This window comes from Lysinibacillus sp. FSL R7-0073 (assembly GCF_038009065.1).
In the GTDB taxonomy this organism is placed as follows: domain Bacteria; phylum Bacillota; class Bacilli; order Bacillales_A; family Planococcaceae; genus Lysinibacillus; species Lysinibacillus fusiformis.
The window spans coordinates 1,792,475-1,850,145 of sequence record NZ_JBBPAS010000001.1; the positions used below are offsets into that span (position 1 = coordinate 1,792,475).

Annotated in this window: 60 protein-coding genes (2 of these 60 running past the window's edge); 43 read left to right on the forward strand and 17 right to left on the reverse strand. The window is 38.5% G+C overall.

All coding sequences use genetic code 11. From position 1 onward, the window contains the following. The 3 genes from MKY88_RS08500 to MKY88_RS08510 all read right to left on the reverse strand — a co-directional run. Nucleotides 1-440, reverse strand: partial view of a glutamate-5-semialdehyde dehydrogenase gene (locus MKY88_RS08500; protein WP_340813409.1) — the beginning only. It extends 811 nt beyond the left edge of the window; only the first 440 of its 1,251 coding nucleotides appear in the window; the start codon lies at nucleotides 438-440; its stop codon lies off the left edge, out of view. Nucleotides 441-452: 12 nt separating this feature from the next. After that, nucleotides 453-1,547: a glutamate 5-kinase gene (gene proB, locus MKY88_RS08505; protein ID WP_193831554.1), complete on the reverse strand. Its 1,095-nt coding sequence runs from the start codon at nucleotides 1,545-1,547 to the stop codon at nucleotides 453-455. Between the two features lie 384 nt (nucleotides 1,548-1,931). Beyond that, nucleotides 1,932-2,315, reverse strand: coding sequence for a sodium:proton antiporter (locus MKY88_RS08510; RefSeq protein ID WP_193831555.1), 384 nt, complete (start codon nucleotides 2,313-2,315; stop codon nucleotides 1,932-1,934). Between the two features lie 589 nt (nucleotides 2,316-2,904). On the opposite strand from MKY88_RS08510, the gene MKY88_RS08515 reads away from it, so the two are divergent. After that, the gene (locus MKY88_RS08515; RefSeq protein ID WP_340813410.1) at nucleotides 2,905-3,702 is read left to right on the forward strand and encodes a DUF1835 domain-containing protein; all 798 of its coding nucleotides are present in this window, start codon (nucleotides 2,905-2,907) and stop codon (nucleotides 3,700-3,702) included. 36 nt (nucleotides 3,703-3,738) lie between these two features. Here the strand turns inward: MKY88_RS08515 and MKY88_RS08520 are convergent, their stop codons facing one another. Next, entirely contained in the window at nucleotides 3,739-4,644 is a 906-nt protein-coding gene (locus MKY88_RS08520; RefSeq protein WP_340813411.1) for a LysR family transcriptional regulator, read from the reverse strand. A gap of 284 nt (nucleotides 4,645-4,928) precedes the next feature. On the opposite strand from MKY88_RS08520, the gene MKY88_RS08525 reads away from it, so the two are divergent. Both MKY88_RS08525 and brnQ read left to right on the forward strand, forming a co-directional pair. After that, nucleotides 4,929-5,681 carry an alpha/beta hydrolase gene (locus MKY88_RS08525; RefSeq protein WP_031419567.1) on the forward strand — a complete coding sequence of 251 codons (753 nt, stop codon included), beginning with the start codon at nucleotides 4,929-4,931 and terminating at the stop codon, nucleotides 5,679-5,681. Between the two features lie 178 nt (nucleotides 5,682-5,859). Then, the gene (gene brnQ, locus MKY88_RS08530; RefSeq protein WP_340813412.1) at nucleotides 5,860-7,200 is read left to right on the forward strand and encodes a branched-chain amino acid transport system II carrier protein; all 1,341 of its coding nucleotides are present in this window, start codon (nucleotides 5,860-5,862) and stop codon (nucleotides 7,198-7,200) included. 55 nt (nucleotides 7,201-7,255) lie between these two features. Here brnQ and MKY88_RS08535 read toward each other — a convergent pair whose 3' ends face one another. Next, nucleotides 7,256-8,014: an SDR family oxidoreductase gene (locus MKY88_RS08535; protein WP_340813413.1), complete on the reverse strand. Its 759-nt coding sequence runs from the start codon at nucleotides 8,012-8,014 to the stop codon at nucleotides 7,256-7,258. 155 nt (nucleotides 8,015-8,169) lie between these two features. Between MKY88_RS08535 and MKY88_RS08540 the strand changes: the two genes are divergently transcribed. Beyond that, on the forward strand, nucleotides 8,170-8,751 hold the full coding sequence (locus tag MKY88_RS08540; protein ID WP_328202085.1) for a TetR/AcrR family transcriptional regulator: 582 nt from the start codon (nucleotides 8,170-8,172) through the stop codon (nucleotides 8,749-8,751). Nucleotides 8,752-8,966: 215 nt separating this feature from the next. Here MKY88_RS08540 and MKY88_RS08545 read toward each other — a convergent pair whose 3' ends face one another. Both MKY88_RS08545 and MKY88_RS08550 read right to left on the reverse strand, forming a co-directional pair. Then, a complete protein-coding gene (locus MKY88_RS08545) occupies nucleotides 8,967-10,148 on the reverse strand; it encodes a YhgE/Pip domain-containing protein (protein WP_340813414.1) in 1,182 nt (393 codons plus the stop codon). A gap of 58 nt (nucleotides 10,149-10,206) precedes the next feature. After that, a complete protein-coding gene (locus tag MKY88_RS08550; RefSeq protein ID WP_069480884.1) occupies nucleotides 10,207-10,788 on the reverse strand; it encodes a TetR/AcrR family transcriptional regulator in 582 nt (193 codons plus the stop codon). A 184-nt stretch (nucleotides 10,789-10,972) separates the two neighbouring features. Here MKY88_RS08550 and MKY88_RS08555 point away from each other — a divergent pair, with 184 nt between their 5' ends. From MKY88_RS08555 to MKY88_RS08595, 9 genes are all read left to right on the forward strand, one after another. Then, entirely contained in the window at nucleotides 10,973-11,287 is a 315-nt protein-coding gene (locus tag MKY88_RS08555) for a PadR family transcriptional regulator (RefSeq protein WP_069480885.1), read from the forward strand. A 1-nt stretch (nucleotide 11,288) separates the two neighbouring features. Then, nucleotides 11,289-11,825, forward strand: a complete 537-nt coding sequence (locus MKY88_RS08560; RefSeq protein WP_291758404.1) for a DUF2812 domain-containing protein — start codon at nucleotides 11,289-11,291, stop codon at nucleotides 11,823-11,825. Nucleotides 11,826-11,888: 63 nt separating this feature from the next. After that, nucleotides 11,889-12,419 (forward strand): DUF2812 domain-containing protein, encoded by a 531-nt coding sequence (locus MKY88_RS08565; RefSeq protein ID WP_328202079.1) that lies wholly within the window; start codon nucleotides 11,889-11,891, stop codon nucleotides 12,417-12,419. 13 nt (nucleotides 12,420-12,432) lie between these two features. Next, on the forward strand, nucleotides 12,433-13,338 hold the full coding sequence (locus MKY88_RS08570) for an ABC transporter ATP-binding protein (RefSeq protein WP_340813416.1): 906 nt from the start codon (nucleotides 12,433-12,435) through the stop codon (nucleotides 13,336-13,338). Next, a complete protein-coding gene (locus MKY88_RS08575) occupies nucleotides 13,322-14,566 on the forward strand; it encodes an ABC transporter permease (protein WP_193831564.1) in 1,245 nt (414 codons plus the stop codon). Before MKY88_RS08570 ends, MKY88_RS08575 begins: the two co-directional genes overlap by 17 nt. 222 nt (nucleotides 14,567-14,788) lie before the next feature. Next, nucleotides 14,789-15,958, forward strand: a complete 1,170-nt coding sequence (locus tag MKY88_RS08580; protein WP_193831565.1) for a toxic anion resistance protein — start codon at nucleotides 14,789-14,791, stop codon at nucleotides 15,956-15,958. Nucleotides 15,959-16,147: 189 nt separating this feature from the next. Next, nucleotides 16,148-16,693 carry a hypothetical protein gene (locus tag MKY88_RS08585; RefSeq protein WP_193831566.1) on the forward strand — a complete coding sequence of 182 codons (546 nt, stop codon included), beginning with the start codon at nucleotides 16,148-16,150 and terminating at the stop codon, nucleotides 16,691-16,693. 129 nt (nucleotides 16,694-16,822) lie between these two features. Next, the gene (gene rarD / locus MKY88_RS08590; protein WP_069480892.1) at nucleotides 16,823-17,734 is read left to right on the forward strand and encodes an EamA family transporter RarD; all 912 of its coding nucleotides are present in this window, start codon (nucleotides 16,823-16,825) and stop codon (nucleotides 17,732-17,734) included. A 457-nt stretch (nucleotides 17,735-18,191) separates the two neighbouring features. Further along, the gene (locus MKY88_RS08595; RefSeq protein WP_340813420.1) at nucleotides 18,192-20,096 is read left to right on the forward strand and encodes an endonuclease MutS2; all 1,905 of its coding nucleotides are present in this window, start codon (nucleotides 18,192-18,194) and stop codon (nucleotides 20,094-20,096) included. 39 nt (nucleotides 20,097-20,135) lie between these two features. On the opposite strand, the gene MKY88_RS08600 is transcribed toward MKY88_RS08595, so the two are convergent. After that, the gene (locus MKY88_RS08600; RefSeq protein WP_328202075.1) at nucleotides 20,136-21,386 is read right to left on the reverse strand and encodes a helix-turn-helix domain-containing protein; all 1,251 of its coding nucleotides are present in this window, start codon (nucleotides 21,384-21,386) and stop codon (nucleotides 20,136-20,138) included. A gap of 123 nt (nucleotides 21,387-21,509) precedes the next feature. On the opposite strand from MKY88_RS08600, the gene MKY88_RS08605 reads away from it, so the two are divergent. Next, the gene (locus MKY88_RS08605) at nucleotides 21,510-22,805 is read left to right on the forward strand and encodes an MFS transporter (protein ID WP_340813421.1); all 1,296 of its coding nucleotides are present in this window, start codon (nucleotides 21,510-21,512) and stop codon (nucleotides 22,803-22,805) included. A 116-nt stretch (nucleotides 22,806-22,921) separates the two neighbouring features. On the opposite strand, the gene MKY88_RS08610 is transcribed toward MKY88_RS08605, so the two are convergent. From MKY88_RS08610 to MKY88_RS08625, 4 genes are all read right to left on the reverse strand, one after another. Then, on the reverse strand, nucleotides 22,922-23,638 hold the full coding sequence (locus tag MKY88_RS08610) for a LutC/YkgG family protein (protein WP_340813422.1): 717 nt from the start codon (nucleotides 23,636-23,638) through the stop codon (nucleotides 22,922-22,924). After that, a complete protein-coding gene (locus tag MKY88_RS08615) occupies nucleotides 23,635-25,065 on the reverse strand; it encodes a LutB/LldF family L-lactate oxidation iron-sulfur protein (protein ID WP_340813423.1) in 1,431 nt (476 codons plus the stop codon). Before MKY88_RS08615 ends, MKY88_RS08610 begins: the two co-directional genes overlap by 4 nt. A 15-nt stretch (nucleotides 25,066-25,080) precedes the next feature. Then, nucleotides 25,081-25,797 carry a (Fe-S)-binding protein gene (locus MKY88_RS08620; RefSeq protein WP_340813424.1) on the reverse strand — a complete coding sequence of 239 codons (717 nt, stop codon included), beginning with the start codon at nucleotides 25,795-25,797 and terminating at the stop codon, nucleotides 25,081-25,083. A gap of 142 nt (nucleotides 25,798-25,939) precedes the next feature. Continuing rightward, complete coding sequence (locus MKY88_RS08625) at nucleotides 25,940-26,671, reverse strand: FadR/GntR family transcriptional regulator (protein ID WP_309138009.1); 732 nt, start codon at nucleotides 26,669-26,671, stop codon at nucleotides 25,940-25,942. Between the two features lie 352 nt (nucleotides 26,672-27,023). Here MKY88_RS08625 and MKY88_RS08630 point away from each other — a divergent pair, with 352 nt between their 5' ends. The 4 genes from MKY88_RS08630 (at nucleotide 27,024) to MKY88_RS08645 (ending at nucleotide 28,994) form a co-directional block, all read left to right on the forward strand. Next, entirely contained in the window at nucleotides 27,024-27,734 is a 711-nt protein-coding gene (locus MKY88_RS08630; protein WP_008175625.1) for a cytochrome c biogenesis CcdA family protein, read from the forward strand. Between the two features lie 34 nt (nucleotides 27,735-27,768). Then, nucleotides 27,769-28,155, forward strand: a complete 387-nt coding sequence (locus tag MKY88_RS08635; protein ID WP_008175626.1) for a response regulator — start codon at nucleotides 27,769-27,771, stop codon at nucleotides 28,153-28,155. A 24-nt stretch (nucleotides 28,156-28,179) separates the two neighbouring features. After that, nucleotides 28,180-28,674, forward strand: a complete 495-nt coding sequence (locus tag MKY88_RS08640) for a CcdC family protein (protein ID WP_291758425.1) — start codon at nucleotides 28,180-28,182, stop codon at nucleotides 28,672-28,674. Nucleotides 28,675-28,820: 146 nt separating this feature from the next. Further along, nucleotides 28,821-28,994 (forward strand): hypothetical protein, encoded by a 174-nt coding sequence (locus MKY88_RS08645; protein ID WP_340813426.1) that lies wholly within the window; start codon nucleotides 28,821-28,823, stop codon nucleotides 28,992-28,994. A gap of 97 nt (nucleotides 28,995-29,091) precedes the next feature. Here the strand turns inward: MKY88_RS08645 and MKY88_RS08650 are convergent, their stop codons facing one another. Beyond that, the gene (locus tag MKY88_RS08650) at nucleotides 29,092-29,520 is read right to left on the reverse strand and encodes a DUF2621 domain-containing protein (protein WP_193833627.1); all 429 of its coding nucleotides are present in this window, start codon (nucleotides 29,518-29,520) and stop codon (nucleotides 29,092-29,094) included. A gap of 120 nt (nucleotides 29,521-29,640) precedes the next feature. On the opposite strand from MKY88_RS08650, the gene MKY88_RS08655 reads away from it, so the two are divergent. The 7 genes from MKY88_RS08655 to MKY88_RS08685 all read left to right on the forward strand — a co-directional run bounded on the left by MKY88_RS08655 (nucleotide 29,641) and on the right by MKY88_RS08685 (nucleotide 33,099). Further along, on the forward strand, nucleotides 29,641-29,856 hold the full coding sequence (locus tag MKY88_RS08655; RefSeq protein WP_036125071.1) for a DUF1659 domain-containing protein: 216 nt from the start codon (nucleotides 29,641-29,643) through the stop codon (nucleotides 29,854-29,856). Between the two features lie 13 nt (nucleotides 29,857-29,869). Next, nucleotides 29,870-30,094: a DUF2922 domain-containing protein gene (locus MKY88_RS08660; RefSeq protein WP_069480900.1), complete on the forward strand. Its 225-nt coding sequence runs from the start codon at nucleotides 29,870-29,872 to the stop codon at nucleotides 30,092-30,094. 67 nt (nucleotides 30,095-30,161) lie between these two features. Beyond that, entirely contained in the window at nucleotides 30,162-30,284 is a 123-nt protein-coding gene (locus MKY88_RS08665; protein WP_081791145.1) for a YvrJ family protein, read from the forward strand. Nucleotides 30,285-30,387: 103 nt separating this feature from the next. Next, nucleotides 30,388-30,996: an SCO family protein gene (locus tag MKY88_RS08670; protein ID WP_328202061.1), complete on the forward strand. Its 609-nt coding sequence runs from the start codon at nucleotides 30,388-30,390 to the stop codon at nucleotides 30,994-30,996. A 110-nt stretch (nucleotides 30,997-31,106) separates the two neighbouring features. After that, entirely contained in the window at nucleotides 31,107-31,619 is a 513-nt protein-coding gene (locus MKY88_RS08675; RefSeq protein WP_291758431.1) for a sigma-70 family RNA polymerase sigma factor, read from the forward strand. Beyond that, complete coding sequence (locus MKY88_RS08680; protein ID WP_328202057.1) at nucleotides 31,612-32,499, forward strand: hypothetical protein; 888 nt, start codon at nucleotides 31,612-31,614, stop codon at nucleotides 32,497-32,499. Before MKY88_RS08675 ends, MKY88_RS08680 begins: the two co-directional genes overlap by 8 nt. A gap of 60 nt (nucleotides 32,500-32,559) precedes the next feature. Next, the gene (locus tag MKY88_RS08685) at nucleotides 32,560-33,099 is read left to right on the forward strand and encodes a DUF1572 family protein (protein ID WP_340813433.1); all 540 of its coding nucleotides are present in this window, start codon (nucleotides 32,560-32,562) and stop codon (nucleotides 33,097-33,099) included. 39 nt (nucleotides 33,100-33,138) lie between these two features. Here the strand turns inward: MKY88_RS08685 and MKY88_RS08690 are convergent, their stop codons facing one another. Beyond that, a complete protein-coding gene (locus MKY88_RS08690) occupies nucleotides 33,139-33,693 on the reverse strand; it encodes a delta-aminolevulinic acid dehydratase (protein ID WP_340813434.1) in 555 nt (184 codons plus the stop codon). Nucleotides 33,694-33,797: 104 nt separating this feature from the next. On the opposite strand from MKY88_RS08690, the gene MKY88_RS08695 reads away from it, so the two are divergent. The 3 genes from MKY88_RS08695 (at nucleotide 33,798) to MKY88_RS08705 (ending at nucleotide 38,784) form a co-directional block, all read left to right on the forward strand. Further along, a complete protein-coding gene (locus MKY88_RS08695) occupies nucleotides 33,798-34,622 on the forward strand; it encodes a hypothetical protein (protein WP_291758438.1) in 825 nt (274 codons plus the stop codon). A gap of 156 nt (nucleotides 34,623-34,778) precedes the next feature. Next, a complete protein-coding gene (locus MKY88_RS08700; protein WP_340813436.1) occupies nucleotides 34,779-36,458 on the forward strand; it encodes a methyl-accepting chemotaxis protein in 1,680 nt (559 codons plus the stop codon). 364 nt (nucleotides 36,459-36,822) lie between these two features. Further along, nucleotides 36,823-38,784 (forward strand): methyl-accepting chemotaxis protein, encoded by a 1,962-nt coding sequence (locus MKY88_RS08705; RefSeq protein ID WP_069480908.1) that lies wholly within the window; start codon nucleotides 36,823-36,825, stop codon nucleotides 38,782-38,784. A 46-nt stretch (nucleotides 38,785-38,830) separates the two neighbouring features. Here MKY88_RS08705 and MKY88_RS08710 read toward each other — a convergent pair whose 3' ends face one another. After that, nucleotides 38,831-40,225, reverse strand: a complete 1,395-nt coding sequence (locus tag MKY88_RS08710; protein ID WP_193831578.1) for an alanine/glycine:cation symporter family protein — start codon at nucleotides 40,223-40,225, stop codon at nucleotides 38,831-38,833. 186 nt (nucleotides 40,226-40,411) lie between these two features. On the opposite strand from MKY88_RS08710, the gene MKY88_RS08715 reads away from it, so the two are divergent. The 13 genes from MKY88_RS08715 to MKY88_RS08775 all read left to right on the forward strand — a co-directional run bounded on the left by MKY88_RS08715 (nucleotide 40,412) and on the right by MKY88_RS08775 (nucleotide 52,563). Beyond that, complete coding sequence (locus tag MKY88_RS08715) at nucleotides 40,412-41,110, forward strand: aspartate/glutamate racemase family protein (protein WP_193833628.1); 699 nt, start codon at nucleotides 40,412-40,414, stop codon at nucleotides 41,108-41,110. Between the two features lies 1 nt (nucleotide 41,111). Continuing rightward, complete coding sequence (locus tag MKY88_RS08720; RefSeq protein ID WP_328202045.1) at nucleotides 41,112-42,170, forward strand: DmpA family aminopeptidase; 1,059 nt, start codon at nucleotides 41,112-41,114, stop codon at nucleotides 42,168-42,170. A 481-nt stretch (nucleotides 42,171-42,651) separates the two neighbouring features. After that, nucleotides 42,652-42,882: a hypothetical protein gene (locus MKY88_RS08725; protein WP_328202043.1), complete on the forward strand. Its 231-nt coding sequence runs from the start codon at nucleotides 42,652-42,654 to the stop codon at nucleotides 42,880-42,882. Further along, nucleotides 42,851-43,189, forward strand: coding sequence for a M15 family metallopeptidase (locus tag MKY88_RS08730; protein WP_340813438.1), 339 nt, complete (start codon nucleotides 42,851-42,853; stop codon nucleotides 43,187-43,189). Before MKY88_RS08725 ends, MKY88_RS08730 begins: the two co-directional genes overlap by 32 nt. Beyond that, entirely contained in the window at nucleotides 43,186-43,980 is a 795-nt protein-coding gene (locus tag MKY88_RS08735) for a M55 family metallopeptidase (protein ID WP_193831580.1), read from the forward strand. Before MKY88_RS08730 ends, MKY88_RS08735 begins: the two co-directional genes overlap by 4 nt. 197 nt (nucleotides 43,981-44,177) lie before the next feature. After that, the gene (locus MKY88_RS08740) at nucleotides 44,178-46,007 is read left to right on the forward strand and encodes a peptide ABC transporter substrate-binding protein (RefSeq protein ID WP_340813439.1); all 1,830 of its coding nucleotides are present in this window, start codon (nucleotides 44,178-44,180) and stop codon (nucleotides 46,005-46,007) included. An 83-nt stretch (nucleotides 46,008-46,090) separates the two neighbouring features. Next, on the forward strand, nucleotides 46,091-47,035 hold the full coding sequence (locus tag MKY88_RS08745) for an ABC transporter permease (RefSeq protein ID WP_069480913.1): 945 nt from the start codon (nucleotides 46,091-46,093) through the stop codon (nucleotides 47,033-47,035). Continuing rightward, nucleotides 47,035-48,009 carry an ABC transporter permease gene (locus MKY88_RS08750; protein WP_258268351.1) on the forward strand — a complete coding sequence of 325 codons (975 nt, stop codon included), beginning with the start codon at nucleotides 47,035-47,037 and terminating at the stop codon, nucleotides 48,007-48,009. Before MKY88_RS08745 ends, MKY88_RS08750 begins: the two co-directional genes overlap by 1 nt. Next, a complete protein-coding gene (locus MKY88_RS08755) occupies nucleotides 48,002-49,075 on the forward strand; it encodes an ABC transporter ATP-binding protein (RefSeq protein WP_328202036.1) in 1,074 nt (357 codons plus the stop codon). The genes MKY88_RS08750 and MKY88_RS08755 overlap by 8 nt, the downstream gene beginning before the upstream one ends. Beyond that, nucleotides 49,062-50,015, forward strand: coding sequence for an ATP-binding cassette domain-containing protein (locus tag MKY88_RS08760; RefSeq protein ID WP_328202035.1), 954 nt, complete (start codon nucleotides 49,062-49,064; stop codon nucleotides 50,013-50,015). The genes MKY88_RS08755 and MKY88_RS08760 overlap by 14 nt, the downstream gene beginning before the upstream one ends. Further along, entirely contained in the window at nucleotides 50,012-50,944 is a 933-nt protein-coding gene (locus MKY88_RS08765; RefSeq protein ID WP_328202032.1) for a S66 peptidase family protein, read from the forward strand. The genes MKY88_RS08760 and MKY88_RS08765 overlap by 4 nt, the downstream gene beginning before the upstream one ends. Nucleotides 50,945-50,950: 6 nt before the next feature. Beyond that, a complete protein-coding gene (locus MKY88_RS08770) occupies nucleotides 50,951-51,736 on the forward strand; it encodes a serine hydrolase (RefSeq protein ID WP_328202029.1) in 786 nt (261 codons plus the stop codon). After that, entirely contained in the window at nucleotides 51,733-52,563 is an 831-nt protein-coding gene (locus MKY88_RS08775; RefSeq protein WP_328202028.1) for a C40 family peptidase, read from the forward strand. Before MKY88_RS08770 ends, MKY88_RS08775 begins: the two co-directional genes overlap by 4 nt. Before the next feature lie 988 nt (nucleotides 52,564-53,551). Here MKY88_RS08775 and MKY88_RS08780 read toward each other — a convergent pair. Both MKY88_RS08780 and MKY88_RS08785 read right to left on the reverse strand, forming a co-directional pair. After that, nucleotides 53,552-54,337 carry a glucosaminidase domain-containing protein gene (locus tag MKY88_RS08780; RefSeq protein WP_258268355.1) on the reverse strand — a complete coding sequence of 262 codons (786 nt, stop codon included), beginning with the start codon at nucleotides 54,335-54,337 and terminating at the stop codon, nucleotides 53,552-53,554. A gap of 129 nt (nucleotides 54,338-54,466) precedes the next feature. After that, on the reverse strand, nucleotides 54,467-55,861 hold the full coding sequence (locus MKY88_RS08785) for a hypothetical protein (RefSeq protein WP_340813441.1): 1,395 nt from the start codon (nucleotides 55,859-55,861) through the stop codon (nucleotides 54,467-54,469). Between the two features lie 274 nt (nucleotides 55,862-56,135). Here MKY88_RS08785 and MKY88_RS08790 point away from each other — a divergent pair, with 274 nt between their 5' ends. Next, a complete protein-coding gene (locus MKY88_RS08790; RefSeq protein ID WP_291758469.1) occupies nucleotides 56,136-57,089 on the forward strand; it encodes an ABC transporter ATP-binding protein in 954 nt (317 codons plus the stop codon). Further along, a protein-coding gene (locus tag MKY88_RS08795) for an ABC transporter permease/substrate-binding protein (RefSeq protein WP_340813443.1) crosses the window boundary here: on the forward strand, nucleotides 57,082-57,671 show its beginning. It continues 928 nt past the right edge of the window; only the first 590 of its 1,518 coding nucleotides appear in the window; the start codon lies at nucleotides 57,082-57,084; its stop codon lies beyond the right edge, outside the window. The genes MKY88_RS08790 and MKY88_RS08795 overlap by 8 nt, the downstream gene beginning before the upstream one ends.

The window sequence follows — 57,671 nt, forward strand, 5'->3', positions numbered from 1 at the left end:
CCTCGTAAAATCACGGCATTGCCTGTTTTTAGGGAAAGTGTCGCGGCATCCACCGTAACATTTGGTCTTGCTTCATAGATCATACCTATGACACCAAGTGGTACCATGCGTTTTTCGATGTGTAGTCCATTATCTTTATCGATACGTTCGATGACTGTGCCAACCGGGTCCTTGAGAGAGACAAGTAAATGAATGGCATCGACCATCGCTACAATGCGTTCCTCATTGAGCATGATACGGTCCAATGTAGAAGCGGACATACCTTGTTGTTCTCCATTGACAAGGTCTTTCGCATTTTCTGCAATGATGTCATGTTGGTCCATCAATAGCTGCTCGGCAATTTTAGTTAGAGCTTCATTTTTCTCACAAGTAGTTTTAATATTTAACATATAGCTAGCGGCTTTGGCACGTGGACCCTTTTTTTGAATTTCACTTACCATGTTCAGACCTCCTTATTTAGTTTGAATTTTCAGCCATTTATCTCTATGAATGACCTCAATCGGGCATTTTGAAAATGCATTTGACCGTTTGCCCATAGTGGACACCAATTCTTGTGAGGAATACAGCACTTCACCACGTCCAAGTAGACCTTGTTCACTATACACTTCAACTACATCCCCATTGTTAAAATCACCTTCAACCTGATAAACACCTGCGGGTAACAGGCTTTTACCATTGACCATAAGTGCTTGTTCAGCACCACTATCTATAAAAATTTTACCAGAAACTTCCGTAAGTGCAATCCACTGTTTGTGATTCTTTAACACGGCTAGGTCATCATGTCCAATATAAGTTCCATCACCACGTCCTGCTAAAATATCAACAAGCTTTTGAGCGCTACTCCCAGTTCCAATAAAAACTTTAACTCCTGCCTGTAAAGCAGTGCGGGCAGCCAATAGCTTAGATGCCATGCCACCTGTACCAACCTTAGAACCTGCACCGTCTGCAAAGTTTAACAGGTCATCCGTAATGGACGTTAAAAAATCAATGCGCTCCGCATGAGGGTTTTTGCTAGGGTTGGCGTTATATAAGCCGTTGATATCTGTTAAAATGATGAGTTGATCTGCATGAACAAGTCCACTAACAAGGGCAGACAGCATATCATTGTCGCCAAAGGTTAACTCACTTATAGAAACCGTATCATTTTCATTTATGATAGGTAGCATCGAGCGTTCAAGTAATTCCTCGAAAGTAGCATAGGCATTTTTATAGCATTCCTTTTTAGAAAAATCGGTACGCGTCAGTAAAATTTGAGCAGGCATTATATCATAAATACTAAATAATGCACTGTACGTTTGAATAAGCAAGCTTTGCCCTACTGCTGCCGCCGCCTGTTTGCCCTTTACCGTAACAGGACGAGCAGGGTAGCCAAGCTGTTTAAAGCCCGCTGCTACTGCACCTGATGATACAAGTAATACGTCATGTCCCTGTTTTTTCAACTCCGCGATTGCCTGAACATGATCCATTAAGCGAACTTTATCGATTTCGCCTTTCGCATTTGTTAAAGAGCTACTCCCAATCTTGACGACAATTCTCTTTTTTTCCACCACATGACCTCCAATTGTCAAAATAAAAACCCTTTTCATCCTAAAAAATTAGGACGAAAAGGGTTGCTTTCCGTGGTACCACCTACATTGAATATCGTGCGACATTCCACTTTCCTCATAACGCTAGAGACTGCGCCTAGTTTAGCTAGGACGGTAGACAAAGTAGGTTCATTAGTCTTTCTTGCACAATGTCTTGCAGCCGAAGGACATCGCTCTCTGTTCAAGCAGTTACTAATTACTGGTCTTCGTTCGTTTTCTCATCATAAAGTTTTTCAACTATTGAGTAAAGAATGCACTACTTCCATATGCCTGTCAAGATGATTGGGAAAATTACTTGAAAGTTTTGATAAATTAAGAAAAAAAGATAGAAAGGGAATGATGTTGTTATTTAAACCACCAAATGGCGATGAAAAGAGGGAGCATTGCTAGCATAATTACAAAGAAGCTCCAAAGTACTTGTTTTCCTGAGGACATGTTTTTTGGCTTAATGCTCATTTGTTCATAAAGCTTGTTAATGGCACGTTGTTCTTTCAAATAAAGCATTGCTTGAAATTCTTCATAATCCTGTATATAGCTTGATGGGGGACGCGGACTAAAACGTAAATTTCTAATCGAGTCGGTAATATCTTTATCATTCATCCAGTAGGTGATAACAGGAGCTAAGCCTGTATTTTGTGTAGCTTTTACTTGAATGTCATGGGACTTCATTTTATAGTAAACCTGACCGTACTCGTCTTCATACTGTGAAACAATATCACTAACTGCCACTAATAATCACCTCTTGTTGAAGTTGTCTAATTTATTATGAGTTTCTTCTATTATAATGTAATAAAGGAGAAAAGTATTGCTTAAACGAGCATTAATTGTGAAACGAATGTTCATGAAAAATTTTTAATAAAGTCATAAACTTACATCTAAAGTAAAGTACGGCATGTAGTATAATGAAAATAGTTTGTTAAAAGTAGTGAAGGAAGGGCATTATTGGAGATTTCCATGATGCATTGAGTCATTGCGATAAAGGCGATTCATTTACCTCGCAATCTTATTTTTTTTTATGATATAGAAAAGGGATGTAATGAATATCTTCAATCCAGAAGATCTTTAATTTTCCTTGTGTTGTTACCATAGTTCGTCGATTCATCATTTGAACATATTGCGTTTCAAATGCTTATTTTGGGTATAGTATTTTTAGTACAAGCATGATTAATATTTTTATTGTTTAGTATTATTGCAGGGAAAGTTAGATCCATCATTATTGGAAAGCCTGTGATTGCTAAGCGATTAATATGGTTCAAGGTATCCTCTTTACATTTATCGGGATACAGATTGCCATTAGCAAACACGAGGAGGAATTCACATGGCTATTTTACATATAACCTTTAGCTTAGCAACCCAGGGTTCCATGAAGCTTGCTATACGCCAACATCTTTTGCAACGTAATGAATCAGTTTTAAGTGTCCATGATGATTTCTCTATTGGACCTCTTCACAGCTTAGAAGAGCGCATAGTATGGTTAAACACTCATATTATAAAGGATAATGAAGATCAGCAATTATACGTAGATATGTATGAAAGCTGGAAGAAAAAAATTGCCGAACTGCCATGTGATGTGGATGTTTGGGTTTGGTATAGTCAAAATACACATGAACAGATTGGTTTGCGCTATGTCATGAATGAGTTTATTCATAAATGTAGTATGGTTTATGGGATTGACGCAACAGATGGCCTGAAGCAAATTCGACCACATCTCAATATTCGCCATACAGGAGAGCTTTCCTCAGAAATGCTCATGAAGCTCCGTCCTTATGCAAAACGATTTTCAGTTCAGGAATGTCAACAGCTTGCCAAGGAATGGGAAGACCTTAAAGAACATTCAAGTCCACTCCGATTGTGGAAAAAGGGCGTTGTACATGTAGAGGAAGGTACTCTGGATACGCTCATCATTGCCGCTGTGAAGGATATGCAAGCACAACATAATGAAGAATGGCTTTTACTTATGCCTATGATCAGTACTATTAGCGTTGCCTTGGATGATTATATTAGTGATGAATTTATTATGAAACGCATTATGACTATGATTGAGCAAGGCTTCTTTCAGATAGAAGGAGATTTATCAGATTTCCATTCCTGTAGGGTGAAGTATATAGAAGTATAATAAAAAGCGGTAGGCTGCATTGAGCAACCTACCGCTTTAGTTTTCCTGAGAGGGAGGAGACATTTTCTTTTCATAAAAATCAAAGACAAATTGTTGGAATTGGCGTGCAGATGGTGACAAATAACGATTGTCAATCCAGGCCATGCCAATAATACGTTCACAAACCATATCCTCCACATGGATTTTGACGATTTTTTTCGGATTCAAATCCTCATCATCAGGTAGCAATGAAACACCGAGACCAGCACCAACAAAACCTGCAATGGTAGATACCTCATCACCTTCATAAGAAATTTTAGGCTTAATGCCAGCAGCATGTAACAAGCGATCAGCTGAGCGGCGGAGGGCATACCCTTTTTTCATTAGCACAAAGTTCTCATGCTCCAATTCTTTCATTTTTATGCTTTTGCGATGGGCAAGAGGATGGTCAATAGGAACCATAATAAATAACTCATCTCGCCATAGTTCCTTCCAGCTAACGGGAGGCTCTGTATCAATCGCTGCTAGTAAGCACAGGTCTAACTCTCCAGCAAGCAATTGTTTTAACTGAGAATGCGAGTAATTTTGTGTGAAATGAAAACGGATATGGGGGTGCCTCTGACGAAAAGCACGAATTAAGTCCGGTACAATACTAGTCCCAAGAGTGTGTAAAAAACCGAGTGACACATCCCCAAGCTCCGGATTATTAAGCTCTTGTAATTCTAATACAGCTTTTTCATATTCTTTCCGCATTCGTTGCACACGATATAAAAAAAGTTCACCATAGCGATTGAGCATAATGGAACGTCCCTGCCTATCAAAAAGCGGTACACCTAGCTCTTCTTCCAGCTTTGAAATTGAACGACTTAACGCTGGCTGTGAAATTGCTAATGCTTCAGCAGCACGTGTCATATGTTCTAACTTTGCCACGGTTACAAAATATTCTAATTGTTGCCACTCCATTTTTTCACCTCTATTCTCGTAATTTTTAAGTTAACTGCATTATAACGGGAAACAGGGAGGAAGTATAGGTGGCAAAAACTTTTTAAAAAGACGTTGCCTTTAATTAGAAGAATGGAAAAGTTAAGTAGCAGAAAGTGTGGTAGTACAGGTGTTAAGTTGACATCATTCATGCATGAAACACATTGATTTGATAAAAACTATAAATTGTACATTATGAATAAAGGGTGTTAAGATAGACACATAAAATACACAATTAATAATTTCCGTGAAGGGGATATCCTAAAATGAAGTTAACAAAGCCGCAACCTCTAACAATTGAGGGAGGCAAAAAAGCCGTACTATTATTGCATGGATTCACAGGTAGCACAAAAGATGTGAAAAAGCTAGGAGAATTTTTATCTCAACGAGGTTATACCGTTCATGCACCGATTTATAGTGGGCACGGAGTAGAACCAGAAGCATTATTAGAAACAAAACCAGAAGACTGGTGGAACGATGTTGTTGAAGGCTATAACTTCCTTCAAAGTAAAGGCTATGAAGAAATCGCAGTTGTTGGCATTTCACTAGGTGGTGTTTTCTCATTGAAAGTGGCAGAGACATTCCCAGTAAAAGCATGTGTAGCGATGTGTGCACCGATTACACGTGATAACTCAAAAGGCTTATTTACACGTTTGTACCACTATGCTCGTTTATATAAACACTTTGAAAATAAATCAAAAGATCAAATTATTTCAGAATTACATGAATTACGTATTTCTCCAAAAGATTCATTAGATGGTGTAACACGTTTAACGACTGAAACACGTGATGATTTATCAACAATTAAAGCTCCGACATTAGTACTACAAGGGTCATTAGACGATGAGCTTTATCAGGAAAGTGCACCGTTTATTTTAAATACTGTAGAAACGGATGACAAAGAAATCATTTGGTATGAAAATTCAGGTCATATTATTACGTTAGATAAAGAACGTGATAAAGTATATGAAGATGTTTATAAATTTTTAGATCATATTGAATGGTCAGTTGCAAATTAAAGAGGGGCTGTCAAAGGGCAGCTCTTTTTTTATGCGCTAATTTTCTATATTCATAATGATATATGAAAAAACTATTGTAATTATAATAAATGCTTGATAACATAATTGAATTGTAATGAAAAATCATTCGATTAAAATAATTTGCTATAGTTAAAAACTTCTAAGGAGCACATCAATTATGCAACAAAAAATACCTTTCTCAACCTATGCAGTCATTGGCACTATGTTATTCGGGCTGTATTTTGGAGCAGGGAATCTTATCTTTCCAATTCAATTAGGTCAACTAGCAGGGACCAATTTTTGGCTTGGTTTAATCGGATTTTTAGTCACGGCTATCGGTCTACCATTCCTCGGAATTTTAGCGATTGGTTTATCAGGTAGTAACGGCTTACGCGATCTAGCGAGCCGTGTTCATCCCATCTTCGGTATTGTCTTTTCATTGGCTCTTTACTTAACAATTGGGCCATTTTTTGCCATTCCACGTACGGCGACCGTACCATTTGTTGTGGGCTTTGAGCCCTATATTCAAGCACAACATGTTACATTATTACTTGCCGTGTTTAGCTTCATTTTTTTCGCCATCGTTTTTTATTTCTCGTTAAATCCAGCAAAAATTATGGATTACATTGGAAAATATTTAACACCGGCCTTTTTAATTGTGTTATTCATTTTAATTATTACGAGTATCGTAAAGCCGATGGGGGATTTCCAGCAACCGATGGGCGATTATATAGATGCTGCCTTTATGACAGGCTTTAAAGAGGGCTATAATACGATGGATGCTTTAGCTTCCCTTGCCTTCGGGATTGTGGTCATTCATGCAATTAAAAGTGCAGGCATTTCAGATCGGAAGGAAATAGCGAAGGCGACATGGACGTCAGGTATTTTTGCAATGGCCCTAATGATGCTTATTTATGGCCTGATTACGTACATGGGCGCTTCGAGTATTTCAGCTGTAGGTACCTTTGATAATGGTGGTTTAATTTTTGCCGCAGTGGCAGACCATTATTTCGGTTCATTCGGTGCTATTTTATTAGCCGTTATAATTGTTCTCGCTTGTTTAAAGACAAGTATCGGCTTAATCACTTCTTGTAGTGAATTTTTCCACGAAGTGTTTCCGAAGATTAGCTATAAATGGTTTGTATTTTTATTGTGTGTTGTATCCTTTGTCATTGCCAACTTCGGATTAAACAATATTATACAATTTGCCATCCCAGTTCTTATGTTCCTATATCCACTTGCGATTGTTTTAATTTTACTGGCTCTTAGCTCATCGTTCTTTCACAATAAGCAAGCGGTGTATGCCATCGCCATGATTTTCACATTTTTCATTAGCGTAATAGACGGCTATAAAGCCCTAGTAGTAAGTGTACCTGAAGCACAATTACGTGTATTTGATGCTGTAGAGAAGGCTTATTCTTCCATCTTACCGTTTTATGATATAGGGTTAGGGTGGATATTGCCTGCGGTCATTGGAGCGATACTTGGAGCTCTAATTCCATCTAAAAAAGTACTATAATTAAAAGTAAGCACGCACAGAAAAAGACATCTGTGCGTGCTGTTTTTTTACGATATTAGTAAGCTGTCCATCCACCATCGACAGCAATAACTTGTCCGTTCACAAAGCTCGCTTCGTCTGAGCCAAGGAAAATAGCTAATTGAGCAATTTCCTCAGGTTGACCAGCACGAGGATTAATCGATAAACCAAGTGCTTGGCGTGCTGCACCTGTTTGACTCATATTTGTCATGGAAGAGGCGATATTCGTCATAACTGCCCCTGGCGCAATACCATTGCAACGAATATTTTTATCCGCATACATAAAGGCTGTATTTTTAGTTAATCCAACAACAGCATGTTTAGACGCAGTGTAAGCAGCACCTGCACGTGCACCATATAAGCCACCAGCAGAAATATTATTGACAAAGACACCATGTCCTTGGGCAAGGAAAATGTCTGTTGCCATACGCATTGAGCGCATCACGGCTGTTGTATTAACCGCAAATACTTTATCCCAACGATCATCAGAAATTTCTCCAACTGGCTCCATACCATCCATGATACCTGCATTATTGACTAGAATATCTAATTGTCCATAGTTACTTTTTGTTTCATGAAATAAACGTTGTAAGTCTTCTGTTGATGCGACATTTGTTTGAATGGCAAACGCTGTACCCCCAGCCACTTGAATGCCTTCCACAACAGCTTGGGCACCATCTAAATTTAAATCTGAAACGACAACCTTAGCACCTTCTTTTGCATAACCTTCTGCTATAGCTTTCCCCATCCCTGAAGCTGCACCTGTTACAATTGCTACTTTACCTTCTAATCTCATCTCAAAGACCTCCTCATACTATTTTAGATAGATATTGAACATCTGTTCATTAAAATCATATAATAAATATGAAAGCGATTTCAATATGCAAAATATCTGAATGTGTTGAGTAATCAACACTTTTGGAAAAACTGTTTACTAAGGAGCTGAAAAAATTGTCTACAACAGATTTAAGAATTATTAAAACAAAGCAAGCCTTACACGCCGCCTTATTGACCCTGCTAAGTCAAAAGCCATTGGAGCAAATATCCATTGCTGAAATATGTAGAGCGGCCAAGGTAAATAGGGGAACATTCTATTTGCATTACGAGCAAAAGGAAGGACTCTTTGAAGAATACTTTCAAGAAATTATGGAGGATTTATACCAATCCTACGAAGAACCTTACCGTGCCGTGACAACATTGGATACACATCAACTTGACCCAAACACTATTCGTATTTTTCATCATATTGAACGCTTTAAAATGTTTTATCGTATCGTGTTTTCCAAAAACGTTCCATTGACATATTATTACATGCTGTTTGACGGAATTTACTCATTGCTAAAGAGAGATATCACCTTGCATCACGAACATCAAATAACAGAATCGATTTCGATTGATTATTATAGCGCCTACCAAGCAAACGCGATTATCGGACTCATTATTCAATGGTACCGTGGTGACTTTAGCGACAGCGTAAGCGTCTTAAATCAGCAACTCGCTGCGATTTTGAAAAATGTCCGAAGCGGCGGGTAGAGCATGAAAAGAGGTGATGAAACGCTTGAAATGAAGTAAAAAGATGAAATTGGTGGATAGGACGCTCAAAGTGACGGATAGAGGAGAAAGAAAAGGGAAAAACGCTCCAAGTGATGGATAGAGTGTGAGAAAAGTGTGATAGCTCACTCAAACTAACGGATAGCCCCACCCCGTCCATCCAGCAAATGAACAGAGCAAGGGGCTATATAATACAACTAACTAGAGGTAAAAGCGGGAGAGGGCTTGATTGCCACGGTTATTGTAGCGATTACCAGAGTGACGAGGATGATGATGCCTAAGGAGCTACTGTTTTGTAGTAAATTATCGGCACTTCCCCCAAAAATGATAGTGTAATAGCCGTCGGCACCGTAAGTAGCGGGGAGCATGGCAGCTATTTGCTTGTAACCTTCAGAAAGCATGGTTTTAGGAACGAGCACTCCAGAGGTTACTAATTGGAGGGATAGGGCACAAATATTGAAGACCATGCCGATATTTCCAAAGAGAATGACGAAAACTTGTGCTAAACAAAGGAAAGCTAGGAACATCACAGATTGGAAGAGATAGATGGATAGAAAGCTTTCATTGCTCGTAATAGTAAATAGATGCATTAAACAGATTGTAAGGAATGGTAACGTGAGAGCGACTCCAACATTGAGCAGCTGTCGTGCAAGGAACAATTGCCACTTTGAAACGCTACTTTGTACCATTTGTGTGGCTTGCTGATGTTGCATAATCATCACCATGGCCCCTACAAAGGAGGAGATAATGACCATAAGTGGGACAAAGTTTGCTGCAAATCCTTTTACATCATTCGTTTTAACGATGGTAGCATCGACGGTGTGATCTTTAATGGTCATCACGGTTGTTTGGACAGATGCGTTTATTTGCTGTGAGGTTTTTTGCTCAAATGGAAGCTGGGCAAATTGTTGGGAAAAAACCTCGATCGCCTGATTTTGTTGTAATGGGTAGAGCATTTGGTTCATTTCTTCTGTTAATTGCTTAGCTACACCATCCATCATGTTTTTCGCAACACTAGCATTGGCCTGATTAATCAAATAGATAATTTCAGCTTTTTCTCCCGCCTGAAGTTGATTCGTAAAATTAGCTGGAATTTGCATAATCATATTAATTTGGCGTTCATTTAGTGCTTGCTCTGCTTCCTTCATAGAGGAATATTCGTTTAACGTAAATGGAATGTTGTCCTTCATGTCCTTTACTATTTGCGTCCCCATTTCCGTATCTTCCGTCAACAAGCCTATCGATAATTGATCAGCTCGTTCATTGACACCGTCATAGGCTGTCATCCAAATTGTAAAGAAAATTAATTGAAAGGCAATCGTAGCAACAATGCCAATATATGTTTCAGGAACTCTCAATAAACTTTGTAAACCTCTCATTTTTAAACCCCCCCTTAATAAAGTAAGTACTTACTTGCGTTGAAAGGAAAAATTTTTTCTAGGAAACGAGTCCCCTAGAAAAAATAGCAACACTTGTCTGTAATAGTTTTTCGGTTGGTATGTCAGACACCATAGTACCAAGACGGGCACGTGACATAAAATGACCAAAGTTAAGCGCAATAAGTGATAACGCTGCAGCTTCAAAATCAACCTCTCTTATCTTCCCTCGCTGTTGCATTTCTTGAAAGTACTGGCATAGTTCCTTTTTGATCTGAAGAGGAATATTTGCAATTTCCTCACTGATTTCAGGAAACTGAATGGACTCCTTAAAGCCGATCATCACCAAGTCTTTAATCGACATTAAAAATTCAAAATGCTTTAATGAGAAGTTGAATAAATCTTTTTCTAAATCCCACGTGACGTTTTGATTGATCTCCTGTTGTAAAAGGGGATAATACGAAAATTGTTCAACTATGGCTTTCAAGAGGCCACGCTTATTGCCAAAATGGCGAAAAAGTGTAACTTCATTAACGCCGGCTAATTCAGCAATCGTTTTCGTTGTGGCGGCAGTATAGCCCTTTTCACTAATCAATTGTAGAGCAGCTTCAACGATTCGTTCTGCGGTTCCCTTTGTTGTCAATCATAAACTTCCTTTCATGCAAGTAATCACTTACATACTAGCATAGTGCATGATTCTCTGCAACAAAGTAATTCGATTCAAGGAAATAATAGGAAAAAAGAACATTGACAACTATATCGACTGCTGATATATTTTAAATGTATCGGCTGACGATATATTGGTGGACGATATAAAGGGGGATTGTATGACACAGGAGCATCCGCCGTTAACTGAAGGCGTTTATTATATTTTATTAGCTTTGTATGAGCCTAGACATGGTTATGGCATCATGCAATTAGTAGAGGAAATGAGTAGTGGGCGAGTTCGCTTAGGCGCAGGTACCATTTATGGGGCAATTAAAACTTTGCTTGAGCGAGGCTGGATTGAGGCGCTCGACGAGGATGGTCGCAAGAAAGAATATGTAATTACAGAAACTGGGAAAAAAGTAGTTGAATATGAAATTTTGAGATTGAGGGAACTTTTTGACAATGGTATCCGTATAACGAGAGGAGTTGAATAATATGCATAAATATCGTTTGATGATTAATCCATATGCAATTGAAAATTGGGTCAATAACCTGGCTTGCCAGGGCTGGCATCTGAAAAAGTTTACATGGATTCGTTTTACGTTTGAACGTGGAGAACCAGGCAGCTATATTTATCGCCATGATGAATTAGAGCGATTTGGCACTTACTACGAAGAGGATTATCTAACATTTTTAGAAAGTACTGGCATTGAACAAGTTGATCGCTCTGGCAATTTTGTGTTTTTTAGAAAAGCTGCCCAGGGAGGTCCGTTTGAGCTTTATACGGATAAAAAAACTAAAATAGGAAGCCTATCAAAAAAGATGGCACTCTTTTTCTCTCTTATTCTACTTAATTTATATTTTGGTATTTCAGGCTTGATTGGCGATTTTTCTTATGAAATGACGAATTGGATAGGATTTATCTTACATAGCTTTAATCTAATTATAGTCATATTATTCTCTTTCCCATTATATAGGCTTAGACGTGTACGTAATCGATTGAAGAAAGAGTTAAATATATTTTCAGATTAGTGGACGTCCATTATTTTCTGGGAAATCAGAAAATAGCAAAAAATCTATTAGGGGTGAGAAAGGATGGAAAAAAGAATATACCGTTTTTTTATAGATTATGAAAAGGAAGAACGGTGGGTCAATGAAATGGCAGAACGGGGGTGGAATCTAAAAAAAGCAGTTGTAGGTTATTTTGTCTTTGAAAAAGGAATGCCACAACAATATATTTATCGGAATGAATTTGTAAATAGGAAATCGAAGGACTATTTTGAGTTTCTAGAGGCGATGAATATAGATTGTGTGAACAAATTCGGTGTTTGGGCGTATTATCGAAAACCAAAGGCAGAAGGGCCATTTGAATTATTCTCAGATACTACCTCTAAAATTAGCTATTTAAAGTCGATGAATCGTATTTTTATAGTACTGTTGTTATTCAATATCGTAGTTGGTCTTTATAATTTTTCAATGGGAGCTTGGGGACCTTCTGTATCAATCGTCAACACTAGTGTAGGATGCTTAAATTTTATCGTGTCCATAATGTTGTGTATTTCTATTTTTAAAAATGAAAACCGTAAAAAAAGATTGAAAGAAAATTTACATATATTCGAAGGATAAGGAGGATGACAACATGACTTTACAGTTACAGCATGTCACGAAGAAGTATAAGGATTTTACGGCTGTAGATGGATTGAATTTTACAATTGAAAAAGGTGAAATCTTTGGTCTGATTGGTCAAAATGGTGCAGGGAAAACAACTACCTTCCGTATGATTTTAGATTTACAGGAGACAACGGCAGGTACGATTACTTGGAATGGTCAACCAGTTAATGCGATTAACCGAGATGTCTTAGGATATTTACCTGAGGAACGTGGTATTTTTCCAACGATGAAAGTCGAGGAGCAATTGTACTTTTTTGGTGAGTTACGTGGTATGAAAAAAGCCGAGCTGAAAAAGGAAATTGATTTTTGGATTCAACGTTTTGAGCTGGAAGAAAAACGAAAAGATAAGGCTGAAACACTATCAAAGGGGAACCAGCAAAAAGTACAGCTTATTGCTAGCTTTATCCATAAACCTGAATTTTTAATTTTGGATGAACCGTTTAGTGGATTGGACCCGGTTAATAAAGACTTACTGAAGGATGCCATTTTACTTTTAAAGGAACAAGGTACAACTATTTTGTTCTCTAGTCACCAAATGGATAATGTTGAGGAACTTTGTGATCACTTATGCCTATTAAAAAGAGGTGTTTCTTTATTTTCTGGTAGCCTACTAGATTTAAAGAAACAATATGGCAAAACAAAACTGGCAGTACGGACAGATTGGTCAACAACACAGCTATTGGCGTTAGAGGGCGTTAAGGATGTGCGTGTAGAGAAGGAACAAACGGTTCTAACATTAGCGGATGAAAGCTTTGCCCAAAGTATTTTTGAGCAGCTTTCCAATGGAAAGTATATTGAAAAATTCAGCCTGGATTATTTATCATTAGATGAAATCTTTAAAGATAAGGTAGGTGGCAATGTTGTCGAAGTTTAATTTATTGATGAAACAATTATATAAATCAAAAATAAAATCAAAATCCTTTATTTTAATGACATGTTTATATGTCCTTGTTATGTCTGTAGCTGTTTTCTGGTCTGAAATTAAAGAGCTATTTACAGGTGATGATGAAGCACAGCAAATTGCCATTATCAATGAGACATCCGCTGATTTAAGTGGTATCTTTGTTTCTAATGGGGATATGGCCTTTATCCAAGATGAAAAGGATATACCGACACTTGAAAAAAAAGTGAAGGATGGCAAACTAGATGCCATTGTGACGATTAATGATCAAGGTGGTCAGCTACAAGCAGAAATTGCTACGTTTACACCACTGAAATTAAACGATCAATCGACATTGTCATCCTTATTGCAATATGCTGGTCAGCACTATGCGGTACAGCAATTATCGCTTTCACCCGAACAGGCAGCACAAATTATGGCTGCTCAAACTACGATTTCCAATAAAAACTTAAATGAGGAATCAACGGGTGGAAAAAGCGAGGAAGAAAAGCAATCAGGATTAGTTGTTTCCTATGCAGTGGGTATTTTAATTTATTTCTTTATTTCTACATTCCTATCTATGATTACTACTGAAATTGCCTCTGAAAAGGGTTCACGAGCAATGGAAATGCTTTTAGTAAGTGTCAAACCAACTACTCATTTTAAAGCAAAAATAGCAGGTGTATTATTGCTTGCTTTAACACAGATGGGTATTCTTGCAGCAGTATTTCTAATCTATGCTAAGCTCGTAAAAGGAGGGATCGTTTGGGATGCGGCTGCCAGCATTGTCAAAGAATTGTCTGTTGGCTATGTCATCTATGCCATCGTATTCCTATTGCTAACGGTTATCCTGTATCTTATCATTGGCGCATTATTCGGCTCATTAGTATCGAAAGTAGAAGAAGCAGGTCAGGTATTAATGCCAGCCATGATTATTACGATTATCGGCTTCTATGTCATGCTAACAGGAATGGGTAATCCAGATACAATCATCATTAAAATATTCTCTTATATCCCGTTAACATCAGGGATGATCATGCCAATGAGGATTGGTGCTACAGATATCGGAGGGATAGTTCCAATGCTATCTTTAGGTATTTTAATCGCAACGATTATAGTCGTGTACCTATTTAGTTTATCGTTCTATAAACGCAGTGTACTGACATATAGCTCAGGCGGTGTGATTCAAAAAATTAAAACAGTTTTAAAGGTAACCACTTAAATGATAAGCAGCTACACGATGATGTAGCTGCTTTTTGGTTGTTTCGTGCCAATGTTAGAAAACAATGTAAAGGAATTTGCATAATCAGTCGAATTTTGTTTAGAAAGGAGCTATAATTTAAAAAAGAGCTTGAAATTGGCTTTGTCTTTCTATCGGAAATGAAACCTTTTTCCAAGGTAATCGTAAGTAAATTGTAGAGATAAATTGCAGGGGGTAAAACGTATGTCTGAATTCAACAATGATCTTTTAAAATCCAAGGACCCATTCGCTACTGAAAATCCTTTATTACAGCCTAATCCACTAATGCAACAAGAGCCTGAACAAAAGCCAGTACTTGTATCTGAGCAAGAGTTATCACAAATTGCGCAAAACCAGCTTATGTTAAAGAAAGATCCAGAGGTTCATGCACTTGCTCAACGAATTGATGTTAAAGATCAAATTGCCATGCTAGAGCTGGGGAAAGAAACAGCAAGTGGCATTTCTACTTTTTCAGATAAAATGCTGGCTACTATGAAGTCCAGCAAACTAGAAGAATCGAGTGTCCTATTAAATAATCTCAATAAAATTATGGATAAATTTGATCCTCAAGATTTCTCAGAGGAGAAAAAGGGTGGCTTCATCTCCAAGCTCTTTAATAAGGGAAAAGAGCAATTGGAAAGATTTTTATCTAAATATGACAGCATGAATAAGGAAGTAGATGTCATTTACCGCGAAATTCAAAAATATGAAGGTGAAATGAAACGTAATACAATTGATCTTGAAAATCTATACGATCAAAATTTAAATTACTTCCAATCTTTAAGTAAATTTGTCGCTGCGATTGAAGTAAAGATAGAAGATGTTCGTTCAACATTACCAGCCCTTGAACAAAAGGCTCAGACGGGTGATCAATTAGCAGCAATGGAATATGAAACAATGCTGCGTGCAGTGGAATTATTAGAGCAACGTCGCTATGATTTAGAAATGGCGCAGCAAGTATCATTCCAATCTGCACCTCAAATACGTTTAATGCAGCAGGGTAATAACCATTTAATTGCGAAGATTAATTCAGCCTTTGTGACGACAATCCCTATTTTTAAACAAGGTTTAATTCATGCCGTTACTTTAAAGCGTCAAAAGCTTATTTCCGATTCTATGGTTGAGCTAGATCGCCGTACGAATGAAATGCTTGTGCGCAATGCTGAAAACATTAGTAAAAATAGCGTTAATATTGCACGTGCAGCAGGTAGCCCGAGCATAAAAATTGAAACTATTGAAACAACATGGCAAACAATTATGGCAGGCATTCAAGAAACGAAGCAAATTCAAGCTGAAACAGCTAGAAGTCGTGAAGAAGGTCGTAAACGTATTGAACGTTTGCAATTAGAATATGAAAAATTGAAAAAAATGTAATACTCGAAGCTTCTTGTAGAAATTTTTGCAAGAAGCTTTTTTATTTTGTATGCGGTAAATGTTCTTTGACAAAATGGAAAATACTGATTATGATAAAATTAAATGAGAATGATTATCAAATGAAAAAGGAAGCGAACAGATGTTATACAAAGCAATACGATTACATGAAATCATTCGTGGAGGAGTGAAATGATGACCAATAAAATAAAATCCTCTACATTGTCGTATGAGCCTTTTGAAGATGGAACGCTTGCTCTTAGCGCAACTGAAACTTTAATGCTTATTCCACAAAGCCGTTATTTAGAGTTATTGCATAAGGAAAAAGTGTATAGTGCGAGACATACAGATTTAGATCATAAGCAAAATGGGATAGAACAAGAACGAAAAACATTAAAAAAACAAAATGCAGTCCTGACAGAGGACTTGCAAAAATCTAAGCAGCAAAACATTGTCCTTCAAAAAAAAGTAACGGAATATAATTGTGTTGTAGAGGAAATGCAGGTGCTCCGCCAACAAAATACAGAGCTATTAATTGAACTGAGTAAATATACGTCCTTGTCGAGAGAGTCATTAACGGGACCTCTTAAGTCAATGATCCGAAATATGCGAGAGCAAGGGGTTGGCATAAAGGAAATCCACATACGCATCAAACGCCAAATCAATCCAGATATTAGCTATAGTACAGTGCGCAAATATATCTCAGAGCTAGAATCAGAGCAGAAGGATGGACGGTGATCTAAGAAGTTTAGAAGTTTTGCATTTACAGTTGCCACTCAAAGCCCTATAATAAGTCTATTCTTTAACTAGTTTAATATTATGTGAGGTCGCAATTGATTTCACTATGAGTAGGGAGCGTTAGTGGCAATGTCAAATGAGAAAAAAGGGGTTTTGGCGGCATTTTTTGCCTATGTCTTTTGGGGTGCCTTTCCTCTCTATTGGAAACTACTTGAACATGTACCAAGCATGGAGATTTTATTATCCCGAGTGATTTGGTCGTTTGTCTTTACTGTACTGGCTGTCATCGTATTTCGAATGCGTAAAGACCTTATCGCGGACTTAAAATATTTATGGTCACATCAAAAGCATTTCTGGCAGCTTGCGGGTGCCTCCTTCGTCATTTCGATGAACTGGTACTTGTATATTTGGGCAGTAACCCATAACCATTTAATTGAGACAAGCTTAGGCTATTATATTAATCCGCTCATATCTGTTATTTTTGGAGTGATTTTCTTTAAAGAATCGTTGAGTCGCGCACAATGGGTAGCGACAGGAATTGCCTTTATGGCTGTTATTATTTTAACGATCAATTATGGCTCTGTACCATGGGTAGCACTATTGATTGCGCTATCTTTTGCGATATACGGCGTATTGAAAAAGAAAATTACACTGGATGCTACGAGAGGATTAGCTATTGAAACATTATTAATCCTACCATTTGCTTTAGGCTATTATGTGTATCTATTTACAACCCATCAAGCTTCGTTTTTACATGTAGACGTAAAAACAGATATCTTGATGATTTTCAGTGGTTTAGTAACAGCTGTGCCACTCATCCTATTTGCAAAAGGTGCACAAAATATTCCATTGTATTTATTGGGCTTTATTCAATATGTTTCACCAACCATTGTATTGATTTTAGGTATCGTACTGTATAAAGAGCCATTTAGTCAGATAGAGCTTTTGGCATTTAGCATCATTTGGGCAGCATTATTACTATTCTCAGGTTCCAAGATTATAGAAACAAGAAAAGCCCATCATAAATCAGTAGACTTGTAGAATTTTCTACAAGTCTTTTTTTGTTAAATGGACAATATGGAGAACGCACCTTTACAATTTAGTCAGCATATAGTAAGATGATGTCAATAATTAGATAACAATGATAAAAATTGAGAGGTGCTTTTTGTGAGTGCGGTAGGTTCTAACTAGGTAAAAATTAAATGAAATAAATGATATGGCGACAGGGGATATATGTCATGAACAGACCCCTTATTTGCTCATGGATTTATTTCAAAACCTATGTAGATACCTACAATACTTTATCAAGCGGTGCATATATGGATGAAACTTCTGGAAATGAGGTTTTATTTGTAGTGCTATGAACACTCGCCTTTTGAAGATAGAGCTGTGGGGGATTCCTCACAGCTTTTTTTAGTTTGTTTAACACTTCATTGCTATCTAATATTGGGTAGGTATCTTCATGAATGATAAATATCAGAATGAGGAGCATATACAAATGAATTTTACTACGCTAGAGAAGTTACAATACCAAGAATTAAAAGATATCGTTAAATCCTATTGTGTAAGTGGATTGGGCAAACAGTTATTAGATAAATTAATGCCAAGCTCAAACTTAGCAGTTGTAAAAACTCGCTTGAATGAAACAACTGAGGCACGGGTAATCGTAGATGCGGAGGGTCATGTCCCATTTTTAGGTGTATCCAATATTGAGCATATCATGACCAAACTGGCAAAAGGGATGATCTTGGACCCCAGTGAGCTCATCAGCATGTCAGACTTTTTACGAGGCTGTCGTAACATTAAAAAATTTATGTTGGATAAGGAATTTTTTGCGCCAGTTCTTTCCTCTTACGCGCATTCGATGGCTGAATTTAAAAGTGTGGAAGAAGAAATTAATTTTGCCATAAAAGCTAATCGTGTTGATTCAGCTGCTAGTCGCGAATTGAAGCGGATTCGTCATCATATCGAAACGACAGAGGAAAAAATAAAAGAACGCTTAACAAAATTCCTGAACAATAGTGCCAATAAAACGTATATACAGGAGTTCTTTATTAGTCAAAAGGATGATCGCTATACGATTCCAATTAAGGCTTCCTATAAAAATCATGTACAGGGGACGATAGTGGAAATCTCCTCAAAGGGTGCAACCGTTTTTATGGAGCCAAGTGTGGTCGCTAAATTAAATGGAGAATTAGCTACTTTAAAGGCTGAAGAGGCGGTGGAGGAGTATCAGATTTTAGCATCTTTATCAGGGCTTTTAATGGATCATCTTCACGCCCTCCACATTAATATGGAGCTGATTAGCCAATATGATATGGTTTTTGCTAAAGCAAAATTTAGTAAACAAATTGGCGGCATGGAGCCACGCCTCAATGATTATGGCTACATCCAAGTAATCAATGGTAGACATCCTTTATTACCAGGGAATGCTGTGCCACTTCAATTTACGATTGGAAAAGATTATAGGAGTCTAATTATTACTGGACCAAACGCAGGCGGGAAAACGGTCGTGTTGAAAACAATGGGCTTATTAACATTGGCGACAATGTCAGGCTTTCATATCGTGGCAGATGAGGGCACTGAATTGGCTATATTTGATCATATCTTTGTCGATATAGGTGACAATCAAAGTATGGAAAATGCGCTAAGTACGTTTTCATCACATATGAAAAATCTCTCCGACATTATGAGATCATCTAATAACCATACACTATTATTGTTTGATGAGATCGGCAGTGGAACAGAGCCGAATGAGGGTGCGGCACTGGCTATCGCGATTTTGGAAGAGTTCTATCAAATGGGCTGTATCACCGTAGCGACAACACATTACGGAGAAATTAAACGATTTTCTGAAATGCATCCAGATTTTATGAATGCGGCTATGCGATTTAATAGTGAAACATTAGAGCCTTTGTATCAGTTAATGATTGGCACGTCTGGAGAGAGTAATGCTCTTTGGATTTCTAAAAAAATGAATGTCCGTGCAGAGGTTTTGCAACGAGCGCAAGATTATATGAATAATAAGGATTATCAGCTGACTCGTGTGCAGGATAGTAAAATTCGTAAGCCGAAAGTAGAGAAAACTGGCAGGGCAGCAATCGTTGAATTTGCCAAGGGGGACCGAGTAAAATTATTGGATCATGATGATGTCGGGCTTGTTTATCAAGAGATGAATCAATTCTATAATGTCACTGTCTACTATAAGGGCCAAATGCTAGAGGTTCATGTGAAACGACTTGCATTAGAGCTACCGGCAACCGAATTATACCCTGAAGGATATGATCTTGAGACCTTATTTGTCGACTATCAAGAACGTAAGCTTCAGCATGATATTGAGCGGGGGTCCAAAAAAGCATTGCGCAAAATTCATAAGCAAATCAAAGAAGATCAGCAAAAGTAAAAACAAGGGATTGCACGAAGTAGTGCAATCCCTTTCATATTAAGATGTAGAATCAATCTGTGCCTTAATCGTCATATAGACTTCTTCGATTTTGCGTTTATAAGGCAAATCAACTAAATCCAGTGAATCGTTGTATGCCATTTTTGCGATGTCATAGGCGGTTGTCAGTTCCCCGAAATGTGCATAGCAAAGGGCCTTATAGGAAAAGCATTCATTTAAGCCTAAAATATCATATGGATGGCTGACGAAAATAGGTGTTGCTTTGAAATGCTCAAACGCAGTCCTTGCCTCTTCATAACGACCGAGTAAATATAAGGACTTTCCTTTTTCTGCATAATAATAGTTTGAATCCAAAATTTCTAAATCATCATGCTTAAGCTCATTAAAGCTCTCAATTTCTATTAGCGCCTGCTCATAGTTAAACATGTAATTATTATAATAATGTGCCCGTAAAATATAGATGAAAGCATCCACTAGTGCGCGTTCGGCAAATGCCCGATATTGCTCCAACTTCATAAACATATGCTCAGCTTGTTCAAAGTCATGGTCAATCATCGCGCAATAAGCACCTATACGATACATATCATCAATTTTATAAAACAGTTGGTTTTTATGAGCATTCGTAATGGTTTCGTTTATTAATTTTTTCCCTTCTTCATGTTCTCCGATGGCAAGCTGTAAAATGCTTGTATAATAAGCCATTAATAAAGCATCACGAGAATCAAACTGATAATCCTCTTGTTCAATCATTTCTTGCGCCTGTAAAATACAGGCATAGGCCAAGTCATATTGACGTTTTTCCGCCAATACGTTCATTTGCAGGATGAATGTTTTGAACCAATGGCTAAGTAAATTAATTTCCTTAAAGATAGTACGGGCTTGCAGGAGGGATGTTTCCCATGAAGCTAATCCCACTTCATACTGTGTGACAGCATATATATACAATAAACGGCCTGCTTCGTAACTATCGGGAAGGCCCTCTACTGATGGCTTTATCAAATCAACAATTTCTTGATGACGAGCTATATCTCCCCATTTTACCTCTGCAAATAAAATTTCGACCTGCTCTAAAAGTGAACGAATGGATGAAGGTGTTACTTCTTCGAGTAATTCACTAGCCTTGACACCTAACCGTTCAGCAATATAGTCAAGGCTCTCCATAGAGGGCTTGGCCTTTTCATTTTCTATTTGACTTAGCATTCCTTTTGTTAGACGATCACCGGCAAGCGCCTCTAATGTTAATTTTTGTTCTTTCCTTAATTTACGAATTCGTGCGCCTAGAGAGTTCACTGCCTCGCCTCCTTTTGTTTAATTATATTAAACTTTTTCTTGCGTGAAAAGGGGGAGCTGTGGTATATTTTGTTTAATGAAATTAAACTTTTTAATTTAGTTAAAAAATGGAGGGGTTTTGAGATGAATGAAGCAGAGAAATTAAAAAAGGCGACCTATCATTTATGGACATTTACAGCGAGTAAAATGATTGCCATGCTAGGGGCGAATGTCATGGCGTTTGGTTTTAGCTTGTATATATTAGCCATGACAGGGTCCGCCATGAGCTTTGCGACCAATATGATTTGTTCTGTGTTACCTCGTGCTCTCGTAGCGCCTTTGGCAGGTTATGTAGCGGATAATTTTTCAAAAAAACGAACGATTTTATTAGCGCAGGCAGGAACCATTTTGACCGTAGGGGGATTACTGATTTATACAGAAACGGTAGGGATGTCAGTTTATGCTATTTACATAGCTACAGTTTTTAATACGATATGTTCCGCATTTTCAGGGGTCACGTTTTCATCTGCAATTGCTACACTTGTTAATCCTGAACGTTTACAGCGCGCGATGTCATTTAATCAATTATCGATGTCGGTGGCTGCCATTGGGGGACCAGTCATTGGCGGTATGATGTATGGATTCTTCAATATTGACGTATTTTTAATGGTAAATATCGTAGCGTATATCATGGCGTTTTGCTTAGAGGCAACAATGGATTTTAAACTCTATAGTACAAGAGGAGAAGATGTAAAGAAGGAAAAAGTGTGGGAAGGGCTTAAAGGCGGCTTCTATTATATCAAACAGCGTAAAGTCATAAAAACAATCATGTGGGTGGCATTATGGATTAATCTATTCTTTTCTGCCATCGCTGTTGGAGGAACGTTTATTATCATTGAATTGCTAAAAGTAAAATCAACGCATTTTGGTTTTATTCAGGCATCAGGTGCAGGGGGTATGCTTATAGCTTCTCTTTATTTCGCGACAAGACCAGAAGTCAAAGCGCCATTACGTTTCTCAAAAATAAGCTTATTACTGTTAGCAGGTAGTCTCGCCTTAGCAATCATTCCATTAGTCACGAATTTTTCCTATATCGCGATTGTTAGTTTTTATCTAATCATTTATTTTATTTTCGCCATTTTCGAAATGGGTATTAATATGCCAATAGGGGTCTATATGCAAAAAAACATCTCAGAAGAATTCCGCGGACGCGTTTTCGGTCTGATGGAAACAATGGCAATGTCCATGATGCCAATTGGTATGGTTGTTTATGGAGTATTATACGATGCTATACCAGCCACGATCATATTGCCTGTTACAAGTGTCATTATCATTATCATTTCACTTGTGATGCTACGTACTTCCATCTTAAAAGAAGCACATCCAGAGTATTATGAAAAAGAAGACATAACAAAAAGTGTGCCTCATTCAACAATATAAATGCATGGCTATGACTGTAGAGTAAAAGCTATCGTGACGCCACGATAGCTTTTGTTTTCTTTCTATAAGAGTACTGCAACCGCCTGAAGTAGCAAATATCAACAGCTTTAATGAGCTTAGCGATCCTCGATGACGATATAAGTGGCTTGAATTGGGCCATGTACACCAACGATTAAAATCATTTCGATATCCGCTGAGTTACTAGGACCTGTAATGAAGTTAATACAAGAAGGAATTTTTTCTCCATTTTTGATTTTTTCACGAAACCACTGTGCTGCTTTTGTCATACGTGGAACAATTGTACTTTTCGGGATTAAAATGATTGATTTTTTAGGTAAGAAGCTAATACTTCTTCCTTGATCCCTACTGCTAAAAAGTACAGCCGTCCCTGATTCAGCAAGTGTCATCTCGCTAATGGTCAAACCAATATTGGCTTTTTCAGCATAGTGAATATTTTCCTCTGGTTGCTGTGAATTCCATTCATAATATTGAATATTACACTGCGGCCATTTTTCTGTCATTAATTTAGATAGTCCGTAATCTAGAAATCGTTCATCCTTAGAAGTAATGACGGATTGTCCGCCATAATGGTCCACAACAGATTGAAGATCTTGAGGAAGCTTGGCACAATTGGAAATCACGATATTCGTATGAATATTGGCGCATTGTTTCATGAAAATCTCTAGTAATTCGTCTCTTGTAGCATCTTTTAATGTACGATTTTGTGGTTGATACTGCCAAGTGGGGCGTTGAAGCGTTGTAATAGGTGAACGCCCTAACTGCTGTGCAATGTTTGCTAAAAAATTCTCTCGATGCAGAATGGTACCAGTCATGATTCCTCATCTCCTTTTGTGCGGTGTTTCATCCAATCTCTGAAACGGTTTTTATTCGGTGCAGGGAAATCTCGTGCTTCAGTCCATGCTTTTAAAGGACCTGGACCTTTAGTAATCGTATGGTCTTTCGTGAATGGAGCCATTGCAGGAGCGGCCATTTTTGTAGCCATTTTATACAAAGTAGGAGAAGATGCCCCTAAGCCAAATGCCTTCATTAATAGCTTTTCGGAAACGGGTGCTTTGCCTTCATTTTCAACAATGACCTGACGATGTCTATGAATAAGCTGATGTAAAGGTATTTTTACAGGGCAAGCATCCGTACAGGCACCACATAGCGTTGAGGCATAGGGGAGCTCTTTAAAATCATCATAGCCTCCTAATAATGGAGAAAGGACCACACCAACAGGGCCCGAATAGATAGAGCCATACGTATGCCCACCTACATGACGATAAACAGGGCAAGCATTGACACAGGCGGCACAGCGAATGCATTGTAAAATAGGCTGAAATTCACCACCAAGAATGGCAGAGCGACCATTATCCACTATGACTAAATGGAATTCTTCAGGCCCATCTGTATCATCCTCGTCTTTAATTCCTGTAAGCGTGGTAATATAGCTTGTCAGCTTTTGACCTACAGCACTACGTGTTAATAAGCTAACAAGAACCTCCATTTCTTCAAAGGTAGGAACAATTCTTTCCATGCCCATAACAGTGACTTGAGTTTTTGGCAGAGCCGTAACTAAATCAGCATTGCCTTCATTGGTGACTAGAGTAATCGATCCACTTTCAGCAATGGCAAAATTACAGCCTGTTATACCGATATCGGCAGTTAAATATTCATCGCGTAGTTTTTCACGCACATAAAGAGCAAGCTCCTCGGGCTTTTCCGATTGATCGTAACCCTGTTTTTCTTTAAACACATCTCGAATTTGCTCTTTGTTTTTATGCAGAGCAGGAGCCACAATATGGGATGGGGGTTCGTGATCTGCAACCTGCAAAATGTATTCACCTAAGTCCGTTTCTATCACTTCACAGCCTAGTTCCTCTAAAGCAGCATTAAGGTTAATTTCCTCGGTTACCATTGATTTTGACTTAACAATTTTAGAGGCATTTTTCTTTTTCGCAATATCTTGAATATAAGCTGTCGCTTCTTGAGCAGTTTGAGCAAAGAAAACATGGCCACCTCTTGTGGCAACATTTTCACTTAATTGGTAAAGGTAATAATCTAGATTTTCTAAAACATGTTTACGTATTTCCTCTCCATGTGAACGCCATTCTTCCCAATCTCCAAGTTCCTGAATTTGTTGTAGATGACGAGTTTGAAAGCGCTCCTGAGCACTAGAAACAGCACTACGCATAAATTGATTGTCAAGCTCATTTGTGACACGGTCCTGAAAGCGTTCATTACTAGTTTTCATGGCCATTAATGTTTCCCCCTCTTATCGGCAATTTAAAACCTCTGCAATATGCATCACTTTAATCGGTTTACCTTGGCGATGAATACGGCCACCGATATTGATTAAACAGCCAGCATCTGCTCCAATTAAATAATCCGCCCCTGTCTCCTCTACATGGTGGACCTTTTCATGTACCATTTCGCCAGAAATATTGCCCATTTTGACAGAGAATGTACCACCAAACCCACAGCACCTATCTTTTCCGGGGAGCTCCACATACTGTAAACCATCGACGTTTTGTAATAACTTTATTGGAGCCTCAGTCACTCCAAGGAGTCGAGTCATATGGCAGGATGTATGGTAAGTAGCTTTGCCCTCTAAATGTGCTCCAACATCCTCCATCTTTAATACATTGACAATAAATTCAGTAAATTCATATGTTTTGGCTGCCAATGCACTTGCTTTTGATTCCCATAGAGGATCTCCCTTAAAAACCTCTGAATATTCCTTAAACATATAAGCACAAGAACCAGAGGGGGAAACAACGTATTCGGCATGCTCGAAGGCAGTGATCATTCTTTTCATCGCACTTTTGGATTCTTTCACATAGCCACTATTATACGCAGGCTGTCCACAGCAAATTTGCTGCTCAGGAAAATCAATTTCACAGCCAAGTCTTTCTAATACTTCCACAACGGCTTTCCCGACATCTCCTTGAAACATATCCACTAGGCAAGTAGCAAAGAGAGTTACTTTCATATGCATCGCTCCTTTTTATAAACAACAGGTCATCAGATGACTTATAGCTATATGTATCATACTACAAATTTTTCTAAGAAAGAAGCTGTTTTGATGGAATTTTCAGAAAAAATAAAACAACCTAGTCGAGAGCTAGGCTGTTTTAAAGTGGATTAGAGTCGGTTGTTTCAAAATACTGTAATAGAACTTTTTCAACATTGCTTAAATGAGAGGTCATCGCCTGTTTAGCCAATTCTTCATTTTGTTGCTGAATAGCAAGGAAGATTTTCATATGTTCTTCATATAGTTGCTCGCTTGTTGTTTTTTTAGAGTACAACCAAATGCGGCGTGTTTCTTTCATCGTATCAATCATTAGACCAGAAACTTGATCTAGAATGGTAGCAAGTAGGGGATTTTGGGAGGCCGTCGCAATCGCCACATGAAATTGATAATCCACTTTTTCACCAAGTTCACCGTCTCCATGGGCTTGTTTCATGTCATCTAAAATTTGGACCATTGCTTGAACATCCTGTTCTGTACGGTTGATGGCGGCACTTGCTGCTGCTCCTACCTCAATGATCTTGCGCACTTCTAATAAACGGGCAATATCAAGTTTATTTGATAACATGGCTGTAGATAATGGAAAATCCAGTCTATTTGGCGGCACACTTTTTACAAAAGTCCCAGAGCCTTGTTTGATTTCAATCAATCCCATTGCCTTTAAGGCAGATAGCGCCTCTCGCACAGCAGAACGGCTAACTTGTAATTGTTCAGCAAGCTGTTCTACTGAGTCCAGTCGATCACCAGGCTTTAAAACACCCGCTCTTATTTTTTCATGCAAAATTTCGGTCACTTCTTCATAGATTTTTTTAGGTTTTATTTTTCTTAATTCCAAGGAGCTACACCTCTTTTTTCAATCAAATGCGCGTTTGTTATGAATAGTATACATGAAGATCAGTGATTCACTCACTAATTAACCATATATGGACTATAAAAAATGGGTGCAGAGCTGATTTAAATGAGATTTACCAACCTATTTGATGGTGTAGAATAATGGCGAATTTTATTGACAGAAAATCAACAGGGGCGCATAATGCAGAAGTAGCTTATTAAGTGTTCTACATGTATGGGAAGAACTTTTCAGAAATCTCATCATTTTGCCATGAAACGTTCACAATCAGGAAGGGCGCAATTTATCATGTTTTTTGGTACGATGGATGCAGTAACTGTAAGGAGCGATCGAAAATATGGGATCAGATATTAACGTATTTTTAGCTTTTGGTGCAGGGTTTTTAAGTTTTATTTCACCATGTACCCTCCCATTGTATCCAGCATTTTTATCGTACATAACTGGTATGACATTAGATGAGCTAAAATCAGAAAAAGGGATGCTACAAAAGCGTGCCATTTTCCACACACTATTCTTTTTACTAGGATTTTCAATTATTTTTATCATAATTGGACTAAGTGCCTCATATGCGGCAGAGTTTTTCCTGAACTATCAAACTTTACTACGTCAGGTTGGTGCCATTTTAATCGTAGTATTTGGTTTAATGATTGTAGGATTACTACAAATTGATTTCCTCATGAAGGATCGAAAGTTTCAATTTAAAAATCGACCATCTGGCTATTTGGGATCCGTTTTAATTGGTATTGCCTTTGCGGCAGGATGGACACCATGTACAGGACCAATTTTAGCTTCTATTATAATGTTGGCTAGTACAAACCCAGGAGCGGGCTTTAGTTATATGTTCGCCTATTATTTAGGGTTCGCAATTCCATTCTTTGTGTTATCGTTCTTTATTTCACGTATGACATGGATTCGCACACACAGCCAAAAAATCGTGAAAATCGGTGGTTATATAATGATTGCCGTGGGTATTTTGTTATTCTTTGATGGATTAACGTATATTACTCGTATATTACAGCCTATTTTCGGTGGATTTACAGGCTTTTAATTTGATACACTAAAGAGGCATACCGTACTTTAACGTGGAGGGAGATGAACATGTGCCTACAGTTTTAGTAGTGGATGATACGCTATTTATGCGTGTTGCAATCAGTAATATGTTTTCAGAATGGGGTTACGAGGTAGTAGGTAAGGCAGCAAATGGTAAAGAAGCTGTGGCTATGTATCGAGAGTTACAACCAGACTTAGTAACAATGGATGTAACGATGCCCGTTATGACTGGTATTGCGGCAGTAAAAAAAATTATCCCAGAGTTTCCAAATGCAAAAATAATTATGGTAACAGCATTAGGCCAACAAAAGTTAATTGTAGAAGCGATTGAAAGTGGGGCAAAAGATTTTATTACCAAGCCTTTTGAGCCAGAAAGATTAAGAGCCGTCGCTGACCAATTACTTGGACAAAATTGCTAATTTGACATTAGAGGAGGATCTTTTATGTTAAGCAATATCCCTTCTCACTATTATGTTATTGGGTCAACCATTATGGCCATTCTTATGGGTAGCTTTGTCATGGTCATACGTATGAGAGCTTCCAAAATTCCAACAAATGAGAAGAAAATTATTATTCCGCCAATCGCGATGTCTTCTGGTGCGCTCATGTTTTTATTTGAACAATTCCGAGTGCCACCCATGCAAATATTAGAAGCAGCCGCTGTAGGAATGGTGTTCTCGACCATATTAATTGCCACTTCCAAATTTGAAGTGAAGGGTCGAGATATTTATTTAAAACGTTCAAAAGCATTCGTTTTTATATTATTTGGTTTATTAATATTCCGAGTAGTGGCCAAAATGATTTTAAGCAACTCCATCGATGTCGGCGAATTAGCAGGCATGTTCTGGATCCTAGCCTTCGCCATGTTAGTACCTTGGCGAATTGCCATGCTGATCCAGTTTAAAAAAATCAAAAAAACGATTCCTCAACTACACTAGTACTCAAACTAGTGTAGTTTTTTTATGCTCTGAGTTAGGAGGTGGGGCAGATTGACTTGTCATGCTTGTGGTGGATTGAATGGTCATAGTGGTGGGTGGAGCGAGGAAAGTGACGGATAGAGCGCCAAATGAGGATGTTCCGATAAATGAGACGGATAAAAACCAGCAAAGTGACGGATAGCATCGCAAAAGTGGTGGCTAGGGCACCAAATGAGGCTATCTCCGCAAAAGAGGCAGATAAAACCAGCGAAGTGGTGGATAGAACTTCAAATGAGGCTAGCCCAACAAAAGTGGCGGATAGAGCCATCATAGGGCCGTAAAACCGCAAATAAGGATGCCACGCTAAAAAAGAAACGAAGAACAACCCCAATCGATCCAAAAAAACGCTGCACAAGTCTATGTGCAGCGTAGCTTACTTTATTCAAATAAATGTTCGTAGGGGGCGATGTCAATTTGCATTTGCTCTAATTTTTTGCGTAAAAATTTGTGATCGCGTTTCGGCGTTGCTTGGATGTAGCCGCGAATAATGAGGTCATTATTTATGGCAGATGCTTTTTCCTCTAAAGCGAGCTCGCCAATTTTCCCTGCAATTTTCTCCTTTGCTACTTGTCTAAAGAGCTCAGGGACAGGGCTTACAAGCTCATAGAGTAACTCTTTTTCAGCTTGTCCCCATAAATGGATTGTTTTATCTAAATAAAATTCCTGCCAATCTAAATCAGACTTTCCATCCTGCTTTGGGAGTGCTTTTAAAAACTTGCGGAACATGAAAAAGCCGCCAATCGCCATCAATGAAATGAGGACAACTACCCAAAATAAAATAAACCATAAAAACCAACCTTGTAACAAATCGTTCACCTCTTTGCCTTCTCTGATTCTATTATAAGAGCTTCCGAAAGAAAATTCATCCTATAATGTCCCTTTTTTAGCAATTCGTCTTTATATAGTGTTTGAAGGGAGGTGAGATGTATGGCGAATGAGAATTTTTTACATGCTACACTGCGACTTAAATATGTGGAAGGCTACAATGAGCAAAATGAGCCAACATTCACTACTAAATCGTATCGTAATATTGCTAAGACACATAGCGTAGAAGATTTAGTAGCTGTCGCACAAGGGATGGCCAGTCTCTCATCACAAGCACTGGCTGGTATTGAAAAGCAAGAGACAAGCGAATTAACTTAAGGGGGATCAGAAGATGGCACAAGTTTTAGAGTTACAATTTGCTACAGTGGATGGTAAAACATCTACGCTGACGATTGATGCACCGAAGCCAGCAATAACCGCAGCTGACATTCAAAAGGTCATGCAAACTATTTTGGCTAAAAATGTATTTTCTGGACAAGCTGGGTCGTTAGCAGCTATCAAAGGTGCACGCATTGTAGACCGACAAGTAACAGAATTCGATGTAGCAACAGAATAATGCAAAAATGGTCTTTGCTAAGAGAACTGCAAAGGCCATTTTTATCTTAGTGAGAGGGGGATAATTAATGGAACAGTGGTTAAGCATGATTTCGGATATTGGTTTTCCGATTTTAGTGTCCTTTTATTTATTACACCGTGTCGAAGTAAAGCTAGATGCGATTCATGAGGCACTTGTTTCCTTAAAATGAAATTAATTTCACAAATATGTACGAAAGCTGTCACCTAGAAGTTCTTGTCAATGCTTACAGCCTAAGTTAGGATGAGGATAGTTAGGTTAGGGAGAGTGTTAACATGAAACATAAACTAATTGGGCTAGTATTGCTTTTAGCCTGTGCGACTGTACTAGGTGCCTGTGGGAATTCCAAATTTAAAGCAGATTATAGTTTGGAAATACCTGATTTTGAACATGTCAATCAGCGTGGAGAGACGGTTTCGCTTGAAAGTTTAAAAGGCAAGCCATGGATCGGTATGTATATTTTCACGAACTGTGTATCGATTTGCCCACCAATGTCCTTGAATATGGCACAAGTCCAAGAAAAGCTTCAGAAAAAAGGGGTAGGGGATTATAATATCGTCGCCTTTTCCGTAGATCCAGATGTTGATACGCCAGAAGTATTAGCCAACTATATTAGTAAATATAATGTGCCAGATGATTCTAAATGGAATCTTCTTACAGGTTATTCACAAAAATATATCGAACAGTTTGCGGTTAAAAATACGAAAATTTTAGTGAAAAACGATCCTAATAGTGATCAAGTTATCCATGGTAATCAATTTTTCCTAGTCGATAAAGATGGAACAATCGTTAAAATGTATAATGGCTTCGCTGAAAATATTGAAGATGTACCAATTGATACAATAGCTTCTGATATTGAAACATATGTTGATGAAAATTTATAATTAGCAACCGTCTCGAACTTTTGAGACGGTTTTTTTATGTCCTTTAAAATCTGGAAAAATAATCTTTTTCTGGTTGGGAATCGTTTATAGTGTAGAAGGAGGGAATGTATATGTCTGATATAGAAAAATTGGAGCAGCTGATGGCTATACATACGGAGAGTTTGTTTCGTATTGCTTATTACTATACAAAGGATTTACAAATAGCAGAGGATATTGTGCAGGATGTTTTTATTAAATTTTATCATCAAAAACAATATGAGGAACGAGGAGAAATGAAGGCATACCTTGCCCGCATGACAATCAATAAATGCAAAGATTATTTAAAAAGCTGGGCCTATCGAAAAATTAAATTTCAACATAAATTTTTAAAGCAAAAAGCCATTTTTGAGGATACACTCATTCTTCAAGATGAACATGCTTTATTAGATGAAGCCATTTTGCGCTTACCAATCAAGCCGCGAGAAGCGATTGTTTATTATTACTTGGAGGAAATGACGATTAAAGAAATTGCTGAACTACTGGCAATCCCAGAGGGTACGGTGAAATCACGTTTGAAGAAGGGGAAGGAACTATTAAAGATAGATTTACAACATATTGAATGGGAGGTACTTTTCCATGGATAATCATACAATGCAGGTGTTACAGGATGTCACGGCACATAAAGAGGCGATTATTCAAAAGGTTCGACAACAAGTTCAGCACGAGTCGTATCCTTCCAAGTCAAAATGGACGAATCGTGCATTCACGATCATGATCACATGCTCTATTTTATTTTTCATTGCTTGGCAAGTAACACAACCAATGGATCAGGTGACGACAGAGGTAGAGGATGAAGGCAAAAAACTTCTATTCACCGATTTATTTCATACAGAAGTAGAAGGAAAAGATACAACGTTCAGTCAGTTTTTTCCGATAGCAAATTATTTAAGTCAGGCAAAAAATATCAAGTACTATGCACCACTTCAAGGCTTCGAGGCTATGCAATCAGTAGCAACTTTGCTGGGAAATGCTGTCCATCTCACTAATTCTGAAAATCTGCCATTTAAACCGAACATTCAGGAAGTATATGCGGTAACATCAAAAATGGATGATGGTAGTCAGCAAACGCAATTCCAATTTAGTTTTAAAGAAAAATCTTACACTGGCGTGGATCTACAATATATTAATTTTACGGTGACAAATGTTGATCGAAATCCCTTAGCAGACTATGTAAAGTCTCAAAATATTGAAGATACTGCGGACATTAAGATCTCCAATGTAGCATTAAATTTTATGAATCCTTTGTTATTTCGGGAGATGACACCAAATCAAGGTTTTCCTTATATTTACTATAATTATGACGCAGCGGATAAGAGAATCTATCAAATGACTACAAGAGCCAACGAATTTTATTCATATTACAATGGCTATGTCTATCATATTGGTTACCAACTAAATGGAGATCCACAAGAAATGCAGGAAAAAATGGCAACCACCATCAGAGAATTTATTCTTGGTAATTAGCTAGTGAACTATAAGATTTTCCATTTATAATAATAAAAAAGAGGGGATGGGGGTTTGCTTATGACGATTGCACAAACGTATTTACAGGTCGTCCAAAAAAGGTTTAAAAATGTGAAAGAGTTAGGGGACGGGGCTCTTGCCCAATTAGAGGGGGCAGAGCTGCACTGGGCGTATAATGAAGAATCCAATAGTATCGCGGTCATTGTTAAACATGTTAGTGGTAATATGATTTCACGCTGGACTGATTTTTTAACGACAGATGGTGAGAAAACGACACGAAATCGAGATGATGAGTTTATCAATAGTCTGAATACAAAAAAAGCTATTCTCGCGGTCTGGGAAGAGGGCTGGCAAGTATTTTTAGGTGCTTTGGCGACTATTACAGAATCCGATTTGGAGGGGCATGTCACAATCAGGGGGGAAAAGCTAGCAGTAATCGATGCGATAGAAAGACAAATGGCTCATTATTCACAGCATATTGGTCAAATTATTTATATCGCGAAGCAAGTAAAGGGATCTGACTGGCAAACGTTAAGTATAGCGAGAGGACAGTCTCAAGTGTTTAACAAGGCTATGCTTGAAAACATCCACGAAAAATAAGAGAGATCGTAGCAATCTTTTAGTTGCTACGATCTTTTTTTATGGCAAATAAAGCTTGTACATTGCAGTCTCCGAATCAATGGCCTGAGCTAGTTCAAATGCTTCCTGCTGATTTTTATGATGAGAGATTATTTCATAGAAAAAGCGAATAAGAAACATAAGGTTCGCGTTACCATCGATATAGTCATCTGGTGCTAAATAGGAATGACAGCCACTTTGCAAAAATGCTGTTGCGAGCTGTTCCCACCCTAATGTACAGCCTGCTGCAATAACCTTTACACCTTGGAGGCGGCTATAAGTTTGTACATCCAATGGACCAAAGTATATACTCTTTGGTTCATTATCTTCATAGACATCCTCCCCTAACTCAGGCAGACAAAACCGTCCTTCATCTCCGTGAAAGTTCAAAATTAGATAATCCATTTTGCCATGAAGATCAACGCCCGATAAGACATCAATCAAATCATTGGGTCTACCAATCAAATGAAGTGTTACCCTTGCACCAAAGGACTCAAGTGCAGCTCGAATGGCCATTGATTCAAAATCACAATTAGGTCCTACTACTAAGTTAACATATAATTCTGGCTTGCTCATTTCACGTTCCACCTCCATCCTTTAGTATAGATGAAACTTATTGGATGAGTAAACCGTATATTACAATAATTACTATATGTGTAAATGTTAAAGGAGTTTTAGCTATGAAACGGGTTGGACATTTATTTACATTACTACTTGGTGTGACGCTTAGCTTCATCACCCTCTTACTATTTTTGGACAATGAGAGGCAAAGAGACGAACTAGTATCTCTACCTTATAGTCAATTTCAAACTATCCAACAGGCATGGTATATGTCTGGAAGTGATGGCAAGGAGCAATATATATATCCATTAAAGCATGTGTTCTACCTTAACCGTTATGAGGTAAAAGAAACAGAACACCTTCAACAAGCTTTACGGTCTAAAAAAGTCCTTATCAGTCGACCAGCCCAACCTACCCCAACAAGCGATTTATATATACGTTTCGATAATGGAAAGGAAATGGCCGTCAAAGTGATGGTGGAGGACGAACAATTATTCCTCATGGATCAAAAAACGATGCAGTATTATCAACTGCCTACAGAAGAAGTGGTAGATTATTTTCGTTTGTTGAATGAAGAAAGCCGAATGCCGTTGTTATTATTTATTATTTATACAATTTTATTTTTTAGTCTAGCTTATATGCTTGCAAAGAAATTAATAGGAGGTAAATCAAACTCTATTCCGACAAAAAAATTAATGAAAGAGAAAGGGAAGCGACTTACTTCTGATTTTCTTCTTCCTGTCATCTTGCCTTTAACCGTCACAATTTCGATGCACATATATGGGGCTCAGCATAGCTTATTATTACTAAGTGTCATGATGCTTACTTCAGGTATTCGAGAATATGTTGAAAAAAGAAAGCTTTTCATGAAAATGGTACTGCTTCTTCCGCTCTTTTCGCTTTATCTCCATGGCTTTCAATGGATTACTTCCTATTTTAACTAGCGAGATAGTGGATATTATTGTCAATAGTTTTCAGGTGGAGTTTTCATTATTGTTAAATTTTAGCGATGTTTTGTGAGGAAAGGTACATATTCTATAGGATAATAGATTTAGGTAGGATATACTCAATGGTGATTACAGTAGAATTGAGGGAATCATATGAGATTAACTGTGGAACGAAAACTACAAATTGCTTTTGGTATAGTGCTAGCCTTCTTATTAATGATTACAGCTATTGCGATGTATTTCTTAACTAATAATAATAAGACACTAGCTGAAATCGAAGACAATACGGAATTAATCCATCTATATCAAGATATCTCGTTCCAAACAGTGCGTGCAAACGCAGCTATTCGAGGATATATATTATATGGTAAGGAAGAAATGTTGAACAATCATCATGAAATTCGCAATACCTTGCATACATCCATTAATCGCCTCCAAGAAATAGGCGCACGCAATCAAGATTTTGAGCAATTTTTACAACAGCTTGATGATTGGGAAAAGGCGATAGATGGACAGATTATTCCGCTTTATAAACGTGGCGCAATAGAACAGGCTCAGCAAGTAGCCTTGCCGATTTTAGGGGATGGATCTTTGAAGCTGGTGGTCTTTGGAAAGACGATGGCTACTGCACAACAGGAAGACATGCTAGCACATATAGAGGCGACCAAGGAAAAAGGGGAAAGAAGTGGTATTGAAATCATGATATTGGCGGCAATTTCTCTCCTCATTAGCATCATTATTGCTACTGTATTTGGTAGAAGAATTGCTAAAAACATCCAACTAACGGTCAGTGAAATGGATACATTCTCAGAGGGGAATTTACACGTTCATCTACAATTCAAAACAAAGGATGAATTTGCACAACTAGCCGAGTCATTCAACAGCATGTCAGAAAAACTTCGTCAAATGATGAAGCAAGTAGGAGATTCCTCTGAGCAAGTAGCAGCGACCTCTGAGCAGCTAACAGCTAGTAGCTTGGAGGTCACACAGGCAACAGAAGTCGTCACTGAATCGATTCAAGATATTGCACAAGGAATTGATGAGCAGGATACTTTAACAGGCGATGTACGAAATTTATCGGCCCATATTTTGAAGAAAATGAATGATATTTCCACTAGCATTCAAAACGTTAATGATGCAACCGTCGAAACAAAAAATATGGCGAGTTTAGGTCGTTCATCTGTCCATGATGCCACGGTACAGATGGATGAAATTTCAGATAACACGAGTGAATTAAATACGCGTGTCCAAGATCTAGATGATAATTCTGCAGCCATTGTAGCAGCTGTGAATGTCATAAAAAGTATTGCGACACAGACCAATTTACTTGCTATCAATGCCTCCATTGAAGCAGCACGAAGCGGTGAACATGGGAAAGGGTTTGCCGTTGTCGCTGAGGAAGTACGCAAACTGGCAGATGAGTCGAGTCTTGCAGCAGTAGAAATTGAAAAAGTAGTAGCACAAATTACTGACAGTACAAGAATAATTGAAGACGATATAGTCAATAGCAATGATTCGGTGCATGTAGGTCGTAATAAGGTCAATGTGGCAAGAGATAATTTTATACAAATTGATGATGCCATTACTGATGTACAAGCACAAACGGAGTTAGTTACCGCTGCTATAAGTACCATCCATCAAGATATTGAACAGCTGGTACAAGAGATTGATTATATAGGTGAAGTATCTATGAAATCTAGCCGTCATGTGCAAAGTGTTGCCGCTTCTTCGGAAGAGCAAAATGCGGCAATGGAGGAAGTAGCGGCAGCTTCCACACATTTAGCGAAAATGGCGATAGATCTACAGGAATCCATACAAACATTTAAATATTAGGTTCATGATAAAGGGGGTGTCTAGTGGTCGAATAGATCATTGGGCAACCTCTTTTTATTTACTCTCCAATCATATCGGCAAGTTCAAAGTCCATTAGAGTTTGGATTAATAGTTGCCATTTTTCTTGTAGTCATGATTAGGAAGATATGGGCTAATAGTTCGTTCTTCCTGACAATTATAGGGATTTGTAGTTATCTGTAAGACTAAATAATAAAAAAATCATAAATATGTTTGAAAAATAATATTTCATCCGATAAAAGATATGGGAGAGATGTAAAACAGATACAGAGTGGGGAACGGTTTTAGCAAATATCAGGCTGACAAGTGATATTTTTCACTTCAAGAAACAAAAGGAGAATAATATATGAAAAAAATATTTAGCAGTTTTAAGGGCAAGCTTTATACGCTATTTGCGCTAGTATTACTAATCCCTGTTATATCTGTAGGTAGTTTATCTTATTTATCAGCTAAAGATTCTATAGAAGAAGAAATCTTATTTAGTGCCAATGAAAGTGTGGGCATTTTAAATAAGCTTATCGATCAAACTATTACTGATAAGATGAATGACATTCAAGTGTTTAGTAGTGAAATAGATGCACAGCAAGTTAAGCAATCACAAGCTTCTTTAGAATCGAAGTTTAAGCAATATGGACAGCTTAATCCAGACGTTTTAAGTATTTATGTTGGAACAAATGATGGTTCGTTTTCTCAGGTACCAAAATTGAATGATGCGGACTATAATCCATTAGATCGAGATTGGTATAAACAAGCGACTGCTTTAAAAGGTGAAACTTTAATTACTAACCCTTATAAGGATGCGGGAACTGGTGATATGGTTGTAACGGTTGCTAAACAGATCAAGGATCGGTCAGGGGTTGTTGCTATTGATATTAAGTTAACAAACCTTCAAAAAATTGCAGATTCCATTCGAATTGGGAAAAATGGTTATCCCTCTATTTTTGGGGAAGACAATCTGGTCATTTCACATCCTACATTAGAAGCGGGTGGCAAGCTAAAAGAAAGTTTCCTCGATAAAATGTACGAAAGCCCCTCTGGTACCTATGAATACGTCTTTAACGGCGATGATCGTATTTTGTTCTATACGACGAATGAAGTAACCAATTGGAAAATCACAGGTACGATCTTTTCCAAGGAAATTGATGAGTCTGCTTCATCCATTTTATCTCATACCATCATAGTTCTGCTTGCAGCTGTCGTTATTAGTTCTATAATCTTCTACTTCGTGATGAAGGCTGTCATTAAACCAATTAAAGCATTAAAAGATAGCGCCGTTACGATCAGTAAAGGTGACCTGACAGAGACTGTTACAATAACTTCGAAGGATGAAATTGGACAATTAGGACAAGCTTTTAACGATATGCAGGAAAGTTTGCGGACGCTTATTCAAAAAATTGAACAAAATGCAGAGGAAGTGGCATCGTCTGCTGAAGAGCTAACAGCTAATGCGAATCAAACAAGTATAGCAACCGAAAAAGTCGCTATTTCTATTCAAGATGTTGCGTCAAGTGCAGATGGTCAGACTATTAGTGCCAATAAAAATGCAGAATCATTACATGAGCTTTCAACAGCCATTCTTCATATTGCTGAAATTTCTTCTGCTGTGACGGACCTTTCACAGCATGCGACATTACAAGCAGATGAGGGCGGACAAGCTGTACAAAATACAAAGGATCAAATGCAGTCTATTCATTTATCTGTTGCTGATTCCAATGCTAAAATTCAAACCTTACATGAGCGTTCACAGCAGATTACATCCATTTTAGATGTCATTACAAGCATTGCAGATCAAACTAATTTACTGGCTTTAAATGCCGCTATTGAAGCAGCGAGAGCAGGGGAGCATGGCAAAGGCTTTGCAGTTGTCGCAGATGAAGTCCGTAAGCTAGCCGAGCAATCACAGGAATCGGCTAAACAAATTTTTGATCTGATACGTGGGATTCAACAAGAAACAGAGCAATCTGTTAGTATTATGGCTAAGGTAACGGAGGATGTTCAAAGTGGTTTACATATTTCTGATGAAGCCATTACGAAATTCCATGTAATTATGGCAAGTATGAATGAAATTACACCGAAAATGGAAGAGGTTTCTTCTGCCTCTGAGCAAATGTCTGCGGGCGTACAAGAGGTAGCTGCGGTGACGGAAGATTTGGCCTTCTCAGCCAAAGGCAATGCTTCTGCTTCTGAAGATGTTGCAGCCTCAACAGAGGAGCAGTTAGCATCAATGGAAGAAATCAACGCCTCGGCACAAGCACTTGCACATATGGCGGATGAATTAAAACAACTAATTAGCCAGTTTAAATATTAAAACAAAACGCCCCTTCCATTCATTTAAATGGAGGGGCGTTCCTATTTTATCGATCTTCTTCCCAACAATCTGTATTTTTTAATGTCGGAATTGATTTGGCATAAAAGACAGGATTTTTACCCGCTTTGCGTTGGCCTGTAAAATCATCTAATACAAGGAAGGCAATTTTACCAAGAATCATGATGATAGCAATATTGATGAGAGCCATGAGTCCCATAAACAAATCTGCTAAATTCCATACAAGTTGAACTTGTGCTACGGAGCCAAACATAACCATAACTAGCACTAAAACACGATAAATAATCATCCAACCCTTATGGGCATTCATAAATTCGATATTGGATTCACCATAGTAATAGTTACCGATGATTGAACTGAAGGCAAAGAAGATGATGGAAATGGCAATAAAATAAGGAGCCCAATCCCCAACATGAACAGCTAGGGAGTTTTGCGTCAAAATAATACCATCGCTTTCACCTTTATCATATAAACCAGCTAAAATAATGATAAAGGCTGTTGCTGTACAAATCATAATCGTATCGAAAAAGACACCTAAGCTTTGTACAAGCCCCTGCTTGGCAGGGTGTGAGGTATTGGCAGTTGCCGCCGCGTTTGGCACACTACCCATCCCAGCCTCATTCGAAAATAAACCACGACGAACCCCTTGCATTATAGCAACTCCAATTGCTCCACCAGCAGCTTCTTGTAGACCAAATGCATGTGTGAAAATTAATTTAAAGACATTCGGTATTTCTGATAAATTTGTCACCACAACAAAAAGGGCTACAAGTAAATAGAAGATGGCCATAACCGGTACAAGAACTTGTGTTACCTTTACAATTCTTTGTACACCACCAAAAATAATTAATGCTGTTAGTGCTACTAGCAAGACGCCAATGAGCTTTGGACTTATATCAAATGCTTCCCCAACTGAAGTGGCAATTGTATTAGATTGCACTGCATTAAATATAAATCCAAAACTTAGTGTTAATAGAATACTAAAGATAATACCTAGTTTTCTTTGACCTAACGCTTTTTCCATGTAATAGGCAGGCCCACCTCGGAATGTCTCGCCATCCTTTACTTTATAGACCTGTGCTAATGTACTTTCAATGAAGGCTGTTGCCATTCCTAATATAGCAATAATCCACATCCAAAATACTGCACCTGGCCCACCGACACCAATGGCTAAGGCAACACCTGTAATGTTACCAGTGCCTACACGTGAAGCGGCACTAATCGTAAAGGCTTGGAACGGCGAAACTCCTGAATCGCCTTCTCTTTTTTCGACAATTAGACGAAACATTTCAGGAAAAAGACGAATTTGTACAAATTTTGTACCAAATGAAAAATATAGACCTGCGGCTAATAGTAAGATAATCAGGATATATGTCCATAAAATATTATTTCCACTATCAACAATATTTGAAATCCATTCCATAAGTTATTCCTCCTTTCACAGTACGCTTTAGTCTACACTGTTTTTTTATGAAAAATCAACCTTTCTAATATAATAAATTATAATAAAGTTTTGACTTTTCCTATAAGAGTGATAAATTCCGAAAATTCTCTTATTTTTATCCTGCTAACGCGTATAATAATAGAATAAAAGGAGGGAGATTTGATGATGAAAACAATCGGATTGATTGGTGGGATGAGCTGGGAGTCCTCAGCCGAATATTATAGGCTTCTAAATGAACAGGTCAAACAAAAGCTTGGGGGCCTGCATTCTGCAACATGTATTTTGTATAGTGTTGATTTCCAGCAAATTGAGCATTTTCAAGCGAGGGGACAATGGGACAAAGCTGGCTTCGTGCTTGCTCAAGCCGCACAGTCACTGGAACGGGCAGGTGCAGATTTTATCGTTATTTGTACAAATACGATGCATAAGGTCGTAGCAGTTATTGAGGAGGCCATCACTATCCCCATTTTACATATTGCTGATGCCACGGCTAAGCAAATAAAAGAGGCTGGCCTACAAAAAATAGCACTCCTTGGCACTATGTATACAATGGAACAGGAATTTTATAAGTCGAGGGTAGAGGGGTATGGAATAGAGGTCATCGTGCCGGATCACAACTCACGTATGGAAGTAAACCGGATCATTTATGAGGAATTATGTTTAGGGAGCATTGTACCAAATTCGAAGACCTATTATATCCAAGTGATCAATGAGCTTGTGCAGGCAGGAGCGCAAGGAGTGATTCTTGGCTGTACCGAAATTGGCTTGCTCATACAACAGCATGATATCGATGTACCAGTATTTGATACAACGGCTATTCATGCACAGGCAGCTGTATCTATGGCGATTCAGGAGGAAACGTAATATGCAGGGAAAGGTAAGGCAATTCGGCATTGAAGTGGGGACATTGCCAGTTGGGCAGAAAAATTGTATTACCGATGTTGCAGGGGTACGAGTAGGACATGTCACATTGGATAAGTCGTTAGATCATGAAGGTGGTTATGCTTGTACAGGTGTCACAGCTATTTTACCGCATGGGGGGAATTTATTTCAGCACAAAGTTACAGCGACTAGCTATGTGTTAAATGGTTTCGGCAAAACAACCGGACTCGTGCAGGTGAATGAGCTAGGTGTAATCGAATCACCGATTATGCTCACGAATACATTCGGGGTACCAGCGGTTACGCAGGGAACATTGCGATATATGCTCGACATGAATCAGGACATAGGGCAAACGACTGGCACCATCAATCTGGTTGTAGGCGAATGCAATGATAGTTATTTAAATTCCATCCGAGCATGTCCAGTAACAGCTGAGCATGCCATAGAAGCCATCAGTAATGCCTCTCCGAATACAGCGCAGGAAGGGGCCATTGGCGCAGGAAAAGGGATGATGTGTTTTGGCTATAAAGGGGGAATTGGTTCCTCTTCTCGTATTGTCAAAGTCGATAACGATGAAATTAGCTATACGGTGGGCTGCATGGTGCTTAGTAATTTTGGTCATAGTTCCGAATTTTTAGCGGAACGTTATGTTGCCCCTACAATACAAAGTGCTTCGACTCTAGCTCCAACAGATGGTTCGATTATTATAGTCCTTGCCACAGATGCTCCACTTAGCAGTCGTCAATTGAAGAGAGTCATTAAACGTTGTGGGATAGGTTTAGGTCGGACAGGCAGCCATTACTCTCATGGCAGTGGAGACATTGTGATAGGCTTTACAACTGCACACAACATCCCACATATGTCTGAACAGCTTGTAGAAACAAGAACACAGCTCCGTGAGGATCATCCTGTTATGAATCGGTTATTTGCAGCTGCGGCAGAGGCAACTGAGGAAGCCATTCTCAATTCACTAGCTCAGGCGCAAACAACAATTGGTCGCAACGGACATCAAGTAGAAGCCTACTCTTTTCAAAAGGCATAGCGAAAAGGTTATTGAGACATAGACAGTGTTTCAATAACCTTTTTTGCGCAAGTATACAAGATTCATAATTTTTTTAGCATGTGTGGGGCATGTGATGAATAAAATCCTTAAATAGAGGATAAAGGAGATTTTTCGACGATATGTTGCTGGATTATAAGTCATTATAAGAGAATAACCATTATTTTGTAATAATTGTATATTTGTCTAGTCAACGATAGAGAGATGTGATAATATTCATTTTAAAAAACTGAATTATCTAATAATTTAGTGGAGGTGTTCTAGTATTGTAAACCTCTTTCAACCGATTGGAACGGCTTCGAATGGAAACTCTCCTGAGAGCCCATCTGTTAGCGAAAGCCAAGAGCCTCTATTACAGATTACAGCTGCACATAGAAGAATTTTTATAGAACCTATCTACTATCAGCAAAAAATTTCTAATAGTTTACGAGCCATTTATGTACGTGAGGGTGTAGTTGAACGCTTGCAGCATGCATTGACATTATTACCTAAGGATTATAGCCTGCTCCTCTATGATGGCTATCGCCCATTTCAAGTTCAGCAGTATTTATTTAGTCATTTTTCAAAGCAATTGGCGCGCATTATGCCATATGCCACGGAACAAGAATTACTACAGGCAACCAAAAAGTATGTCGCCTTGCCAAGTGTAGAATGCTGCTCATTTGGCACCCCATTTAACAGGAGGGGCTATTGATATAACGCTTGCTGATAGACAAGGGAAAGCTCTGGATCTCGGTACAGCCTTTGATGAAATGAATGAAAAATCAGCTACACGCTATTTTGAACATAACCCAAAGGAGAATCCAGAGGCTTGTCAACATCGACGTTTATTATATAACTGTATGACACGAGTAGGCTTTAGTAATTATGCAGAGGAATGGAGGCATTACGATTTTCACAATGTGGCCTGGGCGAGACGAGTTCAAGCAAAAACAGCCTGTTATAGAGCCATTCAGGTAACGATTTTAGATCATGAAATAAAGGAGATTCGATATCAATGAAAGTTTATATTAGCGCCGATATAGAAGGTATTACCGGTACAACTACATGGAGTGAAACAGAGTTAAATGCACCTGACTATCAATTTTTTCAAAAACAAATGACTCGAGAAGTAGAAGCTGCAATTGACGGGGCGATAGCGGGTGGAGCAACAGAAATACTATTGAAGGATGCGCACGATTCAGCACGCAATCTTGATATTTCATATTTACCTATCAACTGTAAGGTAATCCGTGGCTGGACTTACGATCCGATGTGTATGGTAGCAGGTCTCGATCAAAGCTTTGATCGTGCGATTTTTATTGGTTATCACAGTAAAGGGGGAAGCGAGCGTAATCCGCTAGCCCATACACTTTGCACGTATGCTGATGTCAAAATAAATGGTGAGTATGCGAGTGAATTTTTAATCAATACGTATGCAGCGGCATTACATGGTGTTCCTGTTTCATTTGTCAGTGGAGATGTAGGCTTGACCGAAGAAATTCATGCAGTAAATGAAAACATTGTGACCTTCGCGACCAAAGAAGGAATAGGGAATGCAACTATTAGTGTCAGTCCGAAGCTAACGCTTATGGAAACCAAGCGACTGGTAGAATCCTCGATGAAGGTGCCACGTGAACATATTCAGGTACCATTACCAGAACGCTTTATGGTAGAAATCATATATCGAGATCATACACGTGCTTTTCGTAATTCCTTTTATCCAAATGCTACATTTAAACCACATAATACAGTAGAATTCATCACAGACGATTTTTATGAGGTATTACGTATTTTACAATTTTTAACTTGACTGTGAGGCTGGATTTTTACTTAGGCACGTGTGAGCCAATAGGACACGCTGTTGTCATGCTGAATGAGTAGTTTTGGATTGCGTATATAGAGAGAAGGTCATATAGACGGACCTAGCTAATGTTTGAAAAATCCTATTGAAGGTCATGACATCGGCCCTTCCAATAGGATTTTCATTATAAAAAGATAACTAGGGGGATGCATGTGAGAAAATATTGGTGGCTTTTCGTATGTCTGGTCGTATTGTTTTGTGTAGCCTGCAATGATGAATCATCGAGTGAAAAAGCATCGGAATATCGTGTCGTGTATTCAGGGGAAATTAAAACATTAAATTATTTAAAAACGTCTGAAACAAATGAATTTGCGGTGGCGGCGAATATGGTGGATGGTCTTATTGAGTATGATAAATACGGTGTAGTCCAGCCGGGATTAGCGAAAGAATGGTCGGCAAATGAAGATGCAACGGTATGGACCTTCAAATTGCGTGATGATGCCAAATGGGTGACACATGAAGGGAAGGAATACGCAGATGTAGTTGCACAGGATTTTGTAGACGGTTTGCAGTATGTCCTTGATGCCAAAAATGAATCCTCGACAGCCTGGATTGCGACAGTTGTAAAAAATGGAGAGGCTTTCTATAACGGTGAAATGACGGATTTCAAGCAGGTAGGCATAAAGGCGTTGGATGAACATACAGTAGAATATACTTTAGAAGCTTCTACACCTTATTTTCTTTCTATGCTAAACTACGTTTGTTTCTTCCCAGTGAATGGTAAGTTCATTGCAGAAAAAGGGGCGGACTTTGGAACAACACGTGAAAATTTCCTTTATAATGGCGCTTATATTTTAGATAAATTTGAGCCACAAAATGAGCGTGTTCTAGTAAAAAATAATACGTATTGGGATAAAGACAAAGTACTGATTGACCGTATCCGCTACAAATATAATAAAGAAGCAGCAACGGTAGCACCCGAACTGTTTTTACGAGGAGAAATTGATTCCGCTAGTATTCCTACTTCCATTATTGATGAATGGTTTAAGGATGATAAGAAAAAATCTCAAGTTCGCCAAACACAAAATAACTTCTATACCTACTTCTACGCTCTCAACTTTAACCCACAATTTGACGCAGAATATGAACCAGATAACTGGAAGATCGCCGTCAACAACAAAGATTTCCGAAAATCAATATTCCATGCACTGGATCGTGTTTCCGCAATGCTAACGGTGGAGCCTTATAATCCAGCCGATTTGCTGAGCAACACGATTACTCCAAAAAACTTTGTAGATGTTGCAGGAGTAGACTACACACAATTAACGCCACTTGCGACAATCTCCAATGAAGATTCCTTTAATAAAGAACTAGCACTTAAGTTCAAAGAAAAAGCTAAAGCAGCGTTAGCGGGGAAAGCTACATTCCCTGTGAAAGTGTTATTGCCATATAACGCGGGTATTCCAGACTGGGCAAATCGTTCCCAAGTAGTGGAGCAGCAAATTGAAAAATTACTGGGGACAGATTATGTCGACATTATTGTAGAGGCAGGTCCAGCGACAGGCTTTTTATCTGAGGTGCGTCGTCCTGGTAAATTTGCGCTTTTAGAAGCAAATTGGGGTCCAGATTATGCCGATCCATCCACGTATACAGATCCATTTACAGTGGATGGTACTTATAATAAACCTGAATTAGCTGAGGGTTACACAGAAGCCAATGGAAAAACTACGTATCAAAACTTTGTGGATGAAGCAAAAGTAACGATTGATGTGGCAAAACGTTATGAGCTATTTGCAAAGGCAGAGGCCTTTTTAATTGAAGAAGCCTTTGTGATTCCATATTCCGTTGGTGGTAGTGGCTATGTTGCATCCAAATTAAATCCTTTTGAGGCACAGTATTCACCATTTGGTGTGACTGCTGAGAAATTTAAAGGTCAGCAAGTTTTGGAAAAACCAATGAGTAATGAAGAATTTAAGAAAGCGCTTGCTCAGTGGGAACAAGAGCGTGCTGACGCTTTAGCTAATGCTAAAAAGTAGTAGGGAATCGTAGATGAAAAAGGAGATACCGAAAGGAACAGTCGGCATCTCCTTTAGTCTTTTTGACATAGGAGGATGGCGCGATGTTGCAATATATAGGAAAACGACTCTTACAATCCGTGTTAACCCTTTTTATTATTATTACTATTGTTTTTTCGTTATTACGATTAATGCCAGAGGAAGGATATTTAGGTGCGGCAGCCGATAAAATGTCTCCTGCTCAGCAAGAAATCTATTTAACAAATCTAGGATTACGGGATCCATTGCTTATCCAGTTAGGGAACTTTTACACGAAATTATTACAAGGAGATCTCGGGAAATCGGTGACCTATCGTACGGATGTACCTGTTACAACGATTATTGGGGACAAAATTATGTATTCACTACTTTTTGGTTTAGGAGCCGTTGCCCTTTCACTCCTAATTGGTGTGCCGCTAGGTATTATGATGGCTTATCGTAAGGGGCGTTGGCTCGATCGACTTGGGACAGGCTATATAGTTTTTGTCGTAGCTGTACCTGCAGCTGTTTATTATTTAGTAATACAAATGTATATTACAGATTTCTTTCAATTGCCGATGCTCTTTGATGAGTATAGACCGATTACATGGATTCTCCCACTAACTTCTATGGCATTGGCTCCTACAGCCTCCTACGCGATGTGGATGAGGCGTTATATGGTGGATGAATTGAACAAGGACTATATTAAACTAGCGAGGGCTAAAGGAATAAAGGAACGAACATTAATGTTCAAGCACGTTTTGCGAAATGCCTTTATCCCAATGGCGCAATATTTACCTGCAACCATTTTGTTCACCATTACTGGCTCCATTTATATCGAATCTTTGTATTCCATTCCAGGGATGGGGGGCTTACTCGTAGATGCGATTCAACGACAGGATAATACGATTGTTCAAGGCTTAGTGCTGGTGTTCTCCTCCCTTGGTATTATCGGACTTGTTTTAGGGGATATTGCCATGGCACTCGTGGATCCTCGGATTAAACTGGGCAAGGGAGGTGGAGTACGTTAATGGGCATGTATTCGAATGAAATTCATAATATTTCTAATAAATCACGGGACACATTGTTTGAATTTGCGGAAGTCGATGCGCGACAAGCAGAAGAAACAGGTCATTCTAATTACTCATATTGGCGTTCCACATGGCAATCCTTTTTGAAAAATCGACTAGCTGTTTTTTTATTAGTAGGCGTGCTTATTATTGTTGGCTTTACGATCCTTCAGCCGTATTTACCAGCACAAAAATCACCAACGGAAATTTACCTAGATGAGCAAACCGGGATGCAGGCACGTAATATTGCCCCCAATGCTGAATTTTGGTTTGGTACAAACTCAATTGGGCAGGATTTATGGTCACGAATTTGGGCGGGGACAAGGACATCCTTATTCATTGGCTGTGTAGTCGCCTTAGTAGAAGCCGTGGTTGGAATTACAGTTGGTACACTATGGGGTTTTTCGCGAAAGTTAGAGGTGCCTATTACACAGCTGTATAACGTAGTTGATAATATTCCAACAACCATTGTACTCATTTTAATGTCTTATATTTTGCGACCAAGTATATCAACGATTATTATCGCCATGTGTATAACGGGGTGGGTGGAAATGGCTAGATTTATTCGCAATCAAATTGTTATTTTGCGGGACCGTGAATACAACTTAGCCTCTAAATGTTTAGGGACTCCTGATTACCGTATTATTGTTAAAAATCTATTACCCTATTTAATTTCTGTCATTATGTTACGCATGAGTCTAGCTATTCCCTTTGCCATAGGGGCAGAAGTATTTTTAACGTATATTGGCTTAGGGCTGCCAATTAGTGAACCATCCTTAGGTAATTTAATTAATGAAGGGCGTGTGCTCATGATGTCGCCAGATTTACGATATCAACTGATTTTTCCGAGTATTGTGTTAAGTGTCATTACTATTGCATTTTATATAATTGGTAATTCCTTTGCAGATGCAGCAGATCCGAAAAACCATGTATAAGGAGATGAAATCAGTGACATCTAAAAAATCACGCCTATTAGTGATCCAAAATCTAATTATTCAATTCACATTACGTGGTCGTGTTTTAACAGCAATTCGAGATATTTCTCTTGATTTATATAAAGGAGAAAGTTTAGCTATTGTTGGTGAATCCGGTTCGGGCAAATCTGTACTAATGAAATCCATTATGGGCTTGCTCGACAAAAACGGCAGCATTAAGCAGGGCAGAATCATTTACCAAGCACAGGATTTAGGACAATTTACGACAGAGCAAGAATGGCTCCGTATACGAGGAAAGGAAATTGCGATGGTGACGCAGGACCCGATGACATCTTTAAATCCGCTAAAAACGATTGGTAAGCAAATTGAGGAATGTGTGGTGTTACATCAAGGCTTAAAGGGGAAGGAGGCTTATGAAGAAACATTAAAACTACTCACAGATGTTGGAATTCATGATGTGAAAAAACGCTATAAGCAATATCCTCATGAATTTTCAGGAGGTATGCGCCAACGTATTGTCATTGCGATTGCGATTGCCTGTAAGCCAAATATTTTAATATGTGATGAACCAACAACCGCTCTAGATGTAACGATTCAAGCGCAAATACTGCAACTATTAAAAAATTTACAGCATAAGTATGGCTTAACGATCGTCTATATTACGCATGATTTAGGCGTGGTCGCCAAAGTGGCTGACCGTATCGCGGTGATGTATGCGGGTGATGTGATTGAGGTTGGGAAAACTCATGAAATTTTCTTTAATAGTAAGCATCCTTATACATGGGCCCTTATTTCCTCCCTGCCGCAGCTCGGCTCTAAGGGAGAAGCGTTGTATTCGATCAAAGGGACGCCGCCCAATCTTTTTCAGGAAATAAAGGGGGATGCCTTTGCGCCACGTAATCAGTATGCGCTGAAAATCGATTTTATCGAGCGCCCTCCTTTTTTTCAGGTTAGTGACACGCATTATGCACGAACTTGGTTATTAGATCCACTTGCACCAAAGGTAGAACCTCCGGCTGCCTTACAAGCCTTTTTTGCAGGGGGGAGGGAGTATGCTAGTGAGTGAAAAAGAAATATTACTGGAAGTGAAAAATTTAACCGTCGATTTTGGCAAGGGGAAACATAAATTTACGGCCATTGATGATGTAAGTTTTCATATTTTTAAAGGCGAAACATTTGGCTTAGTAGGTGAATCTGGGTCAGGAAAAACAACGATTGGTCGGTCTATTATGCGCATCAACGAGGTCACCGAAGGGCAAATTTTGTATCATGGCAAAACTATTCATGGGAAAATTCCAAAAGATTGGGATAGGGAAATTACGCAGAAAATCCAAATGATTTTTCAGGACCCGATGGCATCGCTCAATGAGCGTGCCAAGGTTGATTATATAGTGGCGGAAGGTCTATATCCTTCCAAAAAATATAAAGATGAAGCGGAACGTCAAGAAAAGATACGCAAGGCACTATTAAACGTTGGTCTGCTTCCAGAATTTTCAAATCGATTTCCTCATGAATTTTCGGGTGGTCAACGCCAGCGTATTGGCATTGCTCGTGCTTTAGTGATGGAGCCAGAATTTATTATTGCCGATGAGCCAATATCCGCCTTAGACGTATCCATTCGGGCACAGGTGTTGAATTTATTAACAAATCTTCAACGACAAAATCATTTAACTTTTTTATTTATTGCCCATGATCTATCCGTTGTACGTTTTATAACGGATCGGACGGCCGTCATTTATAAAGGGAAAATTGTAGAGCTAGCCGAAACAGAACAGCTTTTCACCCATCCGCTTCATCCATATACGAGAGCTTTGTTATCAGCTGTACCGGAGCCAAATCCTTATAAGGAGCGAGAGAAAATTGTAGAGATTTATGATCCAACACAACATCGTTATGATGATAGTCCTCCTTCATTTGTGGAAATTGAGGATGGCCATTTTATTTTAGCTAATGAAGAAGAGCTAACAGTTTATCGTACTTCATTGAAACGGGAGGTAAATGAATGATTCGTCCAAAGGCATTGAAAAAAGGTGACACAATTGGTTTAATAAGTGCTTCAGGTGCTACTCCACCCGAAAGATTACAGCCAGCTATAGCTAGTATTGAAAAGCTTGGGTTGAAGGTGGTCGTAGGAGAGACGTGTCACACGCGACATGGTTATTTAGCAGGCACTGATGATCTGCGGGCAGCGGATGTTCATCGAATGTTTCAAGATCCAACGATTGACGGCATTTTTTGTGTTCGCGGTGGCTATGGGGCTACGAAAATTTTACCGCTTTTAGATTTTGAGGTAATTAAGGCGAATCCTAAAGTCTTTGTAGGCTATAGTGATGTGACTGCTCTACATATAGCCTTCAACCAGCTTAGTGGCTTTGTTACGTACCATACACCAATGCCTTCAACTGAATTTATTAGGCAAGAGATGGACGATTATACATGGCAATCCTTTTGCCAGCACATAATGGCGGCAGAGGTGGAGGAGTATGGATTAAAAAATCCTGTAGATCAACCAATGTCCAAGCTCGTAGCTGGTAGTGCTACAGGTACACTTATTGGGGGCAATTTAACATTAGTGACTGCATCACTTGGTACACCCTATGAAATTGATACAAAAGGAAAAATCCTATTTTTAGAAGATATTGATGAAAGTGAGCAACGAGTTGACCGGATGTTAACGCAATTAAAACTGGCGGGGAAATTAGATGACGTAGCAGGTATCTTATTGGGAGCATGGACAAATTGTGGACCTGAAAATCCACAAAAGCCCGAGCAAAGTTTATCGCTACAAACGATCTTCGAGGAAATTCTAGTGCCTTTTAACAAACCCATTATTTCAGGAATAGCGTGTGGACACTGTTTACCAACGATGTCACTGCCTTTAGGAAGAACCATTACCATGGATGCAGACAATCACCAAATTCGTGTTGTTAGGTAGAGTCATATGGAGAATCAAATCCAAGACCTCATCCAAAAAACTCCCTATAAAGTGCATCTCTTTGTAAAAAATCCAAAAACCGAGCAATTTCTATTTAGTCATCAAATAGAGGAATCATTTTCTAGTGCTAGTATTATAAAAGTGCCGATTCTTCTAGCTGTTTTAGCGTATATCGAGAAACACAACATATCCCTTCATTCATCCTTAACAATTACTCCTGCTGATTGGGTAGATTTTAGTGTAATAAGGGAGCAACGTATGACGCAAAGTACGCTTTATGAGCTACTAGTATGGATGATTATAACAAGTGACAATACAGCAACAAATGTCTTAATTGATGTAGTGGGAATGGAATTTTTAAATGATTATTTCCGTCAAATAGGCTTACAGGAAACGATGTTACAGCGAAAAATGATGGATGTCGAGCGACTTGCAATGGGTGTAGACAATTTTACGTCTGCACGGGACATGGCTCACCTTTTTACCCGTATTTATCAACAGGATTTACTAGCATCTCCTTACAATGGGCTTGTCATCGAAATTTTAAGTAGACAACGTGCACATGAAGGCTTAAAGCGCTACCTCGTAGATGATATAAAACTAGCCCATAAAACAGGAGGGCTTGACACAGTCGATCATGATGTAGGTATTGTCTACAGTAGCTCGATTGATTATATGATTGGTGTTTTCATAACAAACGTAACGGAAAATGATCTGGCTCGCCAACTTATTGGTCGTCTTTCAAAAGTTGTTTATGACCATATGATGAAGCAGAGGGAGGAACAACAATGAAGTCTATCATTAAAGCCATGATTGCCAATTTGCATGCCAAACCTGATGAAACTTCTGAATTAATCGATGAAGTTTTTTATGGCATGACAGTAGATATTCTGACAGACTGTCATGAGGATTGGGTATATGTCCAAACTTCCTATCGTTATAAAGGATATTGTCAGAAGGCTGATTTGCTACTGGATGAAGAAAAGGCAGCTATATGGCACAGCGAAGCACAGCATATCATTATTCAAAGCTTTGCAGATGTTTTACAGCAGCCTCGTATCCAAAGCACAAAGCTGATGACTCTTGTGAAAGGTTCTAGTATAAGCATTGTTACGCAAGAGGACGTACCAGAAGAATGGTCTGCTGTACAATTAGTGTCGGGGAAAATAGGCTATGTTCGCACTAAGTGGCTACAGGCAAAGCGATCTCAAGCGCAAATAACCGAGCATTCTTTTCGAGAAAACGTGATCGAAACAGCGTTAGGCTATCTAGCTACACCCTATCGCTGGGGTGGCAAATCACCATTAGGAATTGACTGCTCCGGTTTATGTTCAATGGCCTATATGTTAAATGGTGTTACTATTTTTCGGGATGCCAAAATGGTAGAGGGATTTCCTATTGTGAAAATAAAGAAAGAGGTTAGACAAAAAGGTGATTTGCTCTATTTTCCAGGCCATATAGCTTTATATATTGGTGATAATCTGTATGTCCATTCTTCACTTGGTGGTAATGAAGTGACCATTAATAGCTTAGATAAACAGCATGCACTCTATCGCCACGATTTAGCCACAACCCTAACAGAAGTAGGTACTTTATTTCCGGAGAAGCCAAAGCTATAGGCTTCTCTCTTTGACTTCAAACAGCTATAAAATTGCTAGTTTGCTATCATAGAAACAGGAGGGACGTTGTAGGGTCAAGATTTACAACAGCTGGTACGTAGAGGAACGCTAGATAAAATTGAAAATGACATCCAAGAAATAAAGACAGATATCCATGTGTTAAAGAATGAATTCCTAGAGGTAAAGACAGATGTCAATATGTTAAAGATTGAATTGAAGAGCTAAAGACAGAGGTTCATACACTTCAGAAGGATACTAAATAGCTAAAGGATGGACAAGCAGAACTTCAAAAAACATTGTCGAGAATTTGGGTCAATTTACGGAAAAAATCGGGCTTCCGATAAAGGATCATACAGGGGTGTTAAATATGCGTATGTTTGAAATAGAAACCGTCATCCACCGACTAATTAATATATAATGTCTTGCTTTATTAGGTCAAATCCTATAAAGCTTTTTTTTATGGTCATTATTTTGGAGGGTTTGCCAAAATAAATAAACGACAAACGTACACATATTGATTATAAATAATGCGACCAGCTGCCATAATCCAATTAAAAAAGTGACCATGTATAAATCAAAGGCTGCTTCACCGAGAGGCATATTTGTGAAGGGCGTTAATTGACTATAATGCCACACGAAATAACAGGCTAATGCAGTACCTTGTCCTACATAAATAAAGATCCAATGGATATAAAATGATATTTTTAGTCGCCAGCAACAAAGGAACAGGTTCAAGACAATAATGAATAGTGGGAACAGGAATATTTGAAACAAACTTTCAGCTATTTGAGTCATAAATAATAAATTGTAGCTAAGCTGAATGAATGGCAAAAGTACTAGGTTGATGATGATTAGGCTGAGCAGTTGTGTACGAGTCACTATATTCCTATCCTTTCCTTGCCTCATTTTTACATAAGGACGTTTGAAAAAAAGAATGGTTTCGCACAAAAAATCTCCATGCATAATTTCTACGCATGGAGATTTTCGCCTAATAGTGATAAATATTTAATTGCATACCAGCCTCAAGTCGATCTGACCGCAACTGATTCCACTGCTTAATAGAAGTCACATTGACATTATAGACCTCGGCGATATCAACTATGGAGTCCCCATCCGTGACCGTAATTGTTTTCTTATCCTTTACGGGGCTGTCATATTGTTGTAGGTCATACTGAGCGATAAGTGAATTCAATTTTTCGTTATATTTTGAATCAGTGGCATAGGAGCCTGTTAAAAACTTGGTCGCATCTGTATAGGATTTGGTGTTACTTTTGAAAACACCTGCATAAAATTCCTTGTTCCACGAAACACCATTTCGCATTAGCTTTACATAGTCCTGCATAGAAGCCTCATAGGAAGGGTATTTACGGAAATCAGCCATAATGGTCGACAAATTACCTGATCCATCATCCTCTGACGTTTCAAGTTTTACGGAATTATTTTGATAGCTGCCTTTCATGCCAAACAGATTATAATTGGGGGCAGAGCCAAGGCCACTTTGTCCGCTCTCGCTTTCGAGAATGGCTTGTGCAATCATCACGGATGCATACAAGTCATTATTGGCACCAAGATTTCGTGCAGTTTCAGCGATTTTGCCAATAAATTCTTCCGCACTCGGGCGATCATCAATGACGACAGGCTCTTCTTTTTCTGTCGTATTAAACAACTGTGTCACCATAAAAAACGAAATACAAATAACAACGACAGCAATCATAAGTCCTTTAAAAAAATTAACAACGTATTTCATGGTAGGCTTGATGTTGGTAGTGACCACATCTCCCTCCCTTCTATTAAAAGTTTAGCTATCTCTTATTATGACAAAGAGTGAAAGAGAAATAAAGAAGTGTAAAAATAAATAGCTTTTATCATTAATAGAACGTTGCGAACGTTAAATAGTTCCATGTCATTCCGCTGAAATGTCTATCTTAAAATTTTGAGACATAAATTGTTTAAATCTCTCAAAATATTGTTCGGAAGCCTCCCAGCGCCTAGTATTTAAAAAAGCTATTTCGTGGCGACCAAAATGGTTAGGTGGTTGGTAGTGCCGGGAAACATAGGATGGATTTTCTAATGAATAAAAATAATACGCTTCATCAGGCGTTTGAATTTCAATACGAGCATGAATGAAATCACCATCTTCATCTGTATAGGCATGACGGAAACTATAATATTTAGAGCCGTCCCAGAAACCATCTTCATCCTCGTCAAGCCCTTGAATTTCCGGATGTTGTAAAATATGTTCTACATATTGAATCTTGATTGTAGGCACATAAAGGGTAGCAACATTTACACAAGTTAATAACATGATCCAGTGATCCTGAATATCCACTAAATGCTCCTGAGGTAAATCCGTAATGTCCCACCATTCATCTCCTTCATCTAATGATTTTCTCAATAGGGAGACGGTTTGATCCTCATTGAGCCAAATAAAGTAATGATACTGGGAAGTTTTCATATAAATGCTATCATTCGTGTTGTCTCCGTCACCTTCGATATGAGCTCGCTGAACAGTGAAATGCACACCTTGTTCCTCAAAATCAAAATAAGGCTTGTCTCCAGTCATCAAAATACACTCTGTTAGCTTTAGAATATTTTCCACATCGATGTGATTGTCCGTAAAATATACATGAGTTGCCTTCTTGATTTGGGGGATTCCCTGTAAATTAGACAGAGCGGAACGTCCTTCTTTAAGGATATTCACCAATGTGACGAATGAAAATTCAATATCTTCTTCATCGTCATCCATATCATAAAAAACCTCGTCTATTAACACATCTTCTATACGGATGGGGAGTTCCTGATAAACACCATCTCCGTGCCAAACGTTGACGATACATGGCAGTGACTTCTGTCCATTGACGTTGAAGCGATACTCATCATCTTGAACTAATACTGTTGCCTGAAGATGACCATTGACAATCGTTTCCCCGTGATTATAGGAGCCACACAAAATATCCTCTACTGTCAGGTGTCCGTGAACATAGATTTCCTGACCACCTACAGCTATATTTTTAGCTGTCAAATTGCCCATCACCATAAGTCCTATTGCACCATCTGTCTCTGCATTGTATAGATTATCTACCGTCAAATGACCTTCAATAAAAATAATGATCACATTGTCTTGCTGTGGGAAAGGAATGTCCCAATCCAAATCAAGAAAAGGAAGCTGCAAATCGCCTTTATAGTACGCTGCGAGATCATCATCACTAAAATCCGTGTAATGGCTAGCCCACCAAGAGTTTTCTGGGAACTTATCAGCCAGTTTGCTAATAGGTATAAATTGAAAGACATTACTCATATTTCATAACCTCCCAATTGCCGTTTTTTTTATCTTCTCATACGGAGGAATTAACAGTCAATTTAGTAGATTGGTAGAGTTATGTGTAATTGGGAATAAAATGCTATGATAAATCTCAAAGAGGTTTTACTACCATTTTTACCAATGGTTGAGAAATTAGGGGTAAGGTGAACCAACTAGCTTTTGTACAAATGTTTGGAAGGGCTACTATTTGTGAAATATATAGACGAATACGAATTTACTATTTCATGAGCGAATTATAAGGAGATGACAGATGATAACATTTGATAATGTCTCAAAAATGTATAGTAACGACCATGTGGCTGTCAAAGCCCTCAATGTGGAGATTAAAAGAGGTGAATTTTTCGTTATTATCGGCCCGAGTGGATGTGGCAAAACTACTTTATTGAAGATGATCAACCGATTAATTCCATTGACTGAAGGAACTATTTGGATAAATGGAAAAAGAGTTAGTGATTATAATATTCACGAGTTACGCTGGAGTATTGGCTATGTGTTACAACAAATTGCTCTTTTTCCGCATATGACCATCCAAGAGAATATTGCAATTGTCCCAGAATTAAAAAAATGGAGTAAAACAAAAATTCAAAAGCGAGTAAATGAGCTATTGGAATTGGTGGGACTTGAGCCTGAAAAATATCGTCACCGCAAGCCAAAGGAGTTATCTGGAGGGGAGCAGCAAAGAGTGGGCGTTATTCGGGCATTAGCAGCTGATCCAGAAATTATTTTGATGGATGAACCTTTCAGTGCATTAGATCCCATTAGTCGTACGAAGTTACAGGATGATCTACTGGATATGCAGCGTAAGATTCAAAAAACCATCGTCTTTGTCTCACATGATATGCAGGAGGCACTGAAGCTAGGTGATCGACTATGTGTCATGAAAGATGGAGAAATTGTTCAAGTTGGATCTCCCCAAGAAATTGTAGAAAATCCTGTGAATGATTTTGTCCAACAATTTATAGGGGTAAATTCAGTCAACAATAGGTTTGATATTCGGACTGTTATGCAACCATTCGTAAATGTTAGTGAGCTAGGGGATACTATTGCTATCAATGAGCCCATCACAACCATTCTTGAAAAACTTACGGAGCATAACGTTCTTGGCGTGGAAGAAGATGGAGAGATGATTGGGTTGGTGACTCGAACAACTATACTGCAATTTGTAGCAAAGGATTTCAGGGAAAGAGGTCGAGCGCATGACTAATTTTGTGGCAATGTTTCAGGAACGAAAGGAACAGCTTCTGTCAGCCTTACTCGAACATATACAAATCTCCTTCATAGCTCTATTTTTTGCCATCATTATTGCCATTCCTCTAGGTATCTATTTAACCAATAAAAAGAAAATAGCGGAAACTATTATTGGTATTAGTGCAGTGCTACAAACGATTCCATCTCTAGCGTTACTTGGGTTATTAATTCCACTATTCGGTATTGGGAAAGTTCCTGCCATCATTGCCTTAGTGGTCTATGCGCTTTTACCGATTCTCCGAAATACTTATACAGGGATTAAGGAAGTGGACCCTTCATTGAAGGAGGCAGCATTGGCAATGGGCATGAACACACCTAAACGTTTATTGAAAGTTGAATTGCCCCTTGCTTTGCCTGTCATCATGGCTGGTATTCGAACAGCTATGGTATTAATTGTTGGAACAGCCACATTAGCTGCTTTAATTGGAGCAGGTGGTTTAGGGGATATTATTTTACTAGGCATTGATCGAAATAATACCGCACTCATTATTTTAGGGGCTGTGCCTGCTGCGATATTAGCATTGATCTTCGATGTTTT

Coding starts and splice junctions, on each gene's coding strand:
- MKY88_RS08515 (WP_340813410.1), top strand. CDS start 2,905: ATGGCTATTTTACATATAACCTTTAGCTTAGCAACCCAGGGTTCCATG.
- MKY88_RS08520 (WP_340813411.1), bottom strand. CDS start 4,644: ATGGAGTGGCAACAATTAGAATATTTTGTAACCGTGGCAAAGTTAGAA.
- MKY88_RS08525 (WP_031419567.1), top strand. CDS start 4,929: ATGAAGTTAACAAAGCCGCAACCTCTAACAATTGAGGGAGGCAAAAAA.
- brnQ (WP_340813412.1), top strand. CDS start 5,860: ATGCAACAAAAAATACCTTTCTCAACCTATGCAGTCATTGGCACTATG.
- MKY88_RS08535 (WP_340813413.1), bottom strand. CDS start 8,014: ATGAGATTAGAAGGTAAAGTAGCAATTGTAACAGGTGCAGCTTCAGGG.
- MKY88_RS08545 (WP_340813414.1), bottom strand. CDS start 10,148: ATGAGAGGTTTACAAAGTTTATTGAGAGTTCCTGAAACATATATTGGC.
- MKY88_RS08555 (WP_069480885.1), top strand. CDS start 10,973: ATGACACAGGAGCATCCGCCGTTAACTGAAGGCGTTTATTATATTTTA.
- MKY88_RS08560 (WP_291758404.1), top strand. CDS start 11,289: ATGCATAAATATCGTTTGATGATTAATCCATATGCAATTGAAAATTGG.
- MKY88_RS08565 (WP_328202079.1), top strand. CDS start 11,889: ATGGAAAAAAGAATATACCGTTTTTTTATAGATTATGAAAAGGAAGAA.
- MKY88_RS08570 (WP_340813416.1), top strand. CDS start 12,433: ATGACTTTACAGTTACAGCATGTCACGAAGAAGTATAAGGATTTTACG.
- MKY88_RS08575 (WP_193831564.1), top strand. CDS start 13,322: ATGTTGTCGAAGTTTAATTTATTGATGAAACAATTATATAAATCAAAA.
- MKY88_RS08580 (WP_193831565.1), top strand. CDS start 14,789: ATGTCTGAATTCAACAATGATCTTTTAAAATCCAAGGACCCATTCGCT.
- MKY88_RS08585 (WP_193831566.1), top strand. CDS start 16,148: ATGATGACCAATAAAATAAAATCCTCTACATTGTCGTATGAGCCTTTT.
- rarD (WP_069480892.1), top strand. CDS start 16,823: ATGTCAAATGAGAAAAAAGGGGTTTTGGCGGCATTTTTTGCCTATGTC.
- MKY88_RS08595 (WP_340813420.1), top strand. CDS start 18,192: ATGAATTTTACTACGCTAGAGAAGTTACAATACCAAGAATTAAAAGAT.
- MKY88_RS08605 (WP_340813421.1), top strand. CDS start 21,510: ATGAATGAAGCAGAGAAATTAAAAAAGGCGACCTATCATTTATGGACA.
- MKY88_RS08610 (WP_340813422.1), bottom strand. CDS start 23,638: ATGACTGGTACCATTCTGCATCGAGAGAATTTTTTAGCAAACATTGCA.
- MKY88_RS08615 (WP_340813423.1), bottom strand. CDS start 25,065: ATGGCCATGAAAACTAGTAATGAACGCTTTCAGGACCGTGTCACAAAT.
- MKY88_RS08620 (WP_340813424.1), bottom strand. CDS start 25,797: ATGAAAGTAACTCTCTTTGCTACTTGCCTAGTGGATATGTTTCAAGGA.
- MKY88_RS08630 (WP_008175625.1), top strand. CDS start 27,024: ATGGGATCAGATATTAACGTATTTTTAGCTTTTGGTGCAGGGTTTTTA.
- MKY88_RS08640 (WP_291758425.1), top strand. CDS start 28,180: ATGTTAAGCAATATCCCTTCTCACTATTATGTTATTGGGTCAACCATT.
- MKY88_RS08645 (WP_340813426.1), top strand. CDS start 28,821: ATGAGACGGATAAAAACCAGCAAAGTGACGGATAGCATCGCAAAAGTG.
- MKY88_RS08655 (WP_036125071.1), top strand. CDS start 29,641: ATGGCGAATGAGAATTTTTTACATGCTACACTGCGACTTAAATATGTG.
- MKY88_RS08660 (WP_069480900.1), top strand. CDS start 29,870: ATGGCACAAGTTTTAGAGTTACAATTTGCTACAGTGGATGGTAAAACA.
- MKY88_RS08665 (WP_081791145.1), top strand. CDS start 30,162: ATGGAACAGTGGTTAAGCATGATTTCGGATATTGGTTTTCCGATTTTA.
- MKY88_RS08670 (WP_328202061.1), top strand. CDS start 30,388: ATGAAACATAAACTAATTGGGCTAGTATTGCTTTTAGCCTGTGCGACT.
- MKY88_RS08675 (WP_291758431.1), top strand. CDS start 31,107: ATGTCTGATATAGAAAAATTGGAGCAGCTGATGGCTATACATACGGAG.
- MKY88_RS08680 (WP_328202057.1), top strand. CDS start 31,612: ATGGATAATCATACAATGCAGGTGTTACAGGATGTCACGGCACATAAA.
- MKY88_RS08685 (WP_340813433.1), top strand. CDS start 32,560: ATGACGATTGCACAAACGTATTTACAGGTCGTCCAAAAAAGGTTTAAA.
- MKY88_RS08690 (WP_340813434.1), bottom strand. CDS start 33,693: ATGAGCAAGCCAGAATTATATGTTAACTTAGTAGTAGGACCTAATTGT.
- MKY88_RS08695 (WP_291758438.1), top strand. CDS start 33,798: ATGAAACGGGTTGGACATTTATTTACATTACTACTTGGTGTGACGCTT.
- MKY88_RS08700 (WP_340813436.1), top strand. CDS start 34,779: ATGAGATTAACTGTGGAACGAAAACTACAAATTGCTTTTGGTATAGTG.
- MKY88_RS08705 (WP_069480908.1), top strand. CDS start 36,823: ATGAAAAAAATATTTAGCAGTTTTAAGGGCAAGCTTTATACGCTATTT.
- MKY88_RS08710 (WP_193831578.1), bottom strand. CDS start 40,225: ATGGAATGGATTTCAAATATTGTTGATAGTGGAAATAATATTTTATGG.
- MKY88_RS08715 (WP_193833628.1), top strand. CDS start 40,412: ATGAAAACAATCGGATTGATTGGTGGGATGAGCTGGGAGTCCTCAGCC.
- MKY88_RS08720 (WP_328202045.1), top strand. CDS start 41,112: ATGCAGGGAAAGGTAAGGCAATTCGGCATTGAAGTGGGGACATTGCCA.
- MKY88_RS08735 (WP_193831580.1), top strand. CDS start 43,186: ATGAAAGTTTATATTAGCGCCGATATAGAAGGTATTACCGGTACAACT.
- MKY88_RS08740 (WP_340813439.1), top strand. CDS start 44,178: ATGCATGTGAGAAAATATTGGTGGCTTTTCGTATGTCTGGTCGTATTG.
- MKY88_RS08745 (WP_069480913.1), top strand. CDS start 46,091: ATGTTGCAATATATAGGAAAACGACTCTTACAATCCGTGTTAACCCTT.
- MKY88_RS08750 (WP_258268351.1), top strand. CDS start 47,035: ATGGGCATGTATTCGAATGAAATTCATAATATTTCTAATAAATCACGG.
- MKY88_RS08755 (WP_328202036.1), top strand. CDS start 48,002: ATGTATAAGGAGATGAAATCAGTGACATCTAAAAAATCACGCCTATTA.
- MKY88_RS08760 (WP_328202035.1), top strand. CDS start 49,062: ATGCTAGTGAGTGAAAAAGAAATATTACTGGAAGTGAAAAATTTAACC.
- MKY88_RS08765 (WP_328202032.1), top strand. CDS start 50,012: ATGATTCGTCCAAAGGCATTGAAAAAAGGTGACACAATTGGTTTAATA.
- MKY88_RS08770 (WP_328202029.1), top strand. CDS start 50,951: ATGGAGAATCAAATCCAAGACCTCATCCAAAAAACTCCCTATAAAGTG.
- MKY88_RS08775 (WP_328202028.1), top strand. CDS start 51,733: ATGAAGTCTATCATTAAAGCCATGATTGCCAATTTGCATGCCAAACCT.
- MKY88_RS08785 (WP_340813441.1), bottom strand. CDS start 55,861: ATGAGTAATGTCTTTCAATTTATACCTATTAGCAAACTGGCTGATAAG.
- MKY88_RS08790 (WP_291758469.1), top strand. CDS start 56,136: ATGATAACATTTGATAATGTCTCAAAAATGTATAGTAACGACCATGTG.